Annotated in this window: 50 protein-coding genes and 4 pseudogenes (1 of these 54 cut by a window edge); 29 read left to right on the top strand and 25 right to left on the bottom strand. The window is 61.9% G+C overall.

Annotated features, from left to right (window positions below):
• Window positions 1-110: 110 nt before the first annotated feature.
• From AC1MH0_RS09275 to AC1MH0_RS09250, 6 genes are all read left to right on the top strand, one after another.
• Window positions 111-428: a TonB-dependent receptor domain-containing protein gene (locus AC1MH0_RS09275; protein WP_480965628.1), complete on the top strand. Its 318-nt coding sequence runs from the start codon at window positions 111-113 to the stop codon at window positions 426-428.
• Between the two features lie 110 nt (window positions 429-538).
• Window positions 539-1,210, top strand: a complete 672-nt coding sequence (locus tag AC1MH0_RS09270; protein ID WP_480965627.1) for a TonB-dependent receptor domain-containing protein — start codon at window positions 539-541, stop codon at window positions 1,208-1,210.
• A gap of 25 nt (window positions 1,211-1,235) precedes the next feature.
• Window positions 1,236-1,718, top strand: coding sequence for an acyltransferase (locus AC1MH0_RS09265; RefSeq protein ID WP_480965626.1), 483 nt, complete (start codon window positions 1,236-1,238; stop codon window positions 1,716-1,718).
• Window positions 1,719-2,362: 644 nt separating this feature from the next.
• On the top strand, window positions 2,363-3,367 hold the full coding sequence (locus AC1MH0_RS09260) for a transferrin-binding protein-like solute binding protein (protein WP_480965625.1): 1,005 nt from the start codon (window positions 2,363-2,365) through the stop codon (window positions 3,365-3,367).
• A 25-nt stretch (window positions 3,368-3,392) separates the two neighbouring features.
• The gene (locus tag AC1MH0_RS09255; RefSeq protein WP_480965624.1) at window positions 3,393-4,742 is read left to right on the top strand and encodes a surface lipoprotein assembly modifier; all 1,350 of its coding nucleotides are present in this window, start codon (window positions 3,393-3,395) and stop codon (window positions 4,740-4,742) included.
• 275 nt (window positions 4,743-5,017) lie between these two features.
• On the top strand, window positions 5,018-5,413 hold the full coding sequence (locus tag AC1MH0_RS09250) for a hypothetical protein (protein WP_480965623.1): 396 nt from the start codon (window positions 5,018-5,020) through the stop codon (window positions 5,411-5,413).
• 371 nt (window positions 5,414-5,784) lie between these two features.
• Here the strand turns inward: AC1MH0_RS09250 and AC1MH0_RS09245 are convergent.
• Window positions 5,785-7,590: pseudogene (locus AC1MH0_RS09245) on the bottom strand (DUF885 domain-containing protein).
• An 807-nt stretch (window positions 7,591-8,397) separates the two neighbouring features.
• Between AC1MH0_RS09245 and AC1MH0_RS09240 the strand changes: the two are divergent.
• A complete protein-coding gene (locus tag AC1MH0_RS09240) occupies window positions 8,398-10,419 on the top strand; it encodes a putative bifunctional diguanylate cyclase/phosphodiesterase (protein ID WP_480965714.1) in 2,022 nt (673 codons plus the stop codon).
• 289 nt (window positions 10,420-10,708) lie between these two features.
• Here the strand turns inward: AC1MH0_RS09240 and AC1MH0_RS09235 are convergent, their stop codons facing one another.
• From AC1MH0_RS09235 to AC1MH0_RS09225, 3 genes are all read right to left on the bottom strand, one after another.
• On the bottom strand, window positions 10,709-10,951 hold the full coding sequence (locus tag AC1MH0_RS09235) for a DUF3253 domain-containing protein (protein WP_480965622.1): 243 nt from the start codon (window positions 10,949-10,951) through the stop codon (window positions 10,709-10,711).
• Window positions 10,952-11,136: 185 nt separating this feature from the next.
• Window positions 11,137-11,388, bottom strand: coding sequence for an ABC transporter (locus tag AC1MH0_RS09230; protein ID WP_480965621.1), 252 nt, complete (start codon window positions 11,386-11,388; stop codon window positions 11,137-11,139).
• Window positions 11,318-12,838: an ABC transporter ATP-binding protein gene (locus tag AC1MH0_RS09225; RefSeq protein ID WP_480965620.1), complete on the bottom strand. Its 1,521-nt coding sequence runs from the start codon at window positions 12,836-12,838 to the stop codon at window positions 11,318-11,320. Before AC1MH0_RS09225 ends, AC1MH0_RS09230 begins: the two co-directional genes overlap by 71 nt.
• A 1,273-nt stretch (window positions 12,839-14,111) precedes the next feature.
• Between AC1MH0_RS09225 and secD the strand changes: the two genes are divergently transcribed.
• Complete coding sequence (gene secD / locus AC1MH0_RS09220; protein WP_480965713.1) at window positions 14,112-15,710, top strand: protein translocase subunit SecD; 1,599 nt, start codon at window positions 14,112-14,114, stop codon at window positions 15,708-15,710.
• Window positions 15,711-15,724: 14 nt separating this feature from the next.
• Window positions 15,725-16,708, top strand: a complete 984-nt coding sequence (gene secF, locus AC1MH0_RS09215; RefSeq protein ID WP_480965619.1) for a protein translocase subunit SecF — start codon at window positions 15,725-15,727, stop codon at window positions 16,706-16,708.
• A 345-nt stretch (window positions 16,709-17,053) separates the two neighbouring features.
• Here the strand turns inward: secF and AC1MH0_RS09210 are convergent, their stop codons facing one another.
• The 6 genes from AC1MH0_RS09210 to AC1MH0_RS09185 form a co-directional block, all read right to left on the bottom strand.
• A complete protein-coding gene (locus AC1MH0_RS09210; protein ID WP_480965618.1) occupies window positions 17,054-17,548 on the bottom strand; it encodes a nucleoside deaminase in 495 nt (164 codons plus the stop codon).
• 58 nt (window positions 17,549-17,606) lie between these two features.
• Window positions 17,607-19,067, bottom strand: a complete 1,461-nt coding sequence (locus tag AC1MH0_RS09205) for an aminotransferase class I/II-fold pyridoxal phosphate-dependent enzyme (protein ID WP_480965617.1) — start codon at window positions 19,065-19,067, stop codon at window positions 17,607-17,609.
• Between the two features lie 893 nt (window positions 19,068-19,960).
• The gene (locus AC1MH0_RS09200; RefSeq protein ID WP_480965616.1) at window positions 19,961-20,461 is read right to left on the bottom strand and encodes a Ros/MucR family transcriptional regulator; all 501 of its coding nucleotides are present in this window, start codon (window positions 20,459-20,461) and stop codon (window positions 19,961-19,963) included.
• Window positions 20,462-20,884: 423 nt separating this feature from the next.
• Window positions 20,885-21,199, bottom strand: a complete 315-nt coding sequence (locus AC1MH0_RS09195; protein WP_480965615.1) for a response regulator — start codon at window positions 21,197-21,199, stop codon at window positions 20,885-20,887.
• Between the two features lie 772 nt (window positions 21,200-21,971).
• Window positions 21,972-22,163: a DUF6771 family protein gene (locus AC1MH0_RS09190; RefSeq protein ID WP_480965614.1), complete on the bottom strand. Its 192-nt coding sequence runs from the start codon at window positions 22,161-22,163 to the stop codon at window positions 21,972-21,974.
• Entirely contained in the window at window positions 22,163-22,285 is a 123-nt protein-coding gene (locus AC1MH0_RS09185) for a hypothetical protein (protein ID WP_480965613.1), read from the bottom strand. Before AC1MH0_RS09185 ends, AC1MH0_RS09190 begins: the two co-directional genes overlap by 1 nt.
• A gap of 761 nt (window positions 22,286-23,046) precedes the next feature.
• Here AC1MH0_RS09185 and AC1MH0_RS09180 point away from each other — a divergent pair.
• Entirely contained in the window at window positions 23,047-23,229 is a 183-nt protein-coding gene (locus AC1MH0_RS09180) for a hypothetical protein (protein ID WP_480965612.1), read from the top strand.
• A 52-nt stretch (window positions 23,230-23,281) separates the two neighbouring features.
• Here the strand turns inward: AC1MH0_RS09180 and AC1MH0_RS09175 are convergent.
• Window positions 23,282-23,977: pseudogene (locus tag AC1MH0_RS09175) on the bottom strand (IS5 family transposase).
• Between the two features lie 188 nt (window positions 23,978-24,165).
• Between AC1MH0_RS09175 and AC1MH0_RS09170 the strand changes: the two are divergent.
• The 3 genes and pseudogenes from AC1MH0_RS09170 to AC1MH0_RS09160 form a co-directional block, all read left to right on the top strand.
• Window positions 24,166-24,491 (top strand): annotated as a pseudogene (locus AC1MH0_RS09170) (DDE-type integrase/transposase/recombinase); the annotation flags it as partial.
• 313 nt (window positions 24,492-24,804) lie between these two features.
• The gene (locus AC1MH0_RS09165; protein ID WP_480965611.1) at window positions 24,805-25,080 is read left to right on the top strand and encodes an integrase arm-type DNA-binding domain-containing protein; all 276 of its coding nucleotides are present in this window, start codon (window positions 24,805-24,807) and stop codon (window positions 25,078-25,080) included.
• A gap of 1,535 nt (window positions 25,081-26,615) precedes the next feature.
• Window positions 26,616-26,783: a hypothetical protein gene (locus AC1MH0_RS09160; RefSeq protein ID WP_480965610.1), complete on the top strand. Its 168-nt coding sequence runs from the start codon at window positions 26,616-26,618 to the stop codon at window positions 26,781-26,783.
• On the opposite strand, the gene AC1MH0_RS09155 is transcribed toward AC1MH0_RS09160, so the two are convergent.
• Both AC1MH0_RS09155 and AC1MH0_RS09150 read right to left on the bottom strand, forming a co-directional pair.
• The gene (locus AC1MH0_RS09155) at window positions 26,780-26,920 is read right to left on the bottom strand and encodes a hypothetical protein (RefSeq protein ID WP_480965609.1); all 141 of its coding nucleotides are present in this window, start codon (window positions 26,918-26,920) and stop codon (window positions 26,780-26,782) included. The genes AC1MH0_RS09160 and AC1MH0_RS09155 overlap by 4 nt on opposite strands.
• Window positions 26,921-27,095: 175 nt before the next feature.
• A pseudogene (locus AC1MH0_RS09150) lies at window positions 27,096-27,572 on the bottom strand (acyltransferase family protein); the annotation flags it as partial.
• A gap of 1,518 nt (window positions 27,573-29,090) precedes the next feature.
• Here AC1MH0_RS09150 and AC1MH0_RS09145 point away from each other — a divergent pair.
• Both AC1MH0_RS09145 and AC1MH0_RS09140 read left to right on the top strand, forming a co-directional pair.
• On the top strand, window positions 29,091-29,627 hold the full coding sequence (locus AC1MH0_RS09145; RefSeq protein WP_480965608.1) for a beta-1,6-N-acetylglucosaminyltransferase: 537 nt from the start codon (window positions 29,091-29,093) through the stop codon (window positions 29,625-29,627).
• Entirely contained in the window at window positions 29,624-29,977 is a 354-nt protein-coding gene (locus AC1MH0_RS09140) for a hypothetical protein (RefSeq protein ID WP_480965607.1), read from the top strand. The genes AC1MH0_RS09145 and AC1MH0_RS09140 overlap by 4 nt, the downstream gene beginning before the upstream one ends.
• Window positions 29,978-30,803: 826 nt before the next feature.
• On the opposite strand, the gene AC1MH0_RS09135 is transcribed toward AC1MH0_RS09140, so the two are convergent.
• Window positions 30,804-31,748 (bottom strand): NAD(P)/FAD-dependent oxidoreductase, encoded by a 945-nt coding sequence (locus AC1MH0_RS09135; protein ID WP_480965606.1) that lies wholly within the window; start codon window positions 31,746-31,748, stop codon window positions 30,804-30,806.
• 127 nt (window positions 31,749-31,875) lie between these two features.
• Window positions 31,876-32,979 (bottom strand): aldo/keto reductase, encoded by a 1,104-nt coding sequence (locus tag AC1MH0_RS09130; RefSeq protein ID WP_480965605.1) that lies wholly within the window; start codon window positions 32,977-32,979, stop codon window positions 31,876-31,878.
• A 95-nt stretch (window positions 32,980-33,074) separates the two neighbouring features.
• Here AC1MH0_RS09130 and AC1MH0_RS09125 point away from each other — a divergent pair, with 95 nt between their 5' ends.
• Window positions 33,075-33,962 (top strand): LysR family transcriptional regulator, encoded by an 888-nt coding sequence (locus tag AC1MH0_RS09125; RefSeq protein ID WP_480965604.1) that lies wholly within the window; start codon window positions 33,075-33,077, stop codon window positions 33,960-33,962.
• A gap of 55 nt (window positions 33,963-34,017) precedes the next feature.
• Here AC1MH0_RS09125 and AC1MH0_RS09120 read toward each other — a convergent pair whose 3' ends face one another.
• Window positions 34,018-34,506 (bottom strand): metallophosphoesterase family protein, encoded by a 489-nt coding sequence (locus tag AC1MH0_RS09120; RefSeq protein ID WP_480965603.1) that lies wholly within the window; start codon window positions 34,504-34,506, stop codon window positions 34,018-34,020.
• 135 nt (window positions 34,507-34,641) lie between these two features.
• Between AC1MH0_RS09120 and AC1MH0_RS09115 the strand changes: the two genes are divergently transcribed.
• Window positions 34,642-35,202, top strand: a complete 561-nt coding sequence (locus tag AC1MH0_RS09115; RefSeq protein WP_480965602.1) for a GDSL-type esterase/lipase family protein — start codon at window positions 34,642-34,644, stop codon at window positions 35,200-35,202.
• Window positions 35,203-35,263: 61 nt separating this feature from the next.
• Complete coding sequence (locus AC1MH0_RS09110) at window positions 35,264-35,767, top strand: TIGR02594 family protein (RefSeq protein ID WP_480965601.1); 504 nt, start codon at window positions 35,264-35,266, stop codon at window positions 35,765-35,767.
• 103 nt (window positions 35,768-35,870) lie between these two features.
• Here the strand turns inward: AC1MH0_RS09110 and AC1MH0_RS09105 are convergent, their stop codons facing one another.
• The 3 genes from AC1MH0_RS09105 to AC1MH0_RS09095 form a co-directional block, all read right to left on the bottom strand.
• Window positions 35,871-36,089, bottom strand: a complete 219-nt coding sequence (locus AC1MH0_RS09105; RefSeq protein WP_426279879.1) for a hypothetical protein — start codon at window positions 36,087-36,089, stop codon at window positions 35,871-35,873.
• Window positions 36,090-36,183: 94 nt separating this feature from the next.
• Complete coding sequence (locus AC1MH0_RS09100; RefSeq protein WP_480965600.1) at window positions 36,184-37,281, bottom strand: alpha/beta fold hydrolase; 1,098 nt, start codon at window positions 37,279-37,281, stop codon at window positions 36,184-36,186.
• Window positions 37,282-37,412: 131 nt separating this feature from the next.
• Window positions 37,413-38,102 carry a DUF2490 domain-containing protein gene (locus AC1MH0_RS09095; RefSeq protein ID WP_480965599.1) on the bottom strand — a complete coding sequence of 230 codons (690 nt, stop codon included), beginning with the start codon at window positions 38,100-38,102 and terminating at the stop codon, window positions 37,413-37,415.
• 181 nt (window positions 38,103-38,283) lie between these two features.
• Between AC1MH0_RS09095 and AC1MH0_RS09090 the strand changes: the two genes are divergently transcribed.
• A complete protein-coding gene (locus AC1MH0_RS09090; protein WP_480965598.1) occupies window positions 38,284-39,123 on the top strand; it encodes an RMD1 family protein in 840 nt (279 codons plus the stop codon).
• Between the two features lie 182 nt (window positions 39,124-39,305).
• Window positions 39,306-40,370: an NAD(P)H-dependent flavin oxidoreductase gene (locus tag AC1MH0_RS09085; RefSeq protein WP_480965712.1), complete on the top strand. Its 1,065-nt coding sequence runs from the start codon at window positions 39,306-39,308 to the stop codon at window positions 40,368-40,370.
• 330 nt (window positions 40,371-40,700) lie between these two features.
• Here AC1MH0_RS09085 and AC1MH0_RS09080 read toward each other — a convergent pair whose 3' ends face one another.
• Window positions 40,701-40,859: a hypothetical protein gene (locus AC1MH0_RS09080; RefSeq protein WP_480965597.1), complete on the bottom strand. Its 159-nt coding sequence runs from the start codon at window positions 40,857-40,859 to the stop codon at window positions 40,701-40,703.
• A gap of 715 nt (window positions 40,860-41,574) precedes the next feature.
• On the opposite strand from AC1MH0_RS09080, the gene AC1MH0_RS09075 reads away from it, so the two are divergent.
• Both AC1MH0_RS09075 and AC1MH0_RS09070 read left to right on the top strand, forming a co-directional pair.
• On the top strand, window positions 41,575-42,702 hold the full coding sequence (locus tag AC1MH0_RS09075; RefSeq protein WP_480965596.1) for an acyltransferase family protein: 1,128 nt from the start codon (window positions 41,575-41,577) through the stop codon (window positions 42,700-42,702).
• A gap of 104 nt (window positions 42,703-42,806) precedes the next feature.
• Entirely contained in the window at window positions 42,807-44,093 is a 1,287-nt protein-coding gene (locus AC1MH0_RS09070) for a methyltransferase family protein (protein WP_480965595.1), read from the top strand.
• 110 nt (window positions 44,094-44,203) lie between these two features.
• On the opposite strand, the gene AC1MH0_RS09065 is transcribed toward AC1MH0_RS09070, so the two are convergent.
• From AC1MH0_RS09065 to AC1MH0_RS09055, 3 genes are all read right to left on the bottom strand, one after another.
• Window positions 44,204-45,577 carry a glutamate--cysteine ligase gene (locus tag AC1MH0_RS09065; protein ID WP_480965594.1) on the bottom strand — a complete coding sequence of 458 codons (1,374 nt, stop codon included), beginning with the start codon at window positions 45,575-45,577 and terminating at the stop codon, window positions 44,204-44,206.
• Between the two features lie 73 nt (window positions 45,578-45,650).
• Window positions 45,651-46,400 (bottom strand): 16S rRNA (uracil(1498)-N(3))-methyltransferase, encoded by a 750-nt coding sequence (locus tag AC1MH0_RS09060; protein ID WP_480965593.1) that lies wholly within the window; start codon window positions 46,398-46,400, stop codon window positions 45,651-45,653.
• Window positions 46,401-46,756: 356 nt separating this feature from the next.
• The gene (locus tag AC1MH0_RS09055) at window positions 46,757-46,918 is read right to left on the bottom strand and encodes a hypothetical protein (protein WP_480965592.1); all 162 of its coding nucleotides are present in this window, start codon (window positions 46,916-46,918) and stop codon (window positions 46,757-46,759) included.
• Window positions 46,919-47,001: 83 nt separating this feature from the next.
• Between AC1MH0_RS09055 and ubiA the strand changes: the two genes are divergently transcribed.
• From ubiA to AC1MH0_RS09035, 4 genes are all read left to right on the top strand, one after another.
• Window positions 47,002-47,943 carry a 4-hydroxybenzoate octaprenyltransferase gene (ubiA, locus tag AC1MH0_RS09050; RefSeq protein WP_480965591.1) on the top strand — a complete coding sequence of 314 codons (942 nt, stop codon included), beginning with the start codon at window positions 47,002-47,004 and terminating at the stop codon, window positions 47,941-47,943.
• A 9-nt stretch (window positions 47,944-47,952) separates the two neighbouring features.
• Window positions 47,953-49,299 carry a TldD/PmbA family protein gene (locus AC1MH0_RS09045; RefSeq protein ID WP_480965590.1) on the top strand — a complete coding sequence of 449 codons (1,347 nt, stop codon included), beginning with the start codon at window positions 47,953-47,955 and terminating at the stop codon, window positions 49,297-49,299.
• Between the two features lie 43 nt (window positions 49,300-49,342).
• Entirely contained in the window at window positions 49,343-50,107 is a 765-nt protein-coding gene (locus AC1MH0_RS09040; protein ID WP_480965711.1) for a 3'(2'),5'-bisphosphate nucleotidase CysQ, read from the top strand.
• Window positions 50,108-50,256: 149 nt separating this feature from the next.
• Complete coding sequence (locus AC1MH0_RS09035) at window positions 50,257-51,132, top strand: hypothetical protein (protein WP_480965589.1); 876 nt, start codon at window positions 50,257-50,259, stop codon at window positions 51,130-51,132.
• A gap of 191 nt (window positions 51,133-51,323) precedes the next feature.
• Here AC1MH0_RS09035 and AC1MH0_RS09030 read toward each other — a convergent pair whose 3' ends face one another.
• On the bottom strand, window positions 51,324-52,031 hold the full coding sequence (locus tag AC1MH0_RS09030; RefSeq protein WP_480965588.1) for a hypothetical protein: 708 nt from the start codon (window positions 52,029-52,031) through the stop codon (window positions 51,324-51,326).
• Between the two features lie 5 nt (window positions 52,032-52,036).
• Window positions 52,037-53,248, bottom strand: a complete 1,212-nt coding sequence (locus AC1MH0_RS09025) for a toxic anion resistance protein (RefSeq protein WP_353434871.1) — start codon at window positions 53,246-53,248, stop codon at window positions 52,037-52,039.
• Between the two features lie 152 nt (window positions 53,249-53,400).
• Here AC1MH0_RS09025 and AC1MH0_RS09020 point away from each other — a divergent pair, with 152 nt between their 5' ends.
• The 3 genes from AC1MH0_RS09020 to typA all read left to right on the top strand — a co-directional run.
• On the top strand, window positions 53,401-54,414 hold the full coding sequence (locus AC1MH0_RS09020) for a zinc-binding alcohol dehydrogenase family protein (protein ID WP_480965587.1): 1,014 nt from the start codon (window positions 53,401-53,403) through the stop codon (window positions 54,412-54,414).
• A gap of 357 nt (window positions 54,415-54,771) precedes the next feature.
• Window positions 54,772-55,749: a DUF2268 domain-containing putative Zn-dependent protease gene (locus tag AC1MH0_RS09015; protein WP_480965586.1), complete on the top strand. Its 978-nt coding sequence runs from the start codon at window positions 54,772-54,774 to the stop codon at window positions 55,747-55,749.
• Window positions 55,750-55,923: 174 nt separating this feature from the next.
• Window positions 55,924-57,032 carry the 5' portion of a translational GTPase TypA gene (gene typA, locus AC1MH0_RS09010; protein WP_056051990.1) on the top strand. 736 nt of this gene lie beyond the right edge of the window, so the window shows 1,109 of its 1,845 coding nt (coding positions 1-1,109); the start codon lies at window positions 55,924-55,926; its stop codon lies beyond the right edge, outside the window.

The following is a 57,032-nucleotide window of genomic DNA, read 5'->3' as shown; positions in this document are numbered from 1 at the left end:
GATCGTTCATGGTGCATCGGATGGCTACAGCGGCCAACAGCCTTGGCGCTTATTGCAAGATGTAAGAAGGGCATCCGAGTCGCCTCGAATGCCCTAATTTTGCAAGCCGCTTGGGAACAACCTGCCTGCAACTCTCGGTCGGTGCCGCGGGACGCTATTCGGATTATTCGACGGTCGGCTCGACCCGTGCGTACCAGTTCAACGGCATCTACGCGCCGATCCGCGAGATCAGCTTCCGCTGCTCCTACAGCCGCTCGGTCCGCGCGCCTAACATCGGCGAGATATTCCGTCCGCAGACCGGCAGCAGCAACTTCTTCTCAAATCCCTGCTACCTCGGCAACCGCACGCTCGGGACGCAGTTCCGCACCGCAAACTGCCAGACGCTGATTACCGGCGCACGGGGCAATCCCGCCACCTTCACCGCGTAGAACAACCCGAACGCGACGATCTTCATCCCCGCCACGCAGCAGGGCAAGGACCTGCGCGCCGAAGTAGCCCGTACCTGGACCGCAGGCGTCGTGGTACGGCCAATTGCGGGTTGTCGATCGGGCTCGACTGGTACGATATCCGGTTGCGCGACGCGATCAACACGCCCGATGCGAACACGATCGCGTCGCTGTGCGTCGACCAGCCGACGCTCGACAACGCCTATTGCAACGCGATCAGCCGCGAGCGCGGCACCGGGTTCATCAGCGGCTATGTCGTCCAGCCGCAGAACGTAGCGGCGTTCCGCACCGCCGGCGCCGAACTCAACATTGCCTATCGCTTCCGGACGGCGCGAGCAGGCGCGTTCGATATCCGGCTAGTCGGCGGCTATCTCTACAAGCTCGAACAGGTCGCCACGCCGGGCGCTATCATCGAGGACAATGTCGATCAGCCGTTCCGTCCGAAATATACCCTTACCTTCACGCCGAGCTGGACGGCGGGGGCGCTGACGCTGAGCTACAACCTGCGCTGGCAGGACGGCGTCCGCCGGTTCGCGAAGGTCGATACCGATGCGAACCCAAGGCTCGTCGATCCGCGCTATCTCCGGTACAAGGAGCTGTGGCAGCACGATGTGCAGGCGGAGGTTGCGGTCGACGCGCGGTTCTCATTCTATGGTGGCGTCAACAACCTTGCCGACCGGAAGCCAGATATCGGTTTCGAGACCAACGTCCCGATCTCGCCGGTCGGCCGGTACTTCTATGCCGGCGCGAAGGTTCGGTATTGAGGCGTTCGGGCGTTGACGTTGGGCGATGCCTCGACGACGGACGCCTGATCGCCAAAACGAGAAAAAAGACGCCGTGCTAACCAGAGACATCCTGAGCCTCATCACGATGGAGGAAGGGGCCTTCATCGATCCCAGTTGCACAGTCGTCGATCCGCACCGCCTGACGCTGCGCAAAGGTGCGTTCGTCGGCCCGGAAGGACTGATCGATGCCGGCGGTGGCGTCGATATCGGCGAGGCGGTGCGGATCAGCTACCGGTGCACGATCATCTCGCTGACCCATCACATCACTCGCTCGGTCTGGCGGCGGGGCGTGGACGGCGATCGCCTCAGACCTGTCCTGATTGAGCGCGGTTGCTGGGTAGGCGCCAACGTCACCATCTACCCAGGCGTTATCGTGCGAGAGGGGTGCGTCATCAACGCCGGTTCGGTGGTTGCGAAATCTACCGAAGCACATGGACTTTACTGTCCACCATATGCCGTGCGTATCAAAGACCTTGAGTTCGAGTGACGGCTAATCACGATCGCGTCGTCATGACCACCTCTCTACGTTCCTCCTGCCCGAAGCTCTCGTACGACGCGCCGAAAAAATGGCGTATCGCCAAATGAACGGACGGCCGGAGTTGGGGCGAGCCTATGGCGCCCTGAGGGGCCGTTTGTGGGTCTGGGTTGAAGGTGTCGGACGGAGCGCGTTCGCCGAAATCCGAACGTTCGAAAAAGAGATTTAAGCTCCCAAACCGAGAGTTTGTTTCAGCCGCGCCGGAGTCGAGAGTTCCAGCGCAGGATGGCTGCATTCAACGCACCTCACAAAGCAGGTTCCGTTGTCGCTGCTCTCGTTGCCGCACTCTCTGAACACGGAAGGACGAAGCGTATCTTTGTCCCCTTGGCGTCGAACATGGTGATCAAAACGGAGCCAGGGCGACGTTCTCTGGGCAGTACAGACCGCTTGGAATCGGGACACGAACGGCGAGTGCAGTTCCAACGCTGACAGATTGTTAATCATAACGCGGTAGTCCCTGAGTCATGGACTTGCCCCTGGAGTTTCAGATGCGCGCTGTAATTATCGCTTTTTCCCTACCGCTTGCTGCTTGTGGCGGAGCGGGTGGAAACATCAGTTCCATCGGGTCTTCCGCATCTGGGGGGAGCGCTATCCCGTTGACGCCCAGTCCTACAGCTACACCGACGCCGAGTACCACACAGAGCAATCTTTTCGACGTTTCGACGGCAACGAAGTTCGACGCTGTCGGCGCAGTGCAATCTCTTGCGGTCAAGGCTGACGGCTCGTCGCTTTATCAAGGGAACGCAAGTACCGTTCAAGCCCCGTCGGGGACAATCAGCTATGACCCTCGTGACGGGGTTTTCATCATGGCCATTGCCGATAGCAAAGCAAATATCTCTAGGAATATTACATTTCAGGATCCGGGTCACCGAACAACCGCAGATGCTAATAACGTTGAACGCCAAGTACCATTATTGGCGGGCTTTAATTATCTACATGTCCTTGACGGTACCGTCCCTCTGACCTTCTTTTACCAGCGGCCAAATAGTAGCGGATCATTTGTGTCACTCGCGGGGTTTGAGCGCAGCCAAATGAATGACGATGGCTCATCACTGGCTGAACAAGGGGTGCTGGTATTCGGAACGCGTTCCGCGACTACGCAAACACCAACGAAGGGGGCCGCACATTTTGACGGCCAGTTCTTGGCAACCATGATCGCCCAACAGGGCGGCTCCGCTCGTGTGCAGCAGTGGCTGGATGGGGTAAGTGCAGTGGACGTAGATTTCGCGAAACGCACTCTCTCGCTCAGCCTCGCTGGCAAAGTCGGCCCGGCGTTCGTTCAGAATCAGCCTGTAGCCGATTCCGCGCTAAGCGTGCCCTCAGGCTCAACGTTTACCGCGACCGGCTCGGCGGGTTGGACATCAGCGTCGACGGCTTTTGCCGGCAAGTTCGCTTCAGCGGCCTTCTCTAACAACGGCACCGCTACTCCAATCGACTTCACGTCTGTCAGTGCCGGTACGGCCGCCGCAGGTGCCAGTTCGATCGATGGTACGTTCTATGGTCCGGATGCTAAGAACGTGGGCGGTAACTTCCGTATTGTTGGTGGGATACCAAATCAGCGTGTCGATATTCTTGGCGGCTTCGTCGGCGTAAAGAAGTAATAGGCTTCGCAGAGGGGGCCCAGATATGCGGTTCACGCTAATAGCCGGCTCGGCGATATTCGCCGTGGCTTCGCCGACGTATGCTGCTCCTGAACGCAATTGCTCGAATGGAACCTGTCGTATCGAGTTAACGCCGCCGCAATTGCTGGTAGCGGCGGAACGGCTGATTTCCGAGAGGCATTATGCGGAAGCTTTACCGCTTGTCGAGGCCCTGCGTCTTGCACCTGGGTTCAAGTTACAGACGCAGTTCCTAGGGGGGCTGATATCCTCGCGGACCGGCGACTACGCCAATGCCGCGAACCAGTTTATGGCAATTTTGGCCAACGATCCCACTCAGACCAGGGTCCGACTTGAACTGGCGCAGGCCTTGATAGCTTTAAAGAAGACGGCAAGCGCCGATCGCCAGCTACGAATTGTCCAGCAGGACACGGAACTGCCTCAGCAGATCGCCAGGACGATCCGAACGGTGCGCGACACGATACGCAGCGGACGGACTTGGCGCCTCGACCTGAATGTCGGCGTTGCACCTGATACCAACATAAACAATGCGACATCAGCTCAATCCATAACGGTTTTGCTCGGTGAAGACGCCTACCAAGCGGATCTGAACGAGGAAGCAAAAGCTCATTCGGGTGTTGGATTGACTGCCCAGGTTTCCGCGGGGTTGCGTCTTCCCGTTTCGAAGAAAGTATCTGCGCTTGCGGAGATTGACGCGAATGGGTCGAGCTATCGCAGTACCCAATTCGACGATTACAACGTCCAGACATCGGCCGGCGCCGAATATAGGCTAACTTCAACCAGTAGCGTTTCATTTGAAGGCGTCTATGCACACCGTTGGTTCGGCGGGAAAGCGACGACCGCCCAGGTTGGTGCGCGAACCGGCGGGCAGATGGCCCTCGGCAAGCGTGATCGTTTTGGCTACCAAGTAGATGTCCGCCATGTTCGCGCATATTTTGACCGCGGCTACGATGGCTGGCAAGGCGGCTTATATGGTACGATCGAACACGCAATAGCGCGAACGCTGGTTGTTTCCGCCGGCCCTTTCTTGCGGCGCGAATGGTTGCGAGAAGACGCCTTTTCCGACATTGAGGTCGGCGGCAATTTAGGCGTTGGCGGTGAACTTCGCCACGGTTTTAACTTAGGCGGTAGCTTAGGACTGTCCCGAGCAATCTTTGACGCACCTTTGCTCATATTTGACGCCAAGCCGCGGCGGGATACCCGTTTAGTATTACGAACAACGCTGGGTAACCGAAAAATACGAGCTTTTGGATTCTCTCCGCAACTTAACTGGACTTATAATCGTATCGATTCTTCGATACCGTTATACGCAATAAAGCGTAGTCGCTTTGAATTGACGGCTGCGCGATACTTCTAGCAAAATATTTATTACCGGTCTAAGGAAAATCCGAGTTCATCGATTTCAGTCGTTTGTGATCGCATAAAGTTTTCGAGACCACAAAAATCTCGTGCACGAATTAATTCGCCGCCAGCCACGAAGCAAGGTTGAGTAATTTTTGCTTTCATCATTTCATCGCACTAGCTGCCCGTCAACCTTCCTCCCGATCCCCCTATTGCCCAAACGTGGAAGCTTGTTACTTTGTAGCCCCGCCACGGATTGCCGGCGTTGCGCGCATCTGCGAGATGCCACGTATGAGCAAACTTACTTCGCGCTCCAGGTTCGATGCGAGCTTCTTTGACACGAGCTTGAACCGCGATGACTTCAGCTATCTGTCTGTCGACGTCGAGACGGAGCGCATCTTCGCGAAGGGCGGCTTCTGGGTTCAGTGGCATGATGTGAAGGAGTTCGGCGAAGCTCTGGGCGGGTTTCCAATTGGTGAGGATCAACCCTTCGTCGCTCAGTGGGGCTTTGACATGCAGGAGGGCGATTACTTCAAGTTCCGTTTTGAGGTTGCACCGGCGCACAGGCTGGGGAACCTGTTTCTCCGGTTTGAAGTTGCCGACAATGATGAGCCAGAAGACCGGGCGCGAGGTCGATTCTTAACAAACTATCCCGACCTAGATGCCTTCCGGGTTGAGATCGCGTGACTGATGGAAAGTGACGTCGGTAAGGCCGTCCTGAACAGGCAATAATAACCGGACTCAATCGAGCCGTTGCTGTCCAAACCGGACGTCCCGCTTGCCTTCCCTATTAACACGTTCGCGATCGGATAGCCGCTTCGAAACCTGTCATTTGCAAAGATGAACCAGCGTCCAAAGTTGGGGAGCGAGGGGAGGGGCGGGAGCGTCCGATTCTGGTCACTCATACGCTGCGAGGATCGCGACTCAGTGCGTCAATAAGAACGTACGGCGCGACATTTAACCCGCGCGCGCAGCGCGTTCCTTTGGGAAGGACTGCCACCTAGGTACCGAAGAACGATATGCTCTGCCTGTTTCCGGGGTGCGCTGATCCCGGTCTGCTACGCGATCCGCTCCCGCGCGACCTTCTCCAGCACCGTCAACGGCATCGATCCCATGGTCAGCACGCGGTGGAACTGCTTCGGGTCCCAGTTGGCGCCGGCCTTCTGCTTGGCTTCGTCGCGCAGGCGGACCCACACGGTATGACCGATCTTGTAGCTGCAGGCCTGTCCGGGCCAGACGGTGTAGCGGTCGATCTCACCCTGGCTGCGCCCTCGGGCGATACCGGTTGTGGCAATCAGGTAATCGGTCGCCTTCTCCCTGCTCCAGCGCTTGGCATGCATGCCTGAATCGACCACCAGACGGGTGGCGCGAAACAGCAGCGACTGGAGGTAGCCAACCTGGCCCAGCGGGTTTCCATCGTAAACGCCCATCTCGTCGGCAAGCTGTTCGGCGTAGAGCGCCCAGCCGTCGGAATACCCCGAATAGGAGCCGCGGCGGCGGATCAGCGGGATGTCCTCGCTCTCCAGCGCCGACATGACCTGGAGATGGTGGCCCGGAATCGCCTCGTGATAGCTCAGCGTCGCCAAGCCGAATTTCGGGCGGTCGAAGGTATCACGCAGATTAATGAAATAGATCGCCGATCGCGACCCATCGAGAGAGGCGGATTGATAATAGCCACCGGGCGCACCGGCCTGGATCGCCTCGGGAACGCGGCGCACCTCGACCGGTGCCCTGGGCAGAACCGCGAATTGTTCGGGCAGGCGCTTCGCCATCGCGGCGATTTGCGCACGGAGTTGCTCGAGCAGCGCCTCGCGACCGGTATCGGTGTTGGGGTAGAGCTGGTCGGGGCGCTTGTTGAGCGCGACTAGGCGCTCGCCGACGCTACCCTGCGTCATGCCTTGCGTCTTCAGGATGCCATCGATACGCGCGCTGATTGCGGCGACTTGCGCCAGACCCAGCTTGTGGATCTCGTCGCCTGTCAGTTCCACCGTGGTGGCGGCACTCGCTGCGGCGGCGTAATACGCGTCGCCGTCCGGCAACCGCCAGACGCCCGCATAGTGCGTCGCCTGGCTGCGCAGTTCGGTCACCAGAGCACGTTGCCGATCGAGCGCGGGAAACACCCGTTCACGCATCAGCGCCGCGACCGCCAAGCCGCGCTCGGGCGGCAAGCCGGCCGCCTTGAGCTTGGCAGCCAGATCGGTTGCCGGGCCGGACAGTTCGGGCGCCTTGTCGCGCACCGACGCCAACTGTTTCAGCGTGGTGTCGAGGATATAGTCCGGCGCGAACACGCCCTTGGCTGCATCCTCGCGCTGCCGCTCGGTTTCGGCATCGATAGCGCCTGCAAAGGCTTGCACGCGGGCGACATAGGCGTCCGCGTCGGCGGCGGTTTTCACCGCATGCTGGTTGGCCAGGAAGTCGGGGACGTCACGATAGGCGCCGCTCAACTGGGTCAGCACATAGGGCGCGTACCGGCTCGCACTGGCGCCGTACGCGAAGCGCTGCCCCGCGATCATGCGGTCCAGGCTGTATTACACGACGTCGTAATCAATCTTTGCCGCGTCGCCCAAAGCGTCGCGCGACACCGTCTTCAGCGTAGCGAGTTCGGTCTTGGCCCGCGCGAACTGGCGCTGCTCGCCGACACGCGAGGTATCGTCGAGCTTCGATTTGAGTCCGATCCGCGCGCCGGCGTCGAGGCCGAGCGAGGTCGCCTGTTCGGGGCTGTCGTCCAGCCGGGCGTAGAAGAACCGGTCGAGCATGGCACGCAATTTCGCGTCGTCGCGACCAATCGCAGCACGCGCGATCGCTGGCAGCGCCAACAGAGCAGAGGCGAGGCCGGCGGACGTGATAAAGTGGCGACGATGCATGAACGCTCCAGACCGATCGGTTACGCGCACCCTGCGCGGTACGGACACGGTCTGAAGGCCCCGACCGGATTTGTCGAGCATGCTCCGGGGGCACTCGGACCGAAGCATTCGGTCGTGCTCGGACGACAGAGAAGCTCTGGCCGGTTTAGGCTAGTTTGGGCAGCATCGGTTCTGTAGGTGTGTAGTCAGAACAAGCTGCAAAGCCCCACGGCCTAGCAAGTGATTTCGTTGAAAGAAGAAATGGAGGTTAACTTTGCAGGGACCAACCATGACGCCGTAAACTTACTCACTGCTGAACTGGTCAGATGGGCCGACCTGATTTTCGTCATGGAGAAGTCGCATCCAAGCAAGCTGCAGCGACGCTTCCGAGAAGCTTTGTAAGCACGCGCGTAATTTGCCTCGACATACCGGATGATTAGGCTTTGCTGCAGCCAGAAGTGGTCCGCCTTATCGAGATCAAGGTGAGCAGGTACCCACCCGCGACCTCTGTGGAAGCGCCGAAGAAGGGAGCTTAAGCGCGAAACCGGAACATGAATGAACGGCTGGTTTTGGGAAGAGGCGGGGCCGGCCTGAGCGTCGGCAACTGGGTCTTCCCTCGACACTGGACGTAGCTCGGTGGCTTCCGGCCTTACCAGGCTCGTCTGTCGGCATGTCTAGGGTTCTGGGCGCGATCGGTATTAGCAAGGACCGCGGCCAAGATCCTCTAACCATAACGTAACGCTTTGGCGTCAAGCGCGGTGCAGGGAGAAGCCTGTGCGACTATCGGTATCGGCGCGTGTATCAATAGCCTGCACGTCTGTCATCGTGATGGCGCTGGCGCTGCTGGCTATCGGCCTCTCGGTTGGCAACAAGATTCATCAAGCTGACCTGCGCATTACATTTCTCAGTGATGCGCTCAGCCGGGAGGATCGGCTGGATCAAGCACAGCGACGGTTGCGTCAGGACGTTGGCCGCCTGACCCGGGATGCCGAACACGGGGTGAAGGTACCCGACGCACGATGGGCGGAACTGCACGAGCGGATCGCGCAGTTTAAAATGAGATCTTTGCAAGCGGCCCAAGCACCTGATTGCGGATTGGAAGCTGGAACGGGTACTATTCAGGAGGGGCAGCAAGCCGCAACTGTGTTTGCCGCGGCCTCCGATCAGCTAATCGAAACGAGCCGGTTCAGCCCCTCCGGCATCAAAGCGGCCATGCCGCGTTTCCTGGGCGCGCTAACGGCCTTGGAGATGAGCCGTAGTCAGGCGCGACAGGAACTGACCTCGGCGATCGGAAAGGCGGCGGAAAGCAACCGGCGTGAGAGCCGTCAGGACATCATGTCGGTGCTCCTCGGCGGACTCGGGATCGTTGCCATCATATTCAGTATGGCGATCTGGCTTCGGCAAAGACTGGTATTGCCGATAACGATCATGGCGGCGCGGCTGCGCGAGTTTCGGATAGGTGAAAGCGACCGAGACGTACCCGGTCTTGAGCGGGCCGACGAGCTAGGTGATCTGGCGCGTGGACTTCACGAATACCGTAAGGCCGTCGAGAGCCGCAGGACCGCAGAGCACCGCGCCGAATTTCTAGCAAACCATGACATGCTCACCGGACTTGCGAACCGCCTGCTGTTCGAAAACCGTCTTGCCCACGAACTCGCGCGCAGCGCGCGCACAGGTGACGTCGTAGCAGTGTTCGCTATCGATCTGGACGCGTTCAAAGCTATCAACGATCGATTGGGTCATGCAGGCGGAGACCGCGTGCTGAAGCGTACCGCGCAGCTGCTGTCTTCGTGCGTCCGCGGCGATGACTTGGTCGCGCGTATCGGCGGCGACGAATTCGCCGTCATCCAAGTAGCGCGGTCACAACCAGCAGCCACGGAAGCACTGATCTCGCGCATTTTCAAGATGGCCTCCGCGCCGTCGGACGAGGGCGTAGCGATCAAGATGAGCGTCGGAGTAGCTCTCTCAGAACCCGGACAGACCGGAGACGAGCTTCACGAGCTTGCAGACCTTGCGCTGTATCGTGCCAAGGCCGACGGCAGGAATACGGCGCGCATCTACAACAAGCATTTGAAGGATGAGGAGAGCCGGCGCGTGCGACTCGCAAGAGACCTCGAGAATGCCGTCTCTGCGAATGAGTTTCGTCTAGCGTTCCAGCCGATCGCCGACGCGGTTTCGTTGGAGATCGTCGCGTACGAGGCTCTCCTTCGCTGGCGGCACCCCATTCTGGGCGACATACCGCCGGACATCTTCATACCTATCGCCGAGTCGAGCGGACTCATCGGCACTATCGGCTCATGGATGATCGACAATGCACTCCGTGCTGCGTCGACCTGGGACTCGAAACTGTCACTGGCAATAAATCTGTCGCCGATACAGTTTCGTTCCGACGGGCTTGCTGCCGAAATATGCAATGGCGCCCGGCGTTGGCGCGTTGCGTTCGACCGATTGGAACTCGAAGTTACCGAAAGCGCGACACTTCTCGGTTTCCAAAGGGACAACGTTCTCGCGACCCTCGTGGAGCTGGGAAAGTGCGGCGCCAAAGTCGTGATGGACGACTTTGGAACAGGGCACTCGTCACTCAGCAATCTCAAGGAATTTACCTTCGACAAGATCAAGATCGACCGGAGCTTCGTGGCCACCATGCACGACAACGCGTCGTCGTCATCGATCGTCAAGGCAACGATTGGGCTTGGCAAAAGCCTAGGCCTCGTCATCGTTGCCGAAGGGGTTGAAACCGAAGAGCAGCTGTTTGTGCTGCAGCAGTGGGGTTGTGATCAAGTTCAGGGGTTCCTGATCGGGAAGCCAACGGAAGTTTGCGACGTGGCTGGCGTCGAAGCGGTAATATAAAGCCAACATAAGAATTGTAGGAATGCCGGGACGTGGTCCTAAAATATGCCTGTGAGCGCTTGGTCGCCATATGCTGTGATCGACCCCCGACGTAGAACTTCTTCAAGGATTGTCGCTCTGCTCGCTGAGGAGTAACGGTATAATATCGATATGAACGAACGTCTGAAGCTGGGGAGTGAGCAGGCCGTCGTGAGCGTCTGCAAGTGGGTCGCCGCAGCCGCAGCTGCTGAATGTCACGTTGTTGAGCCGACGTCCGATACCGGAATGGGGAGAGCACGCTAGCTAAGCCCTAGCTTAAATCGTTGCGACGATTGCAAATCCTGTACGGTCCGGATCGCTTTGCAAGCGGCTGTCCCTTCCAGCTAAGCTGTACCAGCCCGTCGCTGACTAGCTCGTCGATAGCTTCGTGGACTGTAGGCATTGCGCTGCGCCAATCTTGTGCAATCGAACGGGCCACTTCGCTTGGGCATATCGTCGCCCCCGGTGCGCGGCGTTCGAGCAGGGAAAGTGTGACTGTCTTCGGATCCGTCATTTAGACTGCGTCGACCGCGCACTCTTGCTGGTCAAGCTGATGTTGACATTAGGTGCCTTACTCAGGCAGCTCCGTCCTACGCGATTGTCAGGTGGATAAGCAGGGACGCGGGACCACTTGAATGACGGCCCGCTTATCAAAATAGTCAATATCGGTTTGTACAGCATTTTTGGGGTCACCGCTGATCACCGATAGCCCGCAGCCTGAAGCTCGAACAGTTCGGCATAACGGTCCCCGGCAGCAAGCAAGTCGTCATGGGTACCGGATGCCTCCACCTTGCCGTCGCTGAGGACCAAGATGCGGTCAGCCATGCGCACGCTGGAGAAGCGGTGCGAGATCAGCACCGCCGAGCGTCCCGCGCTTAGTTCACGGAAGCGCTGGAACACCTCGTACTCGGCGCGCGCATCCAGCGCTGCGGTAGGTTCGTCGAGGATCAACACCTGGGCATCGCGCATGTAGGCGAGCGATCGCCATCTTCTGCCATTCGCCACCGGACAGGTCGACACCGTTCCGGAACCGCTTGCCGATCATCTGGTCGTAACCGTCGGGCAGTTTGGCAACAACGCCGTCGGCGAGCGCAGCGGACGCTGCCGCCTCGATCCGCTCGCGATCACCGCGCGCCTCAATACGGCCGACCGCGATGTTGTCCGCGGCAGGAAGGTTGTAGCGCACGAAGTCCTGGAAGATCACGCCGATCGCGGCGCGCAGACCGTCGAGGTCATATTCGCGCAGGTTGCGTCCATCGAGCAAGACGCGACCCTCTACCGGATCGTACAGTCGGGCCAGCAGCTTCACGAGCGTGGTCTTGCCTGCGCCGTTCTCGCCGACCAGTGCGACCACCTCGCCCGGTCCCAGCGTGAAGGACAAATGCCGCACCGCCCATCGTTCGCCGCCCGGATAGCGAAAGCCTACATCTTCGAAGACAAAGCCTTGCCGGACGGGATTTGGGAACGGCAGTGCTTCGTCTGGCGAGCGGATGCCGGGCTCGGTCCGGAAGAAGGAAAACAGGTCGTCGATGTACAGTGCTTGGCCGGCGGTCGAGGAAAAACCGGTGAGCAGTCCTTCCAGCAGCCCGCGGAGCCGCAGGAACGAAGCCGCGAGGAAGGTGAGGTCGCCGATAGAAATCGATCCGGTTACTGCGCGCCAAGCAATGTAGGCGTAGGCCGCGTAATAGGCGATCGTGCCAAGAGCCGCGAACCCCGAGCCCCAAACCGCCCGGAGCAGCGCCAACCGTCGGCTCGCGCTGTAGGTGTCGCGTGAGATGGTGCGATAGCGGTCGATCAGGAAAGGGCTGAGGCCGAAAATCTTAACTTCTTTGGCCGTGTCCGCGCTGGCGGCAACCTGGCGGACGTAATCCAGTTCGCGCCGCTGCGGCGTGCGCATGTAGCTGAGCGCATAGCTCAGCGCGTTGAAGTGCGCTTCGCCGAGGAACGAGGGCACCAGGGCGACGGCCAGCAGCACGATCAGCCACGGCGCGTAAACGACCAGGCCCGCGGCGAAGGTCACGACCGTGATGATGTCCTGGGCCTGGCCGAACAGCTGCCCCATCAGCGACATGCGGCCGCTCGCCTGCATGCGCGCGCGATCCATGCGATCCTGGAAGGCCGCGTCCTCGAAGTCCGCGAGATCCAGGGTGGCCGCGTGCTCCATCAGCCTTACGCTCGCGTCGTTACTGACACGGTCGGAGAGAAGCCCGTCGACTAGCGACACTATCCGGCCAAGAAGGTCGGAGGCGACCGCCAGAGCGAACTCGGCCAGCAGCAGTGCCTCCAGCCGATCGAGCAGGCCGGAGCCCAGCCATCCCGTGAGTCCAGCCGGACGGGCCGTTAAATGAGTGAGATGGACGACTTCGTCGATGATGAGCTTGCCCACGAACAGCGTGATCACAGGCAGAAGCGCTCGCACCAGCCGCACGGCGACCGTCGTGGCGGTAAGACTCCGGCTGCTACCCCATACCATGGCGAGGAAGGGTGGTAGATTGCGCAGGGCGCCCAGCCGCTCGCGCCAAGTGGTTGGACGGCCGGGTACGCCGCCGCGCCCTTGTCTCACACCGTCTGCCATTCAGCTGCTCCGAGGTGACAGGCTGTCGCCCGTTTCGGACCTGAGGGCTGGAGGTGATGAGGTCAGCTGCATGACCCCCGATACACAGTCGGTGATATCAGGGGTACTCGCGGTTTCGTCTCAACGTTGCGAATTGAGCTGTGGTCGTACCTGGCGGATGAATGAGTGTCTGAAGTTGGGAAACGGGGACGGGCGCGCCAATGGCCGACTATGGGTCTGGCCGGAAGCCGTAGGGCGAGGCGCGTTCGAAGACACACTCTCTGACGTCTAGCGTGACGACCTAAGCGCCCAATGACTGCAATGTAAGCGCGAGTATTCCCGTCTCTCCGTCTCAGACAGGCCATATCGGAAGAGAGTAAAAGGGAAAAGATTTTACGAAATGGGGTGCCTGCCTGGGACGGATCTCGGTGCGAGCACCCTGACGACTGCACCGCTACAGGTTCGATACCGGGAACTCGCTGATCGTCCTGACCGCCGTTCCCGATCGAGATCGGCCAAAAAACGCGCTTGCGTCCGACAAGAATTCAGACGCTAAACTAGCATCCAGCAATCAAAAGTCTGACACGTTCTTCTTGTTTTCGGCGAAATTCGGCTATAGCTTAAATCTGTCCGGACGGGTGTGCGCCGTAAAAACATCAGCGCACGTATAGGGGTGCCCCGATCTGATCTCGCCGTCCGTCTTCGTAGCTGTTTTGCAAACGCTATTTGCAGCGTTGCTAAGCTTAAGCTCGTTCGGCGATCCTGGCTCGACTCACGGGCGCGGGCAAGGTCTGGCCGTCCGTGAGGCTGCAGCGCGGCCTTTCACGCTCAGTGACCGCGCGATCGCCCTCAACGAAGAAGCCGATCGCCCTGACCCCCGGCAGAGCGGTGGTAACGCATTACCGCCTGCCGAGCTGGCGCGTGCCGCAAATCCAACACCGTCGCGCCTTTCCCCCATTCAGCTCGCTGTACTAGCCTTCGCTGAACGTTCGGTCCGCGCTCACCCCGCTACAGGCCCTCCCGCAGCCTGAAGATGCCTTGCCGCGCCTGAAACGCGCGGCCGGATAGTGCGCCTGTGCCGGCGCACTTGTTTCTTCATGACTACGAACGAGGGTCGAAAATGCTCAATTTCTCCCGTCTGAAGGCGGGGGCGGTTCTGTGCGTGTGCCTTATTGGCATCATGCTCGGGATCTCCAGCCTTATTCCAACTGGTCATCTGCCAGCCTGGTATCCGCAATCCCATGTGAACCTCGGGCTTGATCTCAATGGTGGGAGTTATCTACTCCTCGAAGGTGATACCGCTGATTTGGCGAAGACGCGGATCGAGTCGATGCGTGACAGCGTATCGGGCGCAATGCGTAACGGAACGCCGCGTATTGAAATCGGCGACATTTCGACGCGTGGGGGGCAACTCACCTTCGCTGTCAGCAAGCCATCTCAGATTGCCCTCGCTCGCCAGCGTCTGTCGACGATTACCGGCTCTGCGGTTGGAATAACCGGTCAAAGTCAGTGGGACGTCAATGTGCTCGGCACAAACCGCTTCTCGCTCAAGCCGACCGAGGCCGGACTAACCCAGGCCATCGACACGGCCATGAAGGATGCGACCGAAGTCGTTCGTCGCCGCATCGATGAATTAGGGACCAAGGAACCGACGATCGTCCGCCAAGGCGCGACACGAATTGTCGTTCAGGTTCCGGGTTTGGAGGACCCACAGGCGCTAAAGAAGCTTGTCGGGACAACTGCCAAGCTTGAGTTCAAGCTGGTCGACCAAACCGCGAACCCCGCTGATCTCGCTAAGGGCATCGCCCCGGTTGGTAGCCAGGTTCTGCCATATCCCGACAATCCGCAAGGTGTGCCCTTTGTAGCGTTAAAGCGCCCGGTGGTGATCTCAGGCGAGCAGGTTGCGGATGCGAGACAGGAGTTCGATCCACAGACCAATGCCCCCAACATTGCGATCACGTTCGACGCGGAGGGAGGCCGGCGATTTGCGAAGGTGACATCCGAAAACGTCAACAAGCCGTTCGCGATCATCCTCGATAACAAGGTAATCTCGGTTGCCAACATCAACGAGCCGATTCTTGGTGGCCGGGCATCGATCGCGGGCAACTACACGGTTCAGACTGCAAACGACCTCGCGATCGCGCTGCGATCTGGCAAACTTGCAGTGAACTTGAAGATCGTCGCTGAAAGCACTGTTAGTCCCGACCTGGGACATGACTCGGTCCGTGCAGGCGTAATCGCAAGCGTTGTTGCGGCGGTTGCCGTAATCCTGTTTATGCTCGCTACGTACGGTCGGTTTGGTTTGTATGCGAACATTGCCGTAGTCATCAACGTCTTCGTTATCCTGGCGGTAATGGCATTTCTAAAAGCGACGCTGACCTTGCCCGGCATCGCTGGCTTTGTGCTGACGATCGGCACTGCGGTTGATGCAAACGTGCTGATCAACGAACGCATTCGTGAAGAGCGGCGACGCGGGCGTAGCGTAATCCAGTCGATCGAGCTGGGCTACAAGGAGGCAAGCCGGACCATCTTCGAGGCGAACGTGACGCACGCCATTACCGGCGTGATCATGCTGCTACTCGGCTCGGGTCCGGTGAAGGGCTTCGCGGTCGTGCTGCTGATCGGCATCTGCTCGTCGGTGTTCACCGCCGTCACGTTCACGCGGATGATGGTCGCGCTGTGGCTGCGGAAGAACCGCCCCACCACAATCAATATCTGAGGCGGGAGAATATCATGCGCCTACTGAAACTTGTACCTGACAACACCAACCTGAAGTTCGTCTCGCTTCGTAAATGGGCGTTCGGATTAACGCTCATGCTGTCGCTTATCGCTGTCGGCCTCGTCACCTTTCGGGGCCTTAACATGGGCGTTGATTTCGTCGGGGGCGTCCTGATGGAGCAGAACTTCAAGACTGCACCATCGATCGAGGCCGTCCGTTCCGAAGTCGACAGCCTTGGGGTTGGCGAAGCATCGATCCAGTCGTTCAGTGATCCCAAAACACTTTCGATCCGTCTGCCGCTACCGAATAGCGGCGACGAGGAAGCGACAAACCGGCTCGTAAAGAAGGTGTCAGACGATCTGGCGATCAAATTTCCTGGTGCGACATTCTCCAAATATGACACGATTACAGGCAAGGTTTCCGATGAGTTGATTACCCGAGGTGTTCTGGCCGTCGGTCTTGCGATCCTAGGCATCGCGCTGTTCACGGTGGTGCGGTTCGAGTGGCAATTCGGCGTCTCGACCGTCGTCGCGATCGTTCACGACCTATTGATGACACTCGGCTTCTTCGCGCTCATGCGGAATGATTTTGAGGTCGACCTTAACATCGTCGCGGCGGTGCTGACGATCATCTCGTACTCGATCAACGACAAGATCGTGATCGACGATCGTATCCGCGAAAACATGCGCCGCTATCGGAAGCTGGATATGCGCGATATTATCGACCTGTCAGTGAACGAGACGCTGCCGCGCACCGTAATGACATCGGTGACCATCCTGCTGGCCTTGGTTGCCATGCTGATCCTGGGAGGGCACGTGCTGCGAGGGTTCACCGCGGCAATGATCCTAGGCATCGTTGTGGGGACGTACTCGTCAATCTACGTGTCGTCGTCGCTCCTGATTACGTTGGGGCTGCGGGCCGATCCTGCACCGCGCAAGGGTGGCCTGCAGGATGGCGCGGAACGGGTTGGTCCAAAGGTAGACCGCGAATTCGATTGAACGCACAATTCTGAGCAGTGTGAAGCTCGAGAACCCCTCGGACGCCGTCTAGGATGGGTTTCTCGGGCCACTGCGGCTTAGAGACGTCAACGGTATGTGGTCTTGGTATCGGAGGCGCAGGTAGCGTTTCCGACGGGGATCGCCATTCCAAATCGCCATCGTTTGCGAGCAACCTTGCTTTGGCGGACCCTAGTGATCCGCTGCATGAACGAGCGTCCGAAGTAAGGGAGCGGAAAGGGCCGGCTGAACGTCCACTAGTGGGTCGTCGGGGCTGCTTCGAGAAGGCTTTGCGTTACCCTCGCGCTCACAGCCGCAAACAGTCGACGCCTATGACATGCTGTGTGCTTATAGGTTGGCCTGTTCCTCTTTGTTTAAGTCAGCATCGGGACCGTAATAGAGTTCAGCGCACGCGTCGCGCAGGCAGCCACCCTCGATCTCGATATCGTCCCGATAGGCGTCCCCGATGAAACCGAGCGTATCAACGTGCTTGGCTTCGAAATACATCGGGTGCACATCGCTGCGGCCGGCACCGTACACAACGCGGCCAACTTTCGACCAGATCGATGCCATCGTGCACATGCCGCAGGGCTGGAGTGTTGAGTATAGCGTTGCCCCGCGCAGCTCCTGTTCGCCGGTTTTCTCGCACGCGCGGCGGATTGCCATCATTTCGGCATGCGCGGTCGCATCTGGCAGCTCCTTGGTCTGATTGCGTTCGGCGGCAACGACCTTCCCGTCCAAAACGATGATGCATCCCAGCGGGGAGGTCGAGGGATCGGACCCTTTCGAGCGCGCAACCTCGATCGCCATTTGCATCCAGTGTTCGTCGGTATGATTCTGCATTGCGTATCCACCTAATTGCAGCTGCTGTAAGGTTTGCCGTGTCGTTCGGGTTGCTGCGTCAGCTTGGTACCACCCTGACGGTCGCCTCAGTGGGATCGACCGGATCCATCACGAAAGCCCCAGCATCACGGTTTGCGACAAGCCATGCGACGTGCGCGGCAGTGATGCGCTGGCCCGGCACCAGTCGAGGGACGCCAGGCGGCGCGGGCGCGATCATCTCGGCTGCGATCCTTCCCTCAGCCGCCTCGTAGGCCACCATCTCGGCTGGGCCGTGAAGTGCCGCAGGCCCGGGCATCGCCATGTCGACGGACATGGTGCCGATCCCGGGCACAGGCGAGATTGCCGGTAGGATGGAGGGATCGGCATCGAGCTGCTTCACGAGATCCTGTAAACCACGGACGAGCTTGCGGAGATCGGACCTGGTTGTGCCCAAGGACAGAACAGCCAGAATATGCCGGGCGTCGGACAGCCCCATGCTGATCCGGTGATGCTTGTAGAGCCAGTCGTCGATCGCATACCCTGCTACGGCCAGCGCCGAGACGTCGATCAGCACTTTCGTGACGTCCAGACTGGCATCTGGTGGCAAATGATCATGACCGAACACGCGCAGGGGGGCGATACCGGCAATCTTCCTGCGAACCTTTTCCGCCAGCGCAATGACGCCGTTCCACATTTGCTCCCCGTTCAACGCGTGATCTCGCCGGGTCGCGTCAAGCGTTGCTAGGATCGGTACCGATGGGCTGGTGGTCTCGAACAGTTCATAGGCCATCCACAATCGCTGGCGATCGATCAGGTCGCCCTTGGCGACGATCACCGATCCCTGCGCGAGGGCCCCCATCGTCTTATGGGCGCTGTAGACGGCAGCATCCGCCCCCTTGGTCAGCGGATCGTCAGGCAGTCCCTCACAAAATGCGAACGCACCACCCCAAGCGGCATCGACGATCATGGGAATACCGTGATCGTGACAGACAGTGGCGAGTGCCGCGACATCGCTCGTCACGCCGTAGTAGGTCGGGCTGACAACGATGAACGCCTTGGCGGTTGGATTGGCCGCCAAGGCGGCGTTCAGCGCCTGCGGCTCAACACCATGCTCAATGTCCCATTCCCCGTCGATCTGGACCGGCACGATGGCGGCATCGAGCCCCGTCGCGAGCGCATAGGTACGCTCGGCCTTGTGGGCATTCGCCGCGATCAAAATGGTGTCACCGGGGCCGGCGACCGAGGCCATAACCGTGTGAAGACTCTGGGTGGATCCGCCAGTTACAAACCGGCAGAAGTCGGCATTCCAGGCCTCCGCCGCGATCTCGTGCGCACGTTGAAGGGCCAGCTTGCCTTCGGTACGGTCGTCGAGCCCCTTCGGCGTCAGCACGTCGGCTTGGAAAACGCGCTTGCCGAGCAGCGCCTTCATCCCGCCGGGAATGGCTGAGCCCTGGTTGTGGCCTGGCGCTCCAAATCCGATGACCGGCCTCTTCTCGATCGCCGCCAGCGCATCGGCCAACGGCGCACTCTTCTGATCCATGCCGAACCCCTCTCCTGATCGAGTGGGTGAAACGCACGAATACTGGAAAGCCCCTTCACGATGGTTGATCTTCTTTACCAAACAAGCAGTTATCCGCCGAAGGCGGACATGAATCTAACCCTCCGCCTGGCTGCCTAGGGCGCTCATCGATAGCAAAGCCCTTTTCCAACATTCCGTCACCAAGGGTACGAAAGAGGAAGAGCTATGAGGAACGAGATGCCGATCAACGTCAACGCAGCGAGTGCGGCGGAGTTGGACGCCAGGATCGCTATGCGCGATGACGAAAAGTTGATCGCGGTGGAAGACACGTGGGACGATCGACGAAGCGGAAATAGCGTCTTTGATTGCCGCTAGATCGCCGGACACTGCTGACAATGCGTAACTCAGTGCATTCAAGCGCGGTCGTTGGGGGATACGAGTGAACGGTTACGTGGGCTTTCACAGTCCCGAGGGCGATCCGATCGTCGTGAACGTCGATCGCGTAAACTTTGTACGCCGTTTCAGGGGCGGCAATGACGGAAGTGCCGTAAAATTCAAGAAGGGCAATTATATCGTGGTCAAGGGGAACCTCGCGGAAGTGATGAAAAACTTCCGGGATAGATAACCGTTTTGCTGGCAGGCTCTACCGTCACGGTTCAACTGCCTAATTGAGCCAAATTGGACCACGATAGGGATCAGCCTTCTGGTTGATCATACTGGTATATCAAATGCGCATATTTTCTACTGAGCATGCTGCTTACCCTCGGTGCTTGCAACGATCACAAGCGGCCGAACTCCTTCGACGCCAAGCCGGAAGAGAACAGTGCAACTCCTTACAACGGCGTGCCGCAAGGAGAACAAAAGAAATAATTGCCAAGGGTGGCCGGCCTTTAATTCTAAAGGCCGGCCTGAGATCACTCTGCGGTGTCGTCGGCTTTGCGCTTACGCGGTGCAGGCTTTGCCACCTCTGGCTTGGCCTCATTCGTCTGACCGGGCTTCCGACCCAAGCCGATGCTCTTGGCCATGGTGCGGCGCGCGTCTGAATAGGTAGGAGCGACCATGGGGTAATCAGCCTTCAGGCCATAACGCTCGCGATATTCCACTGGCGTCATGCCGTTAGTAGCGAGGTGACGACGCAGCGTCTTGTACGGCTTGCCATCGATCATGCTGATGATGTGATCGGGGCTGGCGAGGGACTTCCGGGCCGTTACCGCGCCAACGTATTCCTTGGGCTCCTCTGCAGGGATTTCTTCGGTCTGTGGACCGCCAACAAGCGACTGAACGCTGCTGTGCATCTGCGATAGAAATGCAGGAACGTCGTCGGCCGACGTACGGGTATTTGGATTGCTGAGCCAAGCGATTGTCAGCTCGGTAGCGAGCTCAACAGCGTTGGGCTGGTAGGTATCGTCAGACATTCGGTGCTCCATTTAACTGACGGGCAAGTAGGGTTCCCTGAATATCGTACAACCTTTCAAAAAATATTTTGTGAGATCGCTTCAACGGATGAGACCGACTGCCTGACGATCAACAACGGCTGAGTGAACCCCGATTGAGAAGTCACCGGAGATAAACGCCAGCAAGGTGGTACCTTTTTAGATGTAATTCGATCCGGTTTGATCTCGTCAACCTTCAACTCAACACCGATAAGCCCGTGGACTTCCCCGTCCTTTGCCGATCTCTATTCGTGCATAACACACGTCGGCAATTGTTATCGGTTGGGCAACTTGGGTTCGGTGTGAACGCCAGCTTAGATCGCTTTTTCAGCAACTCCGGCAGCTTGCCATCGGGCAAGGTTTCGCGGAGATGGCCATGGATCATCTGCGCATTGAACGGCTTGGCTACGAATGTCGCCTTTTCGGGCAAGTCACCCGCCTTGGCCGGAGGTGGCCGCTGCCGATGACGATCTCGATCCAGGGGTAGTTCTCCGCGACGTGTTGGGCGAGCGCGAACCCGTTAGTATCGCCCGGCATATCGACGTCTGAGAAGAGCAGGGTGATTGTGTGCGCGTACTCAGGGAGCATCGCGATCGCAGCATCGCCGTTATCCGCTTCACAAATGCGGCAACCTGCGTCTTCGAGAATGCCTGTGACATCCATGAGGATGAACGGGTCATCGTCAACGGCAAGCGCATAGGGGACTGTTGAGAGGGACATGCCGCACTAACCCGTCACGTGCGAAAACGGCTCCGTCGTATCTTTGACTTTGACATCTCTAAGCCATCGTTGCGGATGCAGAATCTCGATTAGCCCGATGTCCAAAGGATCAGACAATAAAAATGCCCCGCTGCGGGGGGAGGCAGCAGGGCGCTTTAGAACCGGCGAGACCAAGGGGGGGGGGGGGGAAGTGCCCGACCGGTTAAAATAATAACAGTACAGGCCGGCGTCGGTTCCGTACATGGTTACGAAAATGCCCTGTCGATCTGGAGACCGACAGGGCATTGCGAGCTTTCACCGCCGTTCCCCCCGAAAGGGCAGGACGCTTCCAGCATATTTATAAACTGCCTAGGCTGTAGTGTGTTCCCGGCGCTCCCCTGTGATGCTGGCCCATCTGGACGGTCGAGCGGGCGTCAGCGGCCATTGCCAAAGGACATGGTCGGTGATGACGCCCGCCCTTACAAGAAGGCCACCTTACCCTCTCAGCTTCCGCTCGAAGCGCTTCCATTGGCGTTCGTCCCGACCGTAACCAGGAAAAGACGGCGGTAGCGGCGTCGGTGCGATCCTGTTTGGCCTGCTACCGCAAGCCGAACACCGCAGATATCCGGGGAGGCATTCCACCGTCATGTTCTTGCGTTTGAGGTAACACCACCTCGCTAAAACCAGGCGGTGCACGGCACCCTTACGTCCGCATTTGGAGCAGACGCATCCCACATTAGCTTCGTGCTTCGTGAAATCCCCCAGCGTCCTAAACCGCGTGTTGCCCACAGGATCACCAGGGCAAAGCCATCTGCGCCGTTTCAGCGTCTACAGGCTGATATAGAGTCCCGTAGACATGCCTTGCGACTTCTAGGCGTGCGTCTGCCCTCAGCCCCTCGCGTGGTGCTGTAAGGCCGATCAAAGCCCATGCAGGCGCGTCCTCGATGATCGCCGCAATTCGCTCCGGCGAAATCACGCTAGTCATCAGAAGCAATCGGTCGAGAACTTGCCGTAGGGTGACAGCCCACGCCGCGCGAACTCTGCCTCAATCGGCGCTAGGAGGGTCTCAGGACCGTCTTCGAAGCATTGGAAAAAGATGGTCTGCATCTCGCAAGGCCGAAGCTCTGGCAGGATTTCGGCAATCAGGGTGTGAGTCTGACTGAAGGGCTGTGCGCCGTCGCGCATCGACTCGGGTGCGTGTTCCATACCCGGATCATAGCGGAACAAAGGAAGAACGCTAGTGCGGTTGTGCTCCTTTAACTCGGCGGTTTGATCAGTCCCTTCAGCTGCTTTTGGAGCGCCGCGCTGCCCAAATGCGATTGCACATGATCGAAACCCTCCCGCCTTAACTGAGTGCGGATATCCGTTATCGAGCGCGCTTTGCCGCTCCGCGCGATCTCGAATGCCCGTTCGATGATTGTCATCGCAAAGCAGTAACACGGCCGATCTACCAAGAGGACGGTTTTGGTACAGGGAAACAAAAGTTACTTTTCGAGGCGCCATTCTCCTGAGCGCGACGTTAAGCGCATATGCGCCATGACCCGTTACGCGCCGCCTATGATGCGGGCTTGAAAAGTGGTCTGGACAAAGGCTTCCCGAACGCCTGTCCGTTCGCTTTCCACGAAGCCATGGATCAGCGTTTTGCCTGGCTAAGCGGGTTCAGCGTCGGAAAAATTGTCCGGGCCAAAAGCGCGTAGTCGTAGATCCCGCGTCCGCGCCCTCATTAGGCGATATTAAGTTCGCGATCAGATCAAATCTATGTGGCAAACAATCGTGCTAATCCTGATTATGATGCGCGGCCTCATGACGAGTATATTCGCCGCAGAAACAGTGTCGTAGGCTGTTAAAACTTGCCTGTGGAGGGAGCAATGGGAGCCATCACAGATGACCAGTATTACTTGATGCGCACCCAGCAAGAACTCGACATGGCAGCGCTGGCTACTAACCCCATTGTGAAAGCCCTGCATCTGAATATGGCGGCAGAGTATGCAACGTTGCGCGAGCAGGCGGATGCGGAGATTTCAAATGCAGGAAATGCCACCGGTGACTGAATTGTTCGCACTGGCTCGGAGCCTGGACGTGCTTAGGCTCACGACTCATTGATCAGAGCCAGAAGATGACGGTGGCGGCGAGCGCGATAGCGGAAAAGAAGACGGTCGGGCATCGATCGTAGCGGGTAGCGGCGCTTGTCATATTTGACGGGGATGATCCGGGATTTTCGTCCCGGAATGCAGGGCGTTATGCCCTTTGCCTGAAGGGCGTCCCTGTACCAGTCTGCATCATAGCCACGGTCGCCCAGCATCCACTGCGCCTTGGGTAGATCATCAAGCAGCGCGGCAGCGCCGGTGTAGTCGCTGACCTGGCCCGCGGTCATGAAGAAGCTGAGCGGTCTGCCTTCTGCATCGGCGACGGCGTGCAGCTTCGTATTCATACCGCCTTTGGTGCGACCGATGAGGCGCCCAAGGCCCCCTTTTTGACCGCCAGGCTGGACGCCGTGTGGTGCGCCTTCAGATAGGTCGCGTCGATCATGATCGTCTTCGGCGTGGCGCTCGCAGCCGACAGTCCTTCCATTATGCGGAGGAAGACACCTCTTTCGCCCCATCGCTTCCACCGGTTGTAGAGCGTCTTGTGTGGGCCATACTCCCGAGGGGCATCGCACCATCACAGCCCGTTGCGGTTGACGAAAACGATGCCGCTCAACACTCGTCGGTCATCAACCCGTGGCTTGCCGTGGCTCTTGGGAAAATACGGTTCGAGCCGCGCCATCTGCTCATCGGTCAGCCAGTACAGGTCGCTCATCCTCGGTCTCCTCACGGAGCCTGAATCAGATCGAGCCGCTCAGATCAATGGGTCCTGACCCTAGCCACCGAAAACACCGCATCGAAGTTCGCCCATCTCAGGCCGTCCCCGCACCAGCAAAGAACCAGTAGTTAAACCCATTCGCTCCGAGCGCTACCACTAAGGAAACAGCGATAGACGAGTTTGCGCGCATGATGAGTATGGAGGGTAAGGTTCTGGAAAGCTACGTCACCAAGACCCGTGACAAGGCGGCGGCGCTCACCTTCATGAGGAAGACGTTGAAGCGGTATGGCTCGCCTGACAGGATTACCACAGACGGTCTGCGCAGCTACGGTGCTGCCATGACCGAGCTTCGCTGCCGTGATCGCCAAGACATCGGTCGTTGGGCCAACAGCCGAGTGGAAAACAGCCACCTGGCATTCCGACCACGAGAGCGGGCAATGCTCAGGTTCCGGCAGATGAAGACGCTGAGAAGTTCGCCTCTGTCCACGCCAACGTCCTCAACCACTTCAACATGAAATGACATCTCATCGACACTGGCGGAGTGGCAGGCGTTCGTCAGCTGAGCCTTACCCTCAAAAACCATCCTTAACCTGCCGAGACGCGTCCGCATTAAACTGACAGCTCCGCCACCTATCCAATATTTTAGTGAACTTTACCGTCCCAGGGCGCGCTTTTTGGCGCGATGGTCCTGCGTTGGTGTGCGCTATCGTCCAAACGTCGGTATGGTACCTCGTCCGGTATGGACTTTGCGCTCTATGGTATGATGCGCGGACGCTCAACGACGCCAAGATCGAAGCCGCGAAAGCGAAGGACGCATCTATACCGTGGGTGATTCTGGATCGCTCTATCGTTACGTCACGCTCGCCGGCGGCCGCCGTCACTGGCGGATGAATCATTCGTACGGCGAGTCGACAAAGCCCGACGGCAGCACGCCTCGGAAGACGCTGTCACGCGGATATTACCCTGGCGCCGACCCTCGGCAATGCCAGGCTGACCTGCGACGGGCGCACGCTACACTGGCCGACGGACGCGATCCTGCCATCGAGCGCCAGATCAAAGCGAAGTTCGTGCTTTCGCTGGCGGTAAAACCTTCGAGATAGTGGCTCGTCGGTAGCACACGCTGCGCAAGCCGAACTGGTGGAGCGTCCATGCGGCTGGTCCGCGCACCTAAGCTGATGGAGGTGCTGAACAAGGTCGATTAGCGGGGCGCGATCGAGACCGCTCGTCTCCTTCGCCAGAGGACATCCTCCATCTACCTCTATGGTATCGCGGTCGGGCTTTGCGGTGCCGACCCGGCGGCCAGCCTCGGCAAGATCCTGCAGGAGAAACCCCGCGCGACGAAGCATCCTTCCATTATCGACGGTATCGAGGACCTATACGAACGGATCGCCGCGGTCCGTGCCGTGCTGGCCCACTGTGATAACAAGCGGTTCGCCCTCCAGGTCTTGGCCTTGACGGCTGTCCGACCAATGAAGTCCACATAAGCTCGCTGGGACGAGATTGAGGGTATCGACTGGGTCGAGGCCTGACGCATTCGTCCTAGCCGCTCGGTGGCGGATCGCGCGGTTCGGATCAAGGGAAACGAGGGCCGCAAGGCGAACAAGGCCGGCGACCACTGCGTCCCGCTCGCTCCGAGGCGTCGACCTGCCGCGCGTGGTCCGGCGGCTGTCGGCCACCTGCCGATCGTCTTTCCGGCGAGCGCCACGCGCATACCCGATGTCAGGGAACACGCTGAACGCCCTGCTCAACCGGGCAGGGGACCACGCTGGGCACGCTCCCGCACGGGTACCACGCAGCGTTCTCGACGGTCCTGAATGAGCGCGCCGATTGTCGGTGGCGCGAGGTGGGGCACAAGGGCGCGTCGCCGGATCGAGCGATCCTCAATCTCATGCTGGTGCACATGCCCAACTGCCCCTTGACCCAACGCGTTCTATCCGGACGAAGAGGGGCCCAGATTCGGTCCATTAAACGGTGACATCGAGTTCTTGCATACTAAGATCCCTCGGCTAGGTTTTCGACCAGCCTGAATGGAGAGATTTGCGATGTGTAAGTTCAGTACCCTTGCCATGGTGTCCATGGTCTTTCTGGCTGCCACCGCATCCGCTCAGCAACCCGTATCCGTCGCCCCAGCTGTTCACTCGCCGACTGCCAAGCCCACGGTTTCTGACAAGCTGATTTGTCGATCCGAAGAGACTACCGGATCACGCTTTTCGAAGAAGGTTTGCCATACCAAGGCGGAGTGGAATGCGATGTCAGCAGAGGGCGCGGCAGCCCTCGAAGCGAGTCGGCGCCCACACTAGCGTCGAGATAGCTGGGTTCGCTTTCGTCATCGACCCTGTGAAACGATGGTATGCTACCAAGAATCTCGTTTCGGTGTCGCAGAAATGAGATCGCAGCATGTCATTGTGGCGCGCCGCGCGGCCGTGCCACCTTCGACCGCTCTCAGGACGTCCCGCACGCCTGAAGTCGCGTCTCACTTGCGGCAGCTGCGATATCGCGTCGGTCATCGTCGTCGGCGTCCTGCAACTGCGAGCGAGGAGGGTATGGACGATTTTCCCGTTGCTCTCGGAATGGTCAAGCCTTCGCGTATCATTCCGACGATGCAGGGGCGGTCGTCGTCAATCCCATCGACACCATGATTGCCTTTCTCCGACCGGAGCGGGCGCGGATGCGGCTCGCCATGGCACTGACCGAACGCGGTCTATTCGCCGCGCGCTGCGCGACCACGGCAACAGAAGAGGTCGCAGCCCTTAGGCGGACCGAGGCCGTCGCCGCCGTCGTCACGGCCTCCGCTGCCACCTAGATAGCTGCGGCGATGACCCATGCGACAAGCGCCCAAAATGTCAGACCGAGTATCGCGCCGATGATCAAAGCACGCATGACCTCGGAAGGCGTCGCATCACGGCTCTGGTCAGGCTGAGCCTTGAGGTCCTTCCGCATCTCTCTCTCTCCTAGCTGCCGTGCGGCATGTCGCATCAAGGGACGCGCGTGGCGGGTAGGAAGTTCCCTAGACGTTAACCAAATTTGACACCCATTCTTGAAGACTATTCTATTCTGATGCCCAAGTTCCCGAATCGCCGCTCTGCGTGCCTGACGGTCACTTGTGGGCGTCCTATCAGCCCTGTGTGCCAGCTCTTAAGCTATACCCTTCAGCAGCGTGATGCGCGCGCTCGGGCTGGGATACCAAACGTCTCAGTTGGCCTCGAACCGATTCATCGACGTATGTTAACACAGCGCGCGCAATTACCACCGCGATGAGGCACGCGCCTGCCATTCCAATGATCGGATCGGACGGAGCAAAACCGGTGACTAGCATCAAAATCGGCCAATGGATCATGTATAGGGGATAGGACAGGTCGCCCAGCCAGATCAGCATCTTATCAGGCGCGCGTCCTTCTGCGGCGCCGCATGCCAGTATCGTCGGGAAGACGATGAGAATTGCGGCGATATCGATCCCAAATCCCCACGAACGCGGCGCCATGCAAATCGCAATGATAGCGGCAGCGAGCATCCAAAAAGACTCGCCACGGACTGCGGTTCGATCAATTCGGAACAACGTTACACCAAAAAAGAACACACCCGATGCATCAACGAAATGCCATCGGAAGGGAACGTGGTCGGTAAAGGCGCAGCAGCTAGATCAGCGCTTCCCGAAATTCCGAAGAGGCACCGCAGCGGGGAGGCGTCTTGGGAAAGCTCAACCCGCTGCAGTGGTGCGACACTGCCACTTACTCATTCGGGGTGCAATACGTCGACATTCCCAAAGTGAGACGATGTCGCGACGAGCGCGTGTGACGAACACGGATTGAAAGCTCGCCGCGACGGTATTTGGTAGCGCCAGGGGCTGCTGGGCCGCAACCGTCATTTGGAGGGACGCCGTCCTCCATGTCGCATAACCATGTGGTTCTGGCGTACGGTCGGCGGCCACTTTGTCGGACCCTTCGCCTGTAGGCTGCGAAACTGAGGCTATTTGGCGCCATTACTGATTGGCCGGCTCGGCTGAAATTTAACAACAGTTACAAAGGGTTTACGACTCATCCGATATGGTTGTTCAATAATTTGGGAACCGTGCGATGTTGAAAATGCTCTATCAGACGTCCGTCATCGTGGATCGCATTCTTGCAACGGAACAGCAGCGTATGGCTGCACGCGAATGCCTCCGTTACGCTGTCGCAAGGCATGGGACCGATGCCTATCGAGTGCTGCACCGCAAGCTTCGAGACGACCGCCGGAACAAGTCTCGACGCTCTATTCGGTTGGCCATCGCGACGCTTGTCAGCGAGACGCCGTGACTTGCCAGCGAGGAGACGATATGTTCACCGTGACAACCCGCCGCGATGAGAACGGTGGAACTCAATCATTGCCGATCGAACACCCTCAAGAGCGCCACGCCTCGAGATGCCGCAACAGAAACGCGGCGGCACAATGTTTTGTCTAGCGTAACGACGCGGGGAGATTCGGTTAGACTGTGCGCTTTGAGGTCGCCGGAGGTTTGACGGACCGGGGCCAATGATGTGCCGCCTCGCGGTATGGCATCGCTGAACAACCCGACGACACTAAGCCGAAGGTTGGTCCTTTACATAAATGGCAGGGCAATAAGCAACCACAGCGCGACGCTAATCGGTAACGCCAGCAGCATGCCATGGGCGCCAAACGGGTGCGGCCGAGCGCTAGTATGCGCGTCGCGGGAGAATGTTGCGTTTGCCATTTCAGACTCTCCTTAGGCGGCGGTTATGGCCGTCCTGCCGGTCCAAATATGGGACAGTCTTGTAAGAAATCAACATAAAAACTGATGCTTGCTCATTTGGTGGGCCTGCCGCGGCTCCCGTGGCGGCACGATCCCGAGGATCGAACACTAGTGGGGTTTAGGTAGGTGCGGCAGATAGAGGGTGGGGCGGAAGGCCTAATTTGACGGCTCGATACGAAGCGGTTGCCAGCATCGAAAATAGGCCGAGCAATTTAGCGTCAGCTTCTGGCGAGCGCACGACGCGCTGGTAATCTCTTCAACCGATCCGGCAACTCAAGGCTAGCCGTAGATCGCAACGAGATCTTCACGTCTTTGTAATTTCGTAACGTCGATTTAAGGATTGGCCTAGATAAGCTGTGGAATATGCGGATATCCTGTCTTATCCTTAATCACCAGGAGCCATCTGCCACAGTCCAACTGGTAGAAAAGCTTGCTTCTGACGATGTCAGCTTCTTCGTACACGTCGATGCGAAGGCCGATGAGACTCCGTTGCGCCGGGCGCTGCCCGGCGCGGTCTTCATCAAAGATCGTGTTTCGATCAATTGGTGCGGGTTTGGAATGGTGGAAGCCGTGTTTCAGCTACTGAAGGCGGCCCATATAGCTGGGGCGGACCGGTTCGTCCTGCTGAGCGGTTCGGACTATCCGATCAAAAGCAGATCCGTCATTCGCGAAAAGCTGATTGAGGACCGCGAGTATATTCAAGTGGACCGGTGTTTAGACGCCGCCGGCGACAGCCAATTCGACCGCTGCGCCAACAGATTTTTTCTCGGCAATCACTTTCTCACGAATCCTCGAACTGGACATCGTCGAATTGTTCGGATTGCGGAGCATGTCTCGTCGAGATTACCAAAACGAGATCCGGGTTTCCAATATATTACGGCGCCTCCTGGTGGTCATTGACGCGCGCTGCAGTCGATTACATTCTTCATGTGTGGCGGCATGAGCCACAGATTGTGTCTTGGTTTCGCTATGCCCGGTCCCCGGACGAAATGGTTTTTCAAACCCTGATCAAGGCGTCGCCGCGCGCGAACCATATCGCGTACGATGTGACCATGGGCCATAAGCCAGCCTTACAGCAGGCGGCCTTGCATCATGTTGACTTCGACAGACCTAACCCCAAGGTTCCGCGCACACTTGATGAAAGCGACTATTTACGAATAGTCGCAAGCGACGCGCTATTCATGCGGAAGATTGATAACCGGTCGTCTAGTCTTCTGGCAATGATCGACGCGAAAGTCGCCGCCGCGTAAGGCGAGGTTGTCGCATGGTACTTCGATTCTTCTAATTATGCCGTTCGCCGGGCTCATGGGCGGTTGGCGGATACGACCCAGTTATCTCAATAGGTCGAGCGCGTCCGCATATGGCTGGGGCAACGTCAATCGGGTCGGTCCCCGCGCCTGCTCACGACAATCATGGTGATGAGAACGGCGCCAAAGCATAGCGCGGTGATCGTCAAACTGCTCATGCGTCACGCTAACCGCAGCATCGCGCTCCGCGCAATGTGTTTTCGTCGCGCTTGCAGCGGCGGATCTCACTGATTTGTCGCACATTTTTTCGATACGGGCGGCATAATCAGTAGATGGCGGCCGCTCGGTCGGACTGCTCCAATCGGGCACCGCCTTGGGAAGTGCTCAGTTCCTCGGCGTGGAACAGTGCTTCTGCTAGAACAGCGGCAACCAACGTCTCTTCGGCTGCGTCCGCGACACTCAGTGCCCAAGCGATGGCGGCCCGCAGAATTTCGTTTGTGTGATTCGGTGTGCTCGACATGCGCGCGGCGCTAGCGTCGCTGGGCTCGCTTAAAAATATTCAAAAATGCGAGCAGGCTGCAAAAATGCGCGGCGATAACATTTGTGAATTTGGCAATCGTTTGCGAGCCATGAGAGATCAAAAGGCGGCCGCAAGAGAAGCCTGTCGAAGTTCGAGGTGGGGATGCCCGAAAGGCACGTCCCGCGCATGGTGCCCGCGCCGGCGACCCGCTCGACCAAGCGCACCAGCTCGACAACCCGCACGATTACATGGCTGTAGCTATCTTCACCACGAAGTGGGGGCGGGGCGCTTCCAACGTTAAGGCGGGCCCTATCGACGTTCCCCAGGGGCGATTGATCCTGTCTGGCCAACACGCGAAGCAAGTTTCTGTCCGGACAGCCAAGCGGCCTCGATCCGGGGGCCGCGGAGCCAATCGCCGCATGCGCCGAGGCGAATATCTGCGTTCCAGAATGCACCGCGGTCCAGCGCGTTGGTCTTGGCATACCGCCAGCGATGGACGCTGGTGGCGATTACGGCAGGCAACGCGGCCCCGACATGGTCGGCGAATGCTGCGAGCAACGCCCTCTCGACCGTGTCCGGTACGTCTTCGAGATGCGCGCGCGACCAATCGGCACTGGCTTGAAGCACCCAGGCCTCCGGTCCGGTGCGCTCGGGTTTGGCCGAGTTGCGGACGGCGGATCCGATCGCCCCCATGTCCGTGACCCGGTCGCATTCGAGCGGCACCGGACCATCGAACGCCGCCATGACGGTCCAGCATGGATCGGACACCGCGGAACGGGCCGCATCGGCGAGCGCACCGTCATGCGCCGCGACCAGGGGCGCGACCTGTTCGGCGGGCACCGCCACGATCATCGCGTCGAAGTGTTCGTCCCCGATCCGCCAGTCGCCGTCATGGGCGAGACTGTCGACCGCCGTGTTCCACCGTACATCGAGGTCCCCCGCCATTGCGCGAACCGGCGCATTCATTGCCGGCGTCCCGACCCAGGCATCGGCGCCGGCGGGCGACCAACGCGCGACGTAACCCGCCTGCGCCCAACGATCGACCTGCGCGACGAACGCGGGATCGCGCGCCGTGAGATATTGCGCGCCGTGATCGAACGCGACCTCGCCCCGCGGCGTGTCGATCCGGCGCGTCGACATCCTGCCACCAGCCCCGCGGCCCTTGTCGAAGAGGACGGGGTTATGACCCTGGTCGCTCAGTGCATGCGCACAAGAAAGGCCTGCCATCCCCGCGCCGATGATCCCAATCCGCATGATACCCCCGTGCCGGCGCGCAACATCCCAGCGTGCAGCGGACCGGACATCCTCAAACGCGAAGATTGTCCATTGGAGCCGGACGGGCGCAGATTTCGTCCCACGTTGCCGGCTCCAGGATGAAGCTTCAGCTTCGGACATCTCCCCCGCCGAAGACGACTTGGTTGCGCACGGCAGGTTGGAACAGGCCGTAGAGAAACGGCAGGTTGCCGCCGCTCACCGCATCGAGCGCGGCACGGTGTTCCGGCGGCAGGCGAAGGCCGAGTGCGGCGACATTGTCGGTCACCTGTTCGGGCCGGCTCACGCCCATCAGCGTGGATGCGACCCCCGGCTGCCCGACCACCCAGGACAGCGCGACGCGTGCCGGCGTTTCGCCGATTTCCGCGGCGATGCGCTTGAGTATTTCGAGGATCTGCCAGTTGCGTTCGGTGAACAGCGTGTCGCCGAACGGATTATCGCCGTCGAGCCGCTTGTCGTCCGCGGGCCGCGCGGTGTCGTCCGACCCGGCCTGGTTGGGGACGCCTCCCGCCCGCTTCGGACCCGCCTCGACGGTGGCGCGGTCGTACTTGCCGGTCAGCAAGCCATAGGCGAGGGGGCTCCAGGGAACGAGGCCCATGCCCGCCGACCGCGCGAGCGGCAGGTGCTCGGCCTCGGCCCCACGCTCGACCAGCGAGTAGAAATATTGCAGACCGATCGGCGCCGGATGACCCTGGATGCGGGCCAGGGTGGCGAGTTCGGCGACATACCACGCAGGCGCATTGGATATGCCCCAATAGCGGATCTTGCCCGCTGCGACGAGCGCGGTCATCGTCCGCAGCAATTCGTCGGCAGGAGTGACGCCGTCCCAGACGTGCACCCAGTACAGGTCGATGAAGTCCGTCTTCAGCCGGCGGAGCGAACCCTCGACCGAGGCCAGTATGTGGCGTGCGCCATTGCCGCCCGCGTGATAGCCGCGGCCGGTAGCGAACCCGGATTTCGTCGCGATGACGATCCGGTCGCGCGATGATTGCGCGGTGACGAACGCGCCGACCATTTCTTCGGATCCGCCCCCCGCATAGACGTCGGCGGTATCCACGAAATTGCCGCCGAGATTGGTGTAGCGATCAAACACCGCACGGCTGCCACGCTCGTCCAGCCCCCAGCGCGGCGTACCGAAGGTCATCGTGCCGAGCGCCAGCGGGCTGACGAGCAGGCCGGAGCGGCCGAGCGGACGATAGGTGTCGAGGTTCATGATGGCATCCTGCACTGTGTCGCCTCCAGATGGACGCCGGACCGCCCGAGGATTAGATCGTCTCAGGCGCATGGGTTGCTGAAGGATGTTCACGAATGGATCGCGATCTCTGGTCCGGTCTCGCGGTGTTCGAGACGATCGTCGAGGCCGGCAGTTTCGCACGGGCGGCGACGCGCCTGGGGTTGTCTGCCTCCGCGCTCAGCCACGCGATGCGGTCGCTCGAGACGAAACTGGGCGTTCGACTGCTCGACCGTACGACTCGGTCGCTGGCGCCGACGCCCGCGGGCGAGGAACTGCTAGCGCGGTTGAGGCCGGCGATCGCTTCGGTCGCGGGCTCGCTGGCCGATCTCGACAATGCCCGCGAACGACCGGCGGGGCGGATCCGGGTCAGCGCGCACCGGGTCGCGGCGATCTACGCCATCCTGCCGCGGCTGGCCGACTTTGCGCGCGCCTATCCCGACATCGCCGTCGAACTGGTGGTCGATGACGGGTTCGTCGATATCGTCGCGGACCGCTTCGATTGCGGAGTCCGCCACGCGCAGAGCTTGCAAGCCGACATGATATCGGTCCGGATCAGCGCGCCGGTGCCGCTCGTCTTCGTCGCCGCCCCGTCCTATCTCGCCGGGCGTGCCGCACCGGTCGATCCCGACGATCTCTCGGCGCATCGGTGCCTGTGTTACAGGTACACGTCGTCCGGCGTGGTTCACCGCTGGGAATTCGAACGGGATGGCCGGATGTTGGAACGATCGGTCCGCGGCGACTTCACGACCAACGACATCGACGTGATGCGCGACGCCGCGGTGTCGGGGCTGGGCGTAACCTGCCTGCCGCTGCCGCACGCCGCGCTACAACTGGCCGACGGCACGCTAGTCGAGGTGCTCACCGGCTGGGCACCCACGCTGGCACCGAACCATCTCTATTATCCCAGCCGACGCCAGCCCACCGCCGCCTTCCAGGCCTTCGTGACGGCAATGCGCGCCTGATCGCGCGTACGCTGAGGCCGGCTTCCGGAGCGGCGGGACGTCGGATGCACGTGTATCAGCGTGCTTCGATCAGGCTGTCGAGCAGGATCGGTGCGAAGTCGTGAACATCGACGCCGACGTCGAACTGGCGCGGCATCGGTTTCAGCCGACCATGGCTGTGCCCATGCAGATTGAGCGCGCCGCGGTGCTGCCCGTTCCAGCTTCGGAACGGATAATGACACAGGACGAGCTGTCGGCCATCCAGCTCGATTTCTGCATAGTCGCCGACGCTCGCCCATCCGTGCGCCGCCAGCGTCGCATCCGGATCGTTATTGCCACGCAGCAGGTGCTTGCTCCCGTTCAGTCGGGCGAGCAGTTCGGCGACATCCGTCGGGCGACGTGCCACGTCGCCCAGGTGCCACACCACGTCATCGGGGCCGACGACGGCGTTCCAGCGCTCGACCATCGCCGCATCCATTTCGGCGGTGTTGGCAAACGGTCGTCGCGAGATGTTGATCGTGCGATGGTCGCCGAAATGCGTGTCGGCCGTGAAGAATACGCTCATGAGCGCCGCCACGTCCGTTTGTCTGCCATCACGTATCAACGGGCATCAGCGTCAAAGGTTCGGCGCGATAGCAATCCGACGCCTTTACCCCAACGTCTTACAATGCGTCGAACGTGAACTATCTCGCGGCAACGCATGACGACCGACCGACCCTTGATCCTGGCAATAGGTGACAGCCTGATTGCCGGTTACGGCCTGCAGGCTGCCGATAGTTTTCCCGCACGGTTGCAGGCAGCTCTACAGACGGCATATCCTGGCGCCCGCGTGGTGAACGCCGGGGTGTCGGGCGATACCACTGCCGACGTCCTGCAGCGTTTGCCCCGCCTCTTGTCCGCGCTCAACCAGCGGCCCGTACTCGCGATCGTTCAGGTGGGACCGAATGATGTCCTGCGGCAGATCCCGGTGGCGCGCACGCGGGCGAACCTCGAGCAGATCCTGCTGAGCCTGGGTAGCTGTGGCATCCCCGTGTTGCTGACCACCGTCGACCCCCCGGCGTTCATCCGTGATCGCGCTGTGGCGTATCTGGGCATCCACGCGGCGTTGGCTGCCAAGCATGGCGCGACCGTCTGGCCATTCTTTCCGCCCGGCGTGTTGGGACATTCCGATATGGTACTGGCGGATCAGGTGCATCCCAACGCCGCGGCGATCGCAGCGGTGGTCGCGGCGATCCTGCCGACCGTGAAGCGGATGCTGTAGTGCCCGTGTTCGAGCGCAACCACGGGCGTTCCCAGATTTTAGCTTTGAGGCCGAGTAAGTCATGGTGACGGAGCCCAAATGGTTGAAAGCCGCGCGCGCGAAGCTGGGCACGAAGGAAGCTGCCGGATCGGCCAACAGCGCGACGATCCTGGGGTGGGCGAAGCGGCTGGGGATGAAGGTCCTCGGGATGGTCTACAACGCCGACAGCGTCCCGTGGTGCGGGGTGTTCGTTGCCTATTGTCTTCAGGAAGACGGTATCGAGCCGGCCGCTATCGCGGTGCGCGCAACGTCATGGTCGACATGGGGCTCGGCACTGCGGCCGGAGCGGTTGGCTCCCGGCGCCGTGCTGGTGTTCGAGCGTCCGGGGGGTGGTCATGTCGGGTTCTATGTCGGCGAAGACGCGACCGCGTATCACGTCCTCGGCGGCAATCAGGGCGATACCGTCAGCGTAGCCCGGATCGCCAAGGACCGCTGTATCGCGCGACGATGGCCATCTGGTCGCCCTGTCATCGGCAAGCCGGTCCAGTTGGCGGCGAGGAAGCCGATCTCCACCGACGAGGCCTGATGCGTCGGGCGACGGCCTGACACGCAACCACCTGCTCGCAATGCGACCGATGACGACGGCGGCGGCAGGTCAAATGTGCACGAGCGCGGGCCGTCGCGTCAGCCTACCGGATGCCGAACCCCGCCGTGCTGTTTGCGCCATCGTCGGTTCGCTCGCGACCAGCCAGGACGTTCTCGAGTTCGGCGAGTGAATGCGGCACGTCGATGTGCTGCGCGCCAAGGAACAGGCGTGATCCATCGCCTTCGGGTACCGCGTGGGTCAGCTTGTCGATATCTACCAGCGCCTTGCCCTGCGGCAGGATCTCGATCTGAACAAATCGCATGTCATTTCCCATCTTGCGTCTGACGGCTCGATTGCCACGCAGGCGATAACGCACGGCTGAACTACGCAATTTCTGTCGCCGCGTCCTCCGGCATCTATTCGGTGCGTTGCAGCAGGTCGGCCAGGTCCTGCTTCCAGAACCGGGCGGCGGTGTGGGTGCCGTGCCCGCGCGTGTCGGTGCTCTCGGGAATCATCCGAAATCGCGCGTTCTTCATGCGGGCAACGGCGCGTTGCGGGTAATCGAGATTGCGTGGGTTGATGAAATCGTCGGCCGAGTTGATCCAGGTCGTCGGGGCAGTGATCGCCTCCAGCCGCGACCAAGGCGAGTAGGTCCGCGAGGCATCGAGTTGATACACGAGGTCATTGGCATCCGTCCCGTCGATCGAGGCTGCGACCCGCTGCTCGGCAAAGGCCTCGGCGGCATCGCGCCCGGGATATTGTTTCTGGAAGTAGAGCGGCGCGGCGCCGGCGACGAACAGCAGACTGGCGGCCGTGCGCAGGCCCTGTACCGGTGGCGTCCGGTACTCGCCGCCTGCCCAGGCCGGATCGGCCTTGATCCCGTCGATCGCGAGCTTGCGCCACATGCGGTTCAGCCCGGCTATCTCGACAGGTTCGCAGGCGAGCGGCATGAGCGCACGGGCGAACTCGGGGTGCGTCTCGCCCCAGATCAGGCTGTGCATGCAGCCCATCGACGTTCCCATGATCAGCCGCATGTGGCGGATGCCCAGGCCGTCGTGGAGCAGCCGGTACTGCGCCTCGACCATGTCGTCATAATCATAGTGCGGGAACCGCATGTGCAGCCCGTCGGACGGTTTCGAGGATTTGCCGTGCCCGATCCCGTCGGGAAGGATAATCCAGTAGCGCGTGATGTCCAGCGGCTGACCCGGGCCGTAGAGTTCGTCGGCGAACTGCGGGCTGAGGAACTGGCGGCCGGTGCCACCCGTACCGTGCAGGACCATCACCGCATTGTCGATTTCACCCCGTGCATTCCGGTGCGGGTGCCCCAGCGTCGTATAGTTGAGGCGCAGTTCCGGCAGAGTTTCGCCCGAGCGGAAGCGGAAGCGGCGGACCGTGAACTGCGCGTCGCGTGCCGGCCATTTCGACGTGGACGGGGCGGTCTTGACCGCGGGGGTAAGCGGCGGCGTCTGGGTGGCGGCGGCCTGAAGAAGCAAGAGCGAGAGCAGGAACGACATGACCTATCGTTGCGTCTAAGCGGACCGCGCGCAAGTGGTGTCCTGATACATAGCGGTGAACGTTCGGAGGCAGGGCATTCGACGATGACGCGGCAATTCGAGTTCGGGACCTACGTTTCAGCGCGAGGACCTCAATCGTGAAGGCCCGCCACGCCAAGTGTCCCCAGGTTCAAGGTAAGCTGCAGGTTCAGCGCATTGTCCATCTGGGCGCGTGCGCCACCGCGCGCGAACCGGTACTGGTTGAGATAGCCGACATCGGCCGTCACCGCCTTGCCGATCGGGAAGGCCAGCCCGACGATGTTGCGCATCCGCTCATACCCGGCGCGCTGGCCCCAGGTCGTACTGTTCGGCAGGAAAAAGCTTTCGTGGCTGACGAACAAGGCCAATCGCTTGGGTCCGATCGGCAAATTGTATCGCAACAACGGGCGGATCCGGAAGCCGATCTCGCTACCGTCCGGGTTGAAGCGTTCGTCGAGTCGCAACCGCCCGGCGAAGCGCCCGCTGGTGACCACGATCTGCTGGCGGAGCCGGTCCTCGTCAGGCCCGAGGTTGCGACTGTGAAATCCGACATGGCGGTATCCGAATCCGAGTTCGACGCCCTTGGCCAACTGCCAGCCGAGAAGCGCACCGAACTCGGTGGTGTAGATCCCGTCCTGGCGGTCGCTGGTCCGCGCAATCTCCTCCAGCGTCACCCGCAATTTGGGTGCGATGGGAACGACCACGTTGAGCTGCTCCCACGCCTGCGTATCCTGTTGCTGTGCCCAGGCGGGGGCGGCAACCAGAAACAGCGGCAAAACCGCCAAGGATGAAGCGCGATACATCGCATGGTGTTGGCACGGCTTTGCCGATGCAGGCAATGGACTGGCGCCGCCTCGGTCCTTTTCATCGATTGCATGCCTGGCAACAATCGTGTGACGCTACGTGTAGCTCGGCAGCCGCTAAATCGGTCGCGAGACGATGTGTCTGAAACTGATAAGGCCGGTCCCATGGTTGTGACGCGACATGGTTGAAGGCGGATCGCTGCGAACGATAAGCGTCGGGATCAGGGAGGTGCTGGGTGCACCCCTGCCTGGCGAACCCGCCAGGGGCGACGTGCGAGCGCTTCTGCTGGGTACGCGTATCGATACCCGCAATTTGCAGGACTTCGCGGAGCCCGAAACCCTCAACCTGTCGGGGGTCGGGGCCGCGTTCGTCTTTCGCTACGGTGTCCTAGTGCTGATCGGGGCGGCGGTCGAAACCGAGCGTCGGTTCATCGAAACCCTGTCCGAGCACATCATCGATCCCTTGGCCACGCCCGAAACGGAAACCGCCTGGATCGAGATTTCCGCGGACCGCGAGGAGACGGTCAGTGCAGACGGACACATACGATTGAAGGAGGCGTCACGGGAACGCTTGTTGCTGACGGCCACCGTCGTCGCCCGGAGCGTTGTCCTCGCGCGGGATGAAGGCCGTATTGCCGAAGCATTCGATCGCGTGGAGCCGCTCATCAACGAACTGCGCATCCACGGTCGTGCGGTGATGCCGATCCGCCGCGTCATGCAGAGCATCGGTGACGTTCTCGCCGCGCAGCACCGCGTCGTCGGCCGGGCACAGATCTCCGAGAAGCCGGACCTGCTCTGGGATCATCCCGAACTCGACCGGCTTTACGGACGCCTCGAAGCCGAGTTCGAACTGGGCGACCGCGCACGTGCCATGGAACGCAAGCTCGAGGTCATCGGCGACGCTGCCGAATGGCTGCTCGACCTGGTGCAGGACAAGCGCTCGCTGCGGCTCGAGCTTGCCGTGATCGGGCTGATCGCCTTCGAGGTGATCCTTAACATCTATGAGTTATGGCGTCATTGACGAAGCGGCGCAGAATCGCGTTCGGAAAGCCGGAAAACGGCTTCGGACGTCGTTTCGGAAAACTCGGATGGGTACGAGGCGGCGACGGGACTATTTTCGATTGGCAGTCTTCCACCTGTCGCCGTTCCCATGGCGTCCGGCAACGTTCATAGGTGACCGTCAATTCACGGAATACCATGCCCATGAACCTCCTGGATCATCTCAAGCTGACGATGCCGCTGATACAGGCGCCAATGGCGGGGGTGTCCACGCCCTTGCTGGCGGCGTGCGTATCCAATGCGGGCGGCCTCGGTTCGATCGGCGTCGGCGCAACCGACGCGGTCGGCGCACGAACCATGATCGAGGAACTGCGCGGCCGGACCGATCGCGCCTTCAACGTCAACGTGTTCGTCCATGACCGCCCGAAGCCGGACCCCGGCCGCGAAGCGTTATGGCTTGAAGGACTGGCGCCGGTTTTCGCCGAGTACGGCGCAGCAGCCCCGACGGCACTGCAGACCATCTACAAGAGCTTCAACGATGATCCCGACATGCTGGCGATGCTTCTCGACACGGCCCCGCCCGTCGTCAGCTTCCACTTCGGGCTGCCGTCCGCCGACGTGATCGCGGCGCTGCGGAAGCGCGACATCGTCCTGATGGCGACGGCGACCAGCATTGACGAAGCGACCGCGATCGAGGCCGCGGGGCTCGACGCGATCGTCGCCCAAGGCATCGAGGCTGGCGGCCATCGCGGCGTCTTCGATCCCGCCGCGCGCGACGATGCGCTCGGCATGGCTGTCCTGACGCGGCTGTTGGTCCGGCAGGGCGGACTGCCGATCGTGTCGGCCGGCGGGATCATGGATGGCGCAGGAATCGCTGCCGCGCTCGATCTCGGCGCCGTCGCTGCGCAATTAGGCACTGCGTTCATCGCCTGCCCGGAATCCAGCGCGGACGAGGCCTATCGTGCAGCCCTTGTCGGGCCGGGTGGGAATCATACGACGCTGACCGCATTGATCTCCGGACGCCCGGCGCGCGCGCTGGCCAATCGTTTTACCGCGCTCGACGATCGGCTTGAGGGGCGCGCTCCGCCGGACTATCCGATCGCCTACGATGCCGGAAAGGCGTTGCACGCTGCGGCAAAAGTCCACGGCGAACACGGCTTCGGCGCGCAATGGGCCGGGCAGGGTGCGCCGCTCGCACGCGTGATATCGGCTACGCAGTTGGTCGAAACGCTTCGAGCCGAACTGGAACACTGCTTGGCCGGGCGTTAGCCCATTGACCGTGCCACCTTGCGTGTTCCATCCGCTAGGGCAGGCGCGTCGTTAGGACTCGCGGCCATAGCGCGACGAGAGACAGCGAAGTCCCAGGTCGACCCCTACGGATGCATCTTTCTTCGGATCGTCACCCCGGCCGTAGCCCCGAATACTCCGCCATGCCCATTCGAGGCATCACGCGATAATCGCTGGGACATCGCGATGTCTCCAATCACGCCGTAACGAACGACGTGACCCCGCGATTGATCGGGCGGTCCTGCAGGACCCGGGACAGGACGTACGCGCACTCGTGATCGACGGCTAACGGCTGCGCGAACATCGCTTTCCTCAGTGCTTGACGACGTTCTTCTCCCATTCCGCCTGCTGTTTTTCGTGGCGGATACGCCGCGCCAGACGGCGCTGTTCCTGTCTGCCGTGCCGTCGCGATCGCTCGAGATGAAAGGCAACAGCAAGCGCTAGAAGGATGAGGAGGACCTTCACCAGCATTGTTCGACTCCGATACATTGCGCCGCAACATATACCCGAATCGAGCCTATTCGTGACCCTCGCCTGGCGGCATAGTATGCACGCGCCGTCTGGTAACGACGTGCCGGACTAACATCGCATCCTCGATCCACAGCCAAGTCGGGCACCGCTCGCAATCGCTAGAACGACCACGCCGAGCTTGGTTACCACGCCCGATCGTCGATGCATTCTGCGCAAAGTCTCGCCTCGACGTGGCAATCTGCGTCACAGACGCGGCACCGTCCTCCCTGGGGACACGACCCACTGGCTTGTCGAACACTCACATCCACGAGTTGCCGATGAAAAATACTATTAATCATTGAAATAAGGCGATTTAATAAAATTCCGAACATAAATTTCGTCTGGTTTGTGCGCAGCCCCCTGTCAACTCCACCGTATGACACTGGCAACCAGCTTGGGATTGCCGTCAATCGTAGATCGTCGCCGCGGAAAATATCGATCGCGATCAATCAGATAACAGGCGCGACTGCCGATAATAGTAACAATATCTATGGCGCATAATTCAAAATGGTTGGACGTTATTCATATCGAATCCATAATGACCGTAATATTATTAGTTACTGAAATGATTGCCAAAATTAGGCTGGGCGCGATATTGCGACGATGTAACAAGTCGTATTTCATTGCCGGGTAATAAACGGTTTGTTAATCGGCGGCCTTAATCAAAGGGCGTTGTGTGGAATTGTCAGGAAAGCCAAAGCGTTTTGGCCATCATAACAACGGGTTCGGTGCGTTACGCCTGATATTCGCGTCGATGGTCGTTTTGGCGCATACGCCGGAATTGATCGACGGTAATCGGAGCCAGGAATTACTGACCCGCCTCTTCGGAACGATCTCGTTCGGCGAGCTGGCGGTAAACTGCTTCTTCATCGTAAGCGGCTACCTGATATCGGCGAGTTACCTCAACAGCCCAAGCGCAGGGTCATACCTCAGCAAACGTGTCGCCCGAATATATCCGGGCTTCATCGTCGCATTTGCGATTTGCGCATTCGTCGTCGCGCCCTTGGGCGGAGCGATCCCGAATTTCGACGTCCGTTCGCTCGGCCGATTGATGATCGACTGCCTGCTGCTTCAGCCACCGGCCATCGCCACGGCGTTTCCGGGATCGCCGTATCCCATGCTGAACGGCTCGCTGTGGACTATCGCCTATGAGTTCCGTTGTTACCTGCTGGTGATCGCGCTCGGTTTTCTGGGAATACTCAGGCGCGGACGTTGGCTGTTGGGACTGACCGTCGTCTGCCTGATCCTGACCTGCGTCGTTCCGGTGCCCGACGCGGTAGCTTGGCACCCCACCCCGGTCGCCTCCGACGCTTACTTCTATTCGCTGAACGACCTGCGAATTACCGCGGTGGGTAGTCCGAGGCAGGAGTTCCGACTACTCGCGGCGTTTCTCGCCGGCGCGACCTTCTATGCGTATCGGTCGACCATCAAATTCACCAATCCGCTCTTGATGGTTGCAGCCGTCGGATTTGTTGCCTCGCTCTTCGTTGCAAGCGTGGCGATCGCCGGGACGATCGTCTTCGGCGCGTACCTGATCTTCGCGGTCGCCGAGAAGAGCGGTTCGGGCATTCTGAGCCGCGTTAATAACGAAAACGACGTATCCTACGGGCTCTATCTCTACGCTTGGCCGGTGACGAAACTGCTTCACTGGTATGTCCCCAGTCTGTCCCTGCCCGTGATGATCGTCGCGACGTGGCTGATCGCCTTGGCGTTGGGTTGGGCAAGCTGGTTGATCGTCGAGAAGCCCGTCATGCAGTGGATGCGGTCGAGGAAAACTGGCGTCCCAGCGCGAGTTGCCCTCTAAGTTCGGAGCGTTTGCTGCCATTGCCGATGACCCGGGGTGGGGATGATCCTGGTTCAGAATGGATCGGTAAACATGCTTCATGGCTTGCTTACCAATCCGCGTTAATGACCGCGGTTATGGATCACGACGCGCAGCTTTCCGGAACGGCCGGGACCGACCCTCGTCCGCGGTCGGCCGTCAGCCACGGTGCGGGCTTCTCGGGTCTCGTAGGCGTGCTCGCCTGGATCGCCCTTGCGCGCCATTTCGGCATGGACGGGCCGTACTCGGCGCTCGTCAACGTCGCCGCGTGCGGATTGCCGATGGTCGTCTGGTCGTTGCTGGTGGACAAGGTCCACCGCAGCCCGACCACCGGGATCGACTGGTCGGCCGCCAAACCCTGGCGCGAGACGCTGGACCTGAGCTTGACGAAACTCGCTGGGCTGTGGGCGACCTGGGCGGGGATCGCGGTGATCTACGGCACGGGGCGGTTTTATTGGGAGGGCAATTTCGCGTTCGCGATGTGGTGCTTCACCAACGCCGCACCGATCCTGTTCGTGCTGTCGATCCCGTATGTGCTGTGGATCGACCGCTATCTGGTTGAGCCTCGCGATGGCGCGTGGCATCTCGGCGCGTGGCTGACGGGGCAGGCGGGCGTCGAACGGGAGGCGATCTACGGGCATCTGCGCGCCTGGGGGGTGAAGACGTTCTTCCTCGCCTTCATGCTCGCGATCGTCCCGCCGGGGTTCGGGAACTTCGTCCGCGGCGACGTCTCGTCGGTGTTGCGCGACCCGGTGGCGCTGTCGGGATGGCTGGTGACGCTGATGTTCCTGATCGACGTCGCGTTCGCTACCGTCGGCTATCTGCTGACATTCCGGCCGCTCGATTCCCACATCCGGAGCGCCAACCCGTTCGCCGCGGCGTGGATGCCGGCGCTGATGTGCTATCCGCCGTTCATCCTGATGACCACGGGCGGCCCGCTCGATTATCATCCGGGCACGTCGGATTGGGCCTACTGGTTCCAGGAGCATCCGATTCTGCTGGCGCTGATCGGCGCGGTGCTGGTGGGGCTGACCGCGATCTATGCCTGGGCGACGATGGCATTCGGCTTCCGCTTCTCGAACCTGACCAACCGGGGGATCCTGACGCACGGGCCGTATGCGGTATCGCGTCACCCGGCGTATCTGTCGAAGAACCTGTTCTGGTGGATCTCGACGATCCCCGTTTTGACGCTGGGCAGCGTCGTCGACGCGGCGCGTGCGACGCTGCTGATGGCGGCGGTCAGCGGAGTCTATTATTGGCGCGCGAAAACGGAGGAGCGGCATCTAAAGCTCGACCCGGATTATCGCGTGTATTTCGACTGGATGACGCGCAACGGGTTCGTCCCGCGGCTGTTCGCACGGTTGCGCGGCTAATCCCCCTCCCGCTTGCGGGAGGGGTTAGGGGAGGGGCTGTTCTACGCCTCTAGCGCGACGTCCGCGGCCAAGCCCTCCCCCAACCCCTCCCGTAAACGGGAGGGGAGCAGTTAGAAGCTGGCTTCGTCGTAGACCTTCGAGACGTCGCCGTTCCAGACGCCGTTATAGCGCTCCAGCAGCACCTCGGCCGGCACCTTGCCGCTCCGCACGATCTCGCGCAGCGGATCGAGAAAGCCGGTCTCGTTGTCGCCCGCGCGATTGAACCGCGCCCGCGCCGACAACCCGGCGCCGGCGATATCGAGCGCTTCACCCGCAATATCGCGCAGCTTGCCGCCGCCCGCGATCGGCGCGTTCAGCCCCAGCTTCGGTACCGCATCGCGCAACGCCTGACGCTCGTCGATCGTCCAGTCCTTGACCAAGTCCCACGCCGCATCGAGCGCACCCTGATCGTACAGCAACCCGACCCACAGCGCCGGCAGCGCGCAGATCCGGTTCCAAGGGCCCCCATCCGCGCCACGCATCTCGAGGAAGGTCTTCAACCGGACCTCGGGGAAAGCGGTCGACAGATGATCGGTCCAGTCGTCGAGCGTCGGCTTCTCGCCCGGCAAAATGCTCAGTTCGCCCTTCAGGAAGTCGCGGAACGACAGCCCGGCGGCATCGATATACTTGCCCTCGCGGTAGACGAAGTACATCGGCACATCGAGCGCGTATTCGGCGTAGCGCTCGTAGCCGAAGCCATCCTCGAACACGAACGGCAGCATGCCGGTACGGTGCGGATCGGTGTCCGACCAGATATGGCTGCGATACGACAGCATGCCGTTGGGCTTGCCTTCGGTGAACGGCGAGTTGGCGAACAGCGCGGTCGCGAGCGGCTGGAGCGCGAGCCCGACGCGGAACTTCTTCACCATGTCCGCCTCGGACGCATAGTCCAGGTTCACCTGGATCGTGCAGGTCCGCAGCATCATGTCGAGCCCCATGCTGCCGACGCGCGGCATGTGCCGCAGCATGATCGCATAGCGCCCCTTGGGCATCGTCGGCAGTTCGGCGCGCGTCTTGTCCGGCCACATGCCGAGCCCGAGGAAGCCGATGCCGAGCTTCTCGCCCGCGGCCTTCACCTGCTCCAGATGACGCCCGGTCTCGGCGCAGGTCTCGTGCAGCGAATCAAGCGGCGCGCCGGACAGTTCGAACTGGCCCGCGGGTTCCAGGCTGATGCTGCCGTCCGGGCCCGACATGGCGATCGCGTTGCCGCCCTCCATGACCGGCTTCCAGCCATATTGCTCCAGCTCGCCTAGCAGGGCGCGGATGCCGCTCGGCTCGTCGTACGACGGCGCGTGGTGATCGCCGTTCGCATAGACGAACTTCTCGTGCTCGGTACCGATCCGCCACGCATCCTTCGGCTTTTCGCCGCCCGCGAAGCTGGCGATCAACTGGTCGCGCGACTCGATCGTCGGGCTGGTCTTTTTCGGAGCGGGAATCGTCGTCATCGCCGCGCCTTACGCGTCGATGAACGAGGGTGCTAGAGGGGATTCGGACCAATCGGTAGCAATGTCGTATCGATCATTCGCCGCGCCAATCTCCCGCCGCCGCCATCCACAGCGTAACCGCCGCGCCGGCCGCGGTTTCGGCGCGAAGAATCCGTGGCCCCAACCCGATCCCGACCGCATTCGGATGCGCGCGAATCGCCTCGCGTTCGTCGGTATCGAAGCCGCCCTCGGGTCCGATCAGGATCGCCGCCGGGCCCGGTCGCCCGCGCATCGCTTCCAATGCCGGCACGCCGCCGGTCTCGTCGGCAAAGAACAGCGCGCGATCCACGGGCCAATCCCGCAGCAACGCGGCGAGCTTCACCGGCTCGGCCACCTCGGGCAGCGCGGTGCGCCCGCATTGCTCGGCCGCCTCGATCATCTGCGTGCGCAGGCGCTCGGTATTGGGCTTGTCGACGATCGTCCGCCGCGTGACCACCGGCACAAGCCGCGCGACGCCCAGTTCGCACGCCTTCTCCGCCATCCAGTCGACGCGGCCCTTCTTGAGCGGCGCGGCGCACAGCCACAGATCGGGCACATCCTCGCGCGGCCGCAGCAATTCGGTGACGTCGAGCACCAGATCCCGCCTGCCGACGCTCGACGCCACCCCGAGCCATTCGCCGGTCCGGTCGTCGAACAGCTTCACCGGATCCCCGATCTTCATCCGCATCACCCCGACTAGATAATGCGCCGCCGGCCCATCGACGTGGAGCGGACCGGCCGCGAGCGGCGTATCGACGAAGAGGCGCGGCGTGGATTGCGGCGGCCAGGCTGGGGTTGCAGGCATAAGCTCGGCCCTAGCAAATCCTCCCCGGCACGGGGAGGGGGACTAGCGAAGCTGGTGGAGGGGGGCTTCCACAGGCGTCACGCCAGCGTTCAGCGTCTTCCACAAGGGTTGCGGCGCGTATCCCGCCCTCCGCCAGTGTTCCGCTCGCGGCGATCCCCCTCCACCCTTCGCCGATGGCGAACCCCTCCCCTTGCCGGGGAGGATGGCACTTCTCGCTCCCCTCCCTGGAAGGGAGGGGCTGGGGGTGGGTAGGCTCGTAATTGCCGCCACGTCCGCCAAGCAGCCGACCCACCCCCGACCCCTCCCTTTCAGGGAGGGGAGTAGACTAGCGCTTCCGGTCCACGCAAAAACTCGGTTCAAGGTTTCCGCCGCGCCCACATTTTTCGCGCGATCACCCAAGCCACAACCAGGACCACAACGCCAAGGATCAACACCCCCGCAACCGCCCCCGCGACCCGGAAGATCCCCCAGAACAGCGCCTCGACGAAGCGGCCGACCGCCACCGAAAGGCCGATCATGCTGGAGGGTCCGAACGCGTCACGCCCCACCGGTACCCGGCAAAGGCTTGCGCGCCAAACCCCGTCTTCCTACGCCCACCGCCATGCAGACCAAGCCGAGCCCGATGGACATCGTCCCCGACAGCGAACACCGGGGCTTGGTCGGTCGCCTCCCGCCGACCCTCCGCGGCCTCGCGCTGCTCGCCCGCTTCGACCGCCCGATCGGCTGGTGGCTGCTGTTCTGGCCAGGCGCCTGGGGAGTCGCGCTAGCCGGCGGCGCGGTGCAGCGCTGGGACCTGATCCTCTGGCTCCTGCTCGGCAGCATCGCGATGCGCGGTGCAGGCTGCGTCTTCAACGACATCGTCGACCGCGACCTGGACGCGCAGGTCGCGCGCACCCGCGCCCGCCCGATCCCGAGCGGCCTCGTCTCGATCAAGCTGGCCTGGCTCTGGCTCGTCGCGCTCTGCCTGATCGGGTTCGCCGTCCTGCTGCAACTCACCTTCTTCGCCGCGATCGTCGCGCTCGCCAGCCTCGCGCCGGTCGCCGCCTACCCGTTCATGAAGCGCATCACCTGGTGGCCGCAGGCGTGGCTCGGCATCGTCTTCTCCTGGGCGCTACTGGTCGGCTGGAGCGACATCGCCGGCGCGCTCGATACGCCGATGTGGCTGCTCTACGCCGGGTCGATCGCGTGGGTGATCGGCTACGACACGATCTACGCGCTGCAGGACCGCGAGGACGACGCGATGATCGGCATCCGCTCGTCCGCGCTCCGCATGGGCGCGCACGTGAAGGCTGGCGTCGGCATCTTCTACGTCGCCGCCTTCGCTTTTTGGGCCGCGGCCTTCTGGCAAGTCCGCCCCGACCCGCTCGCGATCGCCGCGCTCGTCCCCGTCGCGCTCCACCTCGCATGGCAGGTCGTCACGCTCAAACCCGACACGCACGAAGGCGCCGGCATCGCCGCGCTCGCTCGTTTCCGCGCGAACCGTTTCGCCGGACTGCTCATGTTCCTCGCCTGCGTGGTTGTCGGCACGAGCCTGCATCCCTAACTCGCTGATATGCTGACCCCAGACCAAGCCCGCGACCGCGCCCACGACATCGTCCAGCGCGCGAAGGCGGCGGGTGCCGACGCCGCCGACGCGGTCTTCGCCGCCGACGCCGCGCTCGACGTGTCGATCCGCCTCGGCAAGCTCGAGGATATCGGCCGTTCCGAGAGCGAGGACCTCGGCCTGCGCGTGTTCGTCGGCCAGCGTTCCGCCAGCGTCTCCACCTCCGACCTGTCGACCGCCGCGATGGATGCGCTGGTCGAACGCGCGGTCGCGATGGCGCGCGAGGCCCCTGAAGACCCCTGGGCAGGTCTGGCCCCCGCCGAACGCCTGCTCCACGGCATCACCCCGATGCTCGGCCTCGACGACGGCGGCGAAGCCAGCCCCGAGCAACTCCGCGACGCCGCACTCGAAGCCGAAGACGCCGCCCGCGCCGTCCCCGGCGTCTCGAACAGCGAAGGCGGCGGCGCCAGCGCCTCGCGCAGCGTCTGGGCCTTGGCCACCAGCCACGGGTTCGCCGGCGCCTATGCCGCGACCGGCTACGGCGTGTCGGCCAGCGTGCTCGCAGGCGAAGGCGGCAACATGCAGCGCGACTACGCGCACAGCAGCGCCCGCCTCCGCGCGCATCTCGAATCTCCCGAAGCGATCGGCCGTCGCGCCGGCGAACAGGCGGTCGCACGCCTCAATCCCGGTCGCCTCGTCAGCGGGCCTACCACAATCGTCTACGACCGCCGCGTCGGCGGATCGCTGGTTGGTCACATGCTCGGCGCGATCTCGGGGCAGGCGATCACGCGGAAAACGAGCTTCCTGCTCGACTCGCTCGGCAGTCAGGTCTTCGCGCACAGCATCACCATCCGCGACGATCCGCATCGCCCGCACGGGCTGCGCTCGCGTCCGTTCGACGGCGAGGGCCTGCCTGTCTCGCCGAGCGACATCATCGAGAACGGCATGCTCGAACGCTGGCTGCTCGACTCCGCCTCGGCACGCCAGCTCGGCCTCGAACCGACCGGCCACGCCGCGCGCGGTGTCGGCGGCGGGCCTGGCGTATCGACCAGCAACGTCTTTATGGAGCCGGGCCACGTACCCCTCGAAACGCTGATCGCCGACATAGAGTCGGGCGTCTACGTCACCGAACTGATGGGCGGCGGCGCGAACGGCGTGACCGGCGATTACAGCCGTGGCGCAGCGGGCTTCCGCATCGAGAACGGCCAGATCACCACGCCCGTCGCCGAGTTCACGATCGCCGGCAACGTCAAGGACATGTTCCTCGCGATGACCCCCGCCAACGACCTCGAATTCCGCTACGGCGTCAATGTGCCGACCCTCCGCGTGGAAGGCATGACGGTGGCGAGTGGCTGAGCGGCGGCGCGGGCCCGAGCGGTCGCCTGAGTGGCTGCGCGCGATGGCCGACGCCGTCGCGGGAATTGCCGCGGAGGCCGGCGCGATGGCGCTCGACCGCTTCGACACCGACTTCCAGCGCTGGGAGAAGACCCCCGGCAGCCCGGTCTGCGAACTCGACATCGCGATCGACCGGATGCTCAAGGCGCGGCTGTCGACCCTGCTCCCCGAAGCCGGCTGGCTCTCCGAGGAAACCGCCGACAACGCCGATCGCCTCGCGCACGACCTGCTCTGGGTGGTCGACCCGATCGACGGCACGCGCGACTATATCCGCGCCAGGCCCGGCTGGTGCGTCTCGGTCGCCTTGGTCGACCGCGGCAAGCCGGTGATTGGTATCCTCGAAGCCCCATCCCGCGACGAACGCTGGCATGCAGTCATAGGGCAGGGTTCGACGCGCAACGGCGTGCCGCTCAAAGCCGGCGACCGCACCGACTTCCCCGGTAGCCGTACGCCCGTAGACGCCCTCCCCAAAGCCGACCGAGACCTCGTCATGGTCCACAAACCCAACTCGATCGCCCTCCGCATAGCGATGGTCGCCGCCGACGAAGCCGACCTCGTCGCCACGCTCCGCTGGGGCAACGAATGGGACATCGCCGCCGCGGTACTCGTCGCAAGCGAAGCGGGGGCGACGGTGAGCGATGCGCTCGGCGCACCGCTGGTGTTCAACAAGCCAAGGCCGCAGGCGTTCGGCGTATTGACGAGCGTGGCGGGCATCCACGCCGCGGCCGTCCAACGGCTGTCCGATCGCGCTCGCGTACAGTTGCAATAGAGACTGGTGGACGCCCGCGTTGGCTGACGGACAAGGTTCAAAACCGGCGCAATACCATTGCCGCGAGGGTACCGCCGGTTGACGCCATGTTGATGCATGCGTTTTATCTGGAGGTCCTCTGATAACGGGAGCGGCGTCGGAGAGAAAATATGTCCCCGTCCGTGTCGATCGCGCTTCTGCTCCAGGCGATAGCGCCTCAAGCCGCGACCGAACCGGGCCCGGTAAAGCCGGACATCGTCGTCGAGGCGCGCAATGAGGCGGTCATCCGTGATTTCGTCAAGCGTCTGGCGGATCCCACGCAGACCCATCAGCTGCCGCGGTGGGATCGGCAAATCTGTACCGGGGTCATTGGCCTCGATACTGCGCAGGCTGAGATGATGAATGACCGGATCGCGCAGGTCGCCAATTCGATCCGTTTGCGAAGTGGCAAGCCAGGGTGTTCGCCGACCATCCTGATCGTGGTGTCGCCACAGGCCGACGCGGTCGCCAAAAGCGTGGCCGACAAATATCCGATCACCTTGCGCAAGGAGGGATCGGCGCGTCTTGACCGTTTCCGTCAGCCAAAGCAGCCGGTTCGGTGGATCGGCACGACGTTCGAGGGTGGCGCGACGAACGCGTCGCCGACGTTGAACGGCTATTTCAAGGATGGCGCACTGCCGTCCGGCGCTTCGTCGGGGTATACCGGCTATGCGACCCGGCTCGGCGCGATCACCCGCGGTATCGTTTCGTCGATGCTCGTGATCGTCGATCCGTCGCAGATCGGGTCGGTCAAGCTAGATGCCTTGTCCGACTATCTGGCGATGGTCGCGCTCGCACGACCGGCGCTGGGGCGTCCGGCGCCTGCGACATCGATCCTGTCGCTGTTCACGACCGCGCCTGCCGCCGCCGCCCCGGCGAGCATCACGCGTTTCGACCAGGACTATCTGCGCGGTCTGTACACGACATCGCCCGATCAGGACGCATCCGGACAGGCGTCGAGCATCGCGAGGAGCATGAAGTCGGAGAAAAACGACGGATCGCACTGATCCGGGCCGACACGACGACCTAGACCCTGCGCTTGCCCTTCGTCCTGCTGGTCAGGTGGAAGTACAGGCATCGGTCGCAGCCATAGGTCCTGAGTGGTACGCGTCCGGCGTTGGCTACCACTAGCGCATCGGTTTCGGAGACGAAGCGCGCCTTGCGGCGGCAGACGCTGAGCCGGGTGCGCTTCACCGTCTCAGTCCTTGTACTTCATCTCCAGGAAGCGGCCGCGCGTTGACAAATTGTCGAGGTCGCCCTGTGCGAGGCGGGCGGTCATCTCGCCGATCTCCTGTTCGATCAGCTTCAGGCCGTCGACCAGCTCGGCGTCGGGCGAGCGACCGTTGCGCGGGGTGGTGCGGAGCGACGCCGGCACCTTCTCGTAATCCTTGACGAAGGCGGGGAGCTGTTCGCCGATCAGTTTTCGGACGTCGACCGCTTCCTGCGTGTTCGCGTCGAGCGTTGCGAGTTGCGGCGTCAGCGTTTCGAGGCGCAGGCCGATCCGGTCGACCAGCGTCATCGCGGGTGCGGGGAGGGCGGGGCGTTGTGCTTCCAGCCAGCGTTCGGTCTGTGCGGGGAGGGCACGGATGTCGACCGCGGCGAGGCGCTCGGGCGTCGGTGCGCGTTCCGCCGGCCAGACCGCGAACAGCACCGTCGCCGCGACCAGCAGCGCCATGACCAGCATCGCGCCGCCGATCCCGAGCGGCACGATCCAGCCGATCACCATCGCCGCGATCAGGATCGAGACGTCCGCGACCGCGATCCGGGTCAGCCGCTTGCTGATCGCCTGCGTCTGCCGCGCCCGCCCCCGCGATGGTGCACGCGCGATGGCGGTGCCCGTCCGGTCGTCCGAAATGCGCGACCAGGAGGCGCGGGCGCTGGCGATGGCGTCGTCGACTTCGCTCACGAGGGTTACATCGCCTCCAGCTTGAACGGGCTAGGCGACGGTCCGCCGAGCTGGCCCTGCGTCGCGCCTTCAGCCCGCGCGATATAGCCACGGGATTTATCGACTTCGTTCGACAGCGCGCCGACCGTCACCTTCATCGAATCGAGCGCCTTCAGCTTGAACACGTCGATCGCGTCCATCGTGTCGTAGATATTCTGGAACGCGCGTTGCAGCGTCTCCAGCGGGATCGTCGCCGACGCGGCCTGTTCGTGGATCTGCGCGGTCTGCGATTTCAGCAGCTTGCCGGTCGAATCGATGATGTTCGCGGTGGTCGTGTTGAGCGCGGTGATCTGCTCCAGCACGAGCTTCTGGTTGGTCAGCGCCTGTGCCACCGTCACCGCGGTCCGCAGTGCCGAGACGGTCGTGGTCGAGGCGCGATCGACGCCCTTCACCAGCTCGACATTGTTCTTCTTGACCAGATCGAGCGCGAGATAGCCCTGCACGGTCACCGCCATCTGTGTCAGCAGGTCCTGCGTGCGCTGGCGCGTGTAGAACAGCGCGGTCTCGCGGATCGCCTTCGCCTTGGCGGGATCGGTATGGTCGAGATCGTTGGCGACGTCCTCCAGCTTGGCGTCCATCGTCTTCGACAGATGGATCATCTGCTCGAGCCGCCCCATTGCAGCCCACAAATTGGCGCGCTCGGTATCGATCGCGGCATTGTCCATCAGCAACTCGTCCTTGCCCGAGCCGAGGCTCTTCAGGATCTGCGCGATGTGCGTCTGCGACGACTTATAGCCGTCGAAATAATTGCGCATCTTGCCACCGAACGGGATGATCCCGAACAGCTTCTGCGGCGCGGTGAGGTTGCCCTTCTTGCCGGGATCGAGATCCTCAACGACGCGGCGCAGCTCGGCGAGGTCCTTGCCGACACCGGTCTCCTGATCCATCGCCTTGACCGGGCGATCGAGGAAGCGGTTCGACTGGCCGGCGGCGTCGCGGATTTCCTTCGCGCCCATCGCGGTGATCGCGTCGACCCGCTTGCCGAATTCGGGCGAGTTGACGTCCTGCGCGACGAGGTCGGTGACGAAGCCCGACACGCGCTCCTCGAGCTGCGACTTCACGCCGGCATCGACGGGCACCAGCCCGGACGCCTTCGCGGCCGCAACCGTGGGTACCGGATCGGGCGGGGTCAGCACCAGGCCCGGCTCTTCCGTCAGCGTGTTCGGGGTCGTCGCCATGCTCGTGTCTCCGTTCGGTGGGGCATGGTGGCTGCAACCCGCCCCGCGTTCAAGTGGCGTATATAGATAATACACTCAGGCTTGCCAACCGCTCTCCTTGAAACCGGGCGGCCGCGTGGACAGCTTGTCGGCGACATCACAGGAGTTCCAGCATGCGCGCCATCGGCTATACCAAGTCGCTCCCGATCGACGATCCGCAGTCGCTCGTCGACCTCGATCTCCCCAAGCCCGAGGCGACCGGCCGCGACCTGCTGGTCGAGGTGAAGGCGGTGTCGGTCAACCCGGTCGACACCAAGATCCGCCAGCGTCGCGAAGATCCCGACGGCAAGCCGCAGGTGCTGGGCTGGGACGCATCGGGCGTCGTCGTCGCAGTCGGCGCGGACGTGACCGGGTTCGAGGTCGGCGACGACGTCTTCTACGCGGGCGCGATCGACCGGCCCGGTACCAACTCGGAGTATCACCTCGTCGACGAACGCATCGTCGGCCACAAGCCGGCGTCGCTCGACTGGGCGCAGGCGGCGGCGCTGCCGCTGACCTCGGTCACCGCGTGGGAGACGCTGTTCGACCGGCTCGACGTGCGCAAACCCGTCCCCGGCGCGGCGAACGCGATCCTGATCATCGGCGGGGCAGGCGGGGTCGGCTCGATCACGATCCAGCTGGCGCGGCAGCTCACCGACCTGACCGTGATCGCCACCGCGTCGCGCGACGAGACGCGCGGCTGGGTCGAGGAGCTCGGCGCGCATCACGTGATCGACCACCGCAAGCCGCTCGCCGCGCAGGTCGAGGCGCTGGGGCTGGGCGCGCCGGGGTTCGTGTTCTCGACGACGCATACCGACGAGCACATCGCCGAGATCGGCGAGCTGCTGGCGCCGCAGGGCCGGCTGGCGCTGATCGACGATCCAAAGACGCTCGACATCGTGCCGCTGAAACAGAAGTCGATCTCGGTGCACTGGGAACTGATGTACACGCGCTCGCTGTTCCAGACCGCGGACATGGACGAGCAGCGCAAGTTGCTCGACGAGGTCGCGCGGCTGGTGGATGCGGGGACGATCCGGACGACGCTGGCGGAGAATTTCGGGAAGATCGATGCGGCGAATTTGCGCAAGGCGCATGAGCGGATCGAGAGCCATACGGCCAAGGGGAAGATCGTGCTGGAGGGGTTCTGAGCCTTCCGACTTTCCAGAGCGTCCCGTTAACCTAGGTCACCACCCCGGCGAAGGCCGGGGCCCAATTGGGGGACGTTGCTAACGGTTGGCTGTGCTCCACTATTGGCACCTTTCCAATTGGGCCCCGGCCTCCGCCGGGGTGGATAGAATGGAGAGTGGGGCGTTGCAGGTCGCCGCCTCCTCACGATCCTCCCCCGCCAGGGGGAGGTGGCAGGCGTAGCCTGACGGAGGGGGCGGCAAGCGACCACGCCGGATTGGTGTCCTCCCCCTCCGTCCCCTTCGGCGACACCTCCCCCTGGCGGGGGAGGATTGCAATATCCGCTCTGGCGCCCCGGCAAACACGCGATACTCTGCACCATGCTCCGCCCGCTGATCCTCGCGCTCGCCCTCCTCCCCGCGGCCGCCACGAATCGCCCCCCGCCAGCCGACCCGCTCACCGTCACGATCCACACCGAGGACGCCGACCGCTTCGCAACCCTGTTCGCCAAAACCAAGGGCAAGCCCACCGCCGCGCAACTCAAGCGCGACTATCTCGACAAGGGCAGCTTCGGGATCGGCGTCTTCACCCCCGGCCGGATCGTCGACGCGGACAATCTCGCGCGCGCCATCGCTGCCAACCCCACCCGCTACGCGCAGGCGATCAAGACCTGCCTCCCCGCCGCCAAGGCCGCCACCGCCGATCTCCGCGCGATCTATCTCGGCCTCCACGGCGCACTCCCCGACGTGAAGCTCCCGCAGGTCTATATAGTCTTCGGCGCGAACACCTCCGGCGGCACCGCCAAGCCCGGCGCGCAGGTACTCGGACTCGAAGTGCTGTGCCACATGTCGCCGACCCCCGAGAAACTCCGCCAGACGCTCCGCCATTTCTTCGCGCACGAGACGGTGCATTCCTTCCAGCAGGACGCCGGCATGACGCTCGCCCGCGACCCGCTGCTCACCGCGATCCTCGTCGAGGGCGCCGCCGACTTCATCGCGCAACTTGTCACCGGCGAGGAACCCGACGCCGCCCGCGCCGCCTGGGCCACCCCTCGCGAGGCTGAACTTTGGCGCCAGATGCAGGCCGACATCGCGCTCACCCGCAAGCTCACCGACAAGGACGACCCCGAGGAGGGCTCGCCCGAAGCCAAGGCGTATGCGCGCTGGATCGGCAACTACTCCACGCCGCCCGCCGGCTGGCCCCCCGAACTCGGCTATTGGATGGGGCTGAGGATCTGGCAGCGTTACTACGCCGCCGCACCCGACAAGCACGCCGCGCTCAGGGCGATGCTCGCGGTCCGAGATCCTCGGGCCATTCTCGTCGCCGGAACATACAAGCGCCGCGCCTCGTCATCCTGACGAAAGTCAGGACCCAGAGCCAAGAAAAGCTGCGTTCTGTTACCCTGGGTCCTGACTTTCGTCAGGATGACGGAAGGGGTCCAAAGCCCCCAAATACCGCCCGGTCTTCCCGCGGCGCAACAATTACGCTATGGCGCGCGCCAACCCCGTTCCTCGTTTCAAGAGAATACATTCATGAGCCTCCGCAACGTGGCGATCATTGCGCACGTCGATCACGGCAAGACGACGCTGGTCGACCAGCTCTTCCGCCAGTCCGGCACCTTCCGCGACAACCAGCGCGTCGAAGAGCGCGCAATGGATTCGAACGACCTCGAAAAAGAGCGTGGCATCACCATTCTCGCCAAGCCGACCTCGGTCGACTGGACCCCTCCCGGCGAGTCCGAGAGCATCCGCATCAACATCGTCGACACGCCCGGCCACGCCGATTTCGGCGGCGAAGTCGAGCGCATCCTGTCGATGGTCGACGGCGTCGTCCTGCTGGTCGATTCGTCGGAAGGCGCGATGCCGCAGACCAAGTTCGTCACCGGCAAGGCGCTGGCACTCGGCCTGAAGCCGATCGTCGTCGTCAACAAGGTCGATCGCAACGACGCGCGCATCCAGGAAGTGCTCGACGAAGTGTTCGACCTGTTCGTGTCGCTCGACGCGAATGACGACCAGCTCGACTTCCCCGTGCTCTACGCATCGGGTCGCAACGGCTATGCCTCGACCGACATGGACGCGCGCGAAGGCACGCTGATCCCGATGTTCGAGACGATCGTGAAGCACGTGCCGCCGCCCGCCGTGGAAGTCGCCGGCGTGCCGTTCACCTTCCTCGTCACGCTGCTCGACCGCGATCCGTTCCTCGGCCGCGTCCTCACGGGTCGCGTCAATTCGGGTACCGTGAAGACCAACCAGGCGATCCACGCGCTCGATAACGACGGCAAGATCATCGAGACCGGTCGTGCGTCCAAGATCATGTCGTTCCGTGGTCTCGAGCGGGTTCCCGTCGACGAGGCCAAGGCCGGCGACATCATCTCGCTCGCCGGTCTCTCGGTCGCTACGGTTGCCGACACGATCGCCGACATCACGGTGACCGAGCCGCTCCATGCGCAGCCGATCGATCCCCCCACGCTGTCGATGCGTTTTGCCGTGAACGATTCGCCGATGGCGGGCCGCGAGGGCAGCAAGGTGACGAGCCGCATGATCCGCGAGCGCCTGTTCCGCGAAGCCGAGTCGAACGTCGCCGTGAAGGTGACCGAGGCGGCCGACAAGGACAGCTTCGAAGTCGCCGGCCGCGGCGAGCT

It is taken from the genome of Sphingomonas sp. AP28, from assembly GCF_056680455.1.
This window is presented reverse-complemented; position numbering and strand designations above follow the sequence as displayed.

Excerpts from the sequence above, each read along its gene's own strand:
- AC1MH0_RS09200 (WP_480965616.1), bottom strand. The coding sequence starts at position 20,461 with ATGTCTGACGATACCTACCAGCCCAACGCTGTTGAGCTCGCTACCGAG.
- AC1MH0_RS09185 (WP_480965613.1), bottom strand. The coding sequence starts at position 22,285 with ATGCAGACCATCTTTTTCCAATGCTTCGAAGACGGTCCTGAGACCCTC.
- AC1MH0_RS09240 (WP_480965714.1), top strand. The coding sequence starts at position 8,398 with ATGGCGCTGGCGCTGCTGGCTATCGGCCTCTCGGTTGGCAACAAGATT.
- AC1MH0_RS09235 (WP_480965622.1), bottom strand. The coding sequence starts at position 10,951 with ATGACGGATCCGAAGACAGTCACACTTTCCCTGCTCGAACGCCGCGCA.
- AC1MH0_RS09085 (WP_480965712.1), top strand. The coding sequence starts at position 39,306 with ATGAACCTCCTGGATCATCTCAAGCTGACGATGCCGCTGATACAGGCG.
- AC1MH0_RS09020 (WP_480965587.1), top strand. The coding sequence starts at position 53,401 with ATGCGCGCCATCGGCTATACCAAGTCGCTCCCGATCGACGATCCGCAG.
- AC1MH0_RS09015 (WP_480965586.1), top strand. The coding sequence starts at position 54,772 with ATGCTCCGCCCGCTGATCCTCGCGCTCGCCCTCCTCCCCGCGGCCGCC.
- secD (WP_480965713.1), top strand. The coding sequence starts at position 14,112 with ATGCTCAATTTCTCCCGTCTGAAGGCGGGGGCGGTTCTGTGCGTGTGC.
- AC1MH0_RS09120 (WP_480965603.1), bottom strand. The coding sequence starts at position 34,506 with ATGAGCGTATTCTTCACGGCCGACACGCATTTCGGCGACCATCGCACG.
- AC1MH0_RS09145 (WP_480965608.1), top strand. The coding sequence starts at position 29,091 with ATGCGGATATCCTGTCTTATCCTTAATCACCAGGAGCCATCTGCCACA.
- AC1MH0_RS09125 (WP_480965604.1), top strand. The coding sequence starts at position 33,075 with ATGGATCGCGATCTCTGGTCCGGTCTCGCGGTGTTCGAGACGATCGTC.
- secF (WP_480965619.1), top strand. The coding sequence starts at position 15,725 with ATGCGCCTACTGAAACTTGTACCTGACAACACCAACCTGAAGTTCGTC.
- AC1MH0_RS09130 (WP_480965605.1), bottom strand. The coding sequence starts at position 32,979 with ATGAACCTCGACACCTATCGTCCGCTCGGCCGCTCCGGCCTGCTCGTC.
- AC1MH0_RS09195 (WP_480965615.1), bottom strand. The coding sequence starts at position 21,199 with ATGTCCCTCTCAACAGTCCCCTATGCGCTTGCCGTTGACGATGACCCG.
- AC1MH0_RS09090 (WP_480965598.1), top strand. The coding sequence starts at position 38,284 with ATGGTTGAAGGCGGATCGCTGCGAACGATAAGCGTCGGGATCAGGGAG.
- AC1MH0_RS09210 (WP_480965618.1), bottom strand. The coding sequence starts at position 17,548 with ATGCAGAATCATACCGACGAACACTGGATGCAAATGGCGATCGAGGTT.
- AC1MH0_RS09025 (WP_353434871.1), bottom strand. The coding sequence starts at position 53,248 with ATGGCGACGACCCCGAACACGCTGACGGAAGAGCCGGGCCTGGTGCTG.
- AC1MH0_RS09250 (WP_480965623.1), top strand. The coding sequence starts at position 5,018 with ATGAGCAAACTTACTTCGCGCTCCAGGTTCGATGCGAGCTTCTTTGAC.
- AC1MH0_RS09105 (WP_426279879.1), bottom strand. The coding sequence starts at position 36,089 with ATGCGATTTGTTCAGATCGAGATCCTGCCGCAGGGCAAGGCGCTGGTA.
- AC1MH0_RS09190 (WP_480965614.1), bottom strand. The coding sequence starts at position 22,163 with ATGACTAGCGTGATTTCGCCGGAGCGAATTGCGGCGATCATCGAGGAC.
- AC1MH0_RS09155 (WP_480965609.1), bottom strand. The coding sequence starts at position 26,920 with ATGCGGAAGGACCTCAAGGCTCAGCCTGACCAGAGCCGTGATGCGACG.
- AC1MH0_RS09040 (WP_480965711.1), top strand. The coding sequence starts at position 49,343 with ATGGCCGACGCCGTCGCGGGAATTGCCGCGGAGGCCGGCGCGATGGCG.
- AC1MH0_RS09100 (WP_480965600.1), bottom strand. The coding sequence starts at position 37,281 with ATGTCGTTCCTGCTCTCGCTCTTGCTTCTTCAGGCCGCCGCCACCCAG.
- AC1MH0_RS09265 (WP_480965626.1), top strand. The coding sequence starts at position 1,236 with ATGCCTCGACGACGGACGCCTGATCGCCAAAACGAGAAAAAAGACGCC.
- AC1MH0_RS09035 (WP_480965589.1), top strand. The coding sequence starts at position 50,257 with ATGTCCCCGTCCGTGTCGATCGCGCTTCTGCTCCAGGCGATAGCGCCT.
- AC1MH0_RS09045 (WP_480965590.1), top strand. The coding sequence starts at position 47,953 with ATGCTGACCCCAGACCAAGCCCGCGACCGCGCCCACGACATCGTCCAG.
- AC1MH0_RS09095 (WP_480965599.1), bottom strand. The coding sequence starts at position 38,102 with ATGTATCGCGCTTCATCCTTGGCGGTTTTGCCGCTGTTTCTGGTTGCC.
- AC1MH0_RS09080 (WP_480965597.1), bottom strand. The coding sequence starts at position 40,859 with ATGCTGGTGAAGGTCCTCCTCATCCTTCTAGCGCTTGCTGTTGCCTTT.
- AC1MH0_RS09135 (WP_480965606.1), bottom strand. The coding sequence starts at position 31,748 with ATGCGGATTGGGATCATCGGCGCGGGGATGGCAGGCCTTTCTTGTGCG.
- AC1MH0_RS09110 (WP_480965601.1), top strand. The coding sequence starts at position 35,264 with ATGGTGACGGAGCCCAAATGGTTGAAAGCCGCGCGCGCGAAGCTGGGC.
- AC1MH0_RS09255 (WP_480965624.1), top strand. The coding sequence starts at position 3,393 with ATGCGGTTCACGCTAATAGCCGGCTCGGCGATATTCGCCGTGGCTTCG.
- AC1MH0_RS09115 (WP_480965602.1), top strand. The coding sequence starts at position 34,642 with ATGACGACCGACCGACCCTTGATCCTGGCAATAGGTGACAGCCTGATT.
- AC1MH0_RS09205 (WP_480965617.1), bottom strand. The coding sequence starts at position 19,067 with ATGGATCAGAAGAGTGCGCCGTTGGCCGATGCGCTGGCGGCGATCGAG.
- AC1MH0_RS09055 (WP_480965592.1), bottom strand. The coding sequence starts at position 46,918 with ATGATCGGCCTTTCGGTGGCGGTCGGCCGCTTCGTCGAGGCGCTGTTC.
- AC1MH0_RS09160 (WP_480965610.1), top strand. The coding sequence starts at position 26,616 with ATGATTGCCTTTCTCCGACCGGAGCGGGCGCGGATGCGGCTCGCCATG.
- AC1MH0_RS09060 (WP_480965593.1), bottom strand. The coding sequence starts at position 46,400 with ATGCCTGCAACCCCAGCCTGGCCGCCGCAATCCACGCCGCGCCTCTTC.
- AC1MH0_RS09070 (WP_480965595.1), top strand. The coding sequence starts at position 42,807 with ATGACCGCGGTTATGGATCACGACGCGCAGCTTTCCGGAACGGCCGGG.
- AC1MH0_RS09065 (WP_480965594.1), bottom strand. The coding sequence starts at position 45,577 with ATGACGACGATTCCCGCTCCGAAAAAGACCAGCCCGACGATCGAGTCG.
- AC1MH0_RS09180 (WP_480965612.1), top strand. The coding sequence starts at position 23,047 with ATGGGAGCCATCACAGATGACCAGTATTACTTGATGCGCACCCAGCAA.
- ubiA (WP_480965591.1), top strand. The coding sequence starts at position 47,002 with ATGCAGACCAAGCCGAGCCCGATGGACATCGTCCCCGACAGCGAACAC.